The 43084-nt window shown below is 72.9% G+C and carries 32 protein-coding genes (1 of these 32 only partly in view); 18 read left to right on the top strand and 14 right to left on the bottom strand.

Annotated features, from left to right (window positions below; genetic code table 11):
* Positions 1-240: 240 nt before the first annotated feature.
* Positions 241-882, top strand: a complete 642-nt coding sequence (locus tag ACFWZH_RS17735; RefSeq protein WP_384431233.1) for a superoxide dismutase — start codon at positions 241-243, stop codon at positions 880-882.
* A 133-nt stretch (positions 883-1015) separates the two neighbouring features.
* Here ACFWZH_RS17735 and ACFWZH_RS17730 read toward each other — a convergent pair whose 3' ends face one another.
* Positions 1016-1660 carry a DsbA family protein gene (locus tag ACFWZH_RS17730; protein ID WP_384431231.1) on the bottom strand — a complete coding sequence of 215 codons (645 nt, stop codon included), beginning with the start codon at positions 1658-1660 and terminating at the stop codon, positions 1016-1018.
* Between the two features lie 133 nt (positions 1661-1793).
* Here ACFWZH_RS17730 and pepN (ACFWZH_RS17725) point away from each other — a divergent pair, with 133 nt between their 5' ends.
* Positions 1794-4382, top strand: a complete 2589-nt coding sequence (gene pepN, locus ACFWZH_RS17725) for an aminopeptidase N (RefSeq protein WP_384431228.1) — start codon at positions 1794-1796, stop codon at positions 4380-4382.
* 124 nt (positions 4383-4506) lie between these two features.
* Positions 4507-5529, top strand: a complete 1023-nt coding sequence (locus ACFWZH_RS17720; RefSeq protein ID WP_384431226.1) for a hypothetical protein — start codon at positions 4507-4509, stop codon at positions 5527-5529.
* Positions 5530-5565: 36 nt separating this feature from the next.
* On the opposite strand, the gene ACFWZH_RS17715 is transcribed toward ACFWZH_RS17720, so the two are convergent.
* Entirely contained in the window at positions 5566-7311 is a 1746-nt protein-coding gene (locus ACFWZH_RS17715; protein ID WP_384431223.1) for a TIGR03767 family metallophosphoesterase, read from the bottom strand.
* 447 nt (positions 7312-7758) lie between these two features.
* On the opposite strand from ACFWZH_RS17715, the gene ACFWZH_RS17710 reads away from it, so the two are divergent.
* Positions 7759-8790, top strand: coding sequence for an aspartate-semialdehyde dehydrogenase (locus ACFWZH_RS17710; RefSeq protein ID WP_384431220.1), 1032 nt, complete (start codon positions 7759-7761; stop codon positions 8788-8790).
* 75 nt (positions 8791-8865) lie between these two features.
* On the opposite strand, the gene ACFWZH_RS17705 is transcribed toward ACFWZH_RS17710, so the two are convergent.
* The gene (locus ACFWZH_RS17705; RefSeq protein WP_384431217.1) at positions 8866-9390 is read right to left on the bottom strand and encodes a DUF1203 domain-containing protein; all 525 of its coding nucleotides are present in this window, start codon (positions 9388-9390) and stop codon (positions 8866-8868) included.
* Between the two features lie 186 nt (positions 9391-9576).
* On the opposite strand from ACFWZH_RS17705, the gene pepN (ACFWZH_RS17700) reads away from it, so the two are divergent.
* Positions 9577-12141 (top strand): aminopeptidase N, encoded by a 2565-nt coding sequence (gene pepN, locus ACFWZH_RS17700; RefSeq protein ID WP_384431214.1) that lies wholly within the window; start codon positions 9577-9579, stop codon positions 12139-12141.
* 178 nt (positions 12142-12319) lie between these two features.
* Here pepN (ACFWZH_RS17700) and alc read toward each other — a convergent pair whose 3' ends face one another.
* The 8 genes from alc to ACFWZH_RS17660 form a co-directional block, all read right to left on the bottom strand.
* Positions 12320-13471 carry an allantoicase gene (gene alc, locus ACFWZH_RS17695; RefSeq protein ID WP_384431211.1) on the bottom strand — a complete coding sequence of 384 codons (1152 nt, stop codon included), beginning with the start codon at positions 13469-13471 and terminating at the stop codon, positions 12320-12322.
* Positions 13472-13601: 130 nt separating this feature from the next.
* Entirely contained in the window at positions 13602-14576 is a 975-nt protein-coding gene (locus tag ACFWZH_RS17690) for a LysR family transcriptional regulator (protein ID WP_384431208.1), read from the bottom strand.
* Between the two features lie 29 nt (positions 14577-14605).
* Positions 14606-15607 carry a DMT family transporter gene (locus tag ACFWZH_RS17685; RefSeq protein WP_384431205.1) on the bottom strand — a complete coding sequence of 334 codons (1002 nt, stop codon included), beginning with the start codon at positions 15605-15607 and terminating at the stop codon, positions 14606-14608.
* 121 nt (positions 15608-15728) lie between these two features.
* Positions 15729-16706: an acyl-ACP desaturase gene (locus tag ACFWZH_RS17680; protein WP_384431202.1), complete on the bottom strand. Its 978-nt coding sequence runs from the start codon at positions 16704-16706 to the stop codon at positions 15729-15731.
* Between the two features lie 271 nt (positions 16707-16977).
* Entirely contained in the window at positions 16978-17220 is a 243-nt protein-coding gene (locus ACFWZH_RS17675; RefSeq protein WP_384431200.1) for a hypothetical protein, read from the bottom strand.
* A 59-nt stretch (positions 17221-17279) separates the two neighbouring features.
* A complete protein-coding gene (locus ACFWZH_RS17670) occupies positions 17280-18983 on the bottom strand; it encodes an alpha-L-fucosidase (protein ID WP_384431197.1) in 1704 nt (567 codons plus the stop codon).
* Between the two features lie 130 nt (positions 18984-19113).
* Positions 19114-21237, bottom strand: coding sequence for a 4-alpha-glucanotransferase (gene malQ, locus ACFWZH_RS17665; RefSeq protein ID WP_384431194.1), 2124 nt, complete (start codon positions 21235-21237; stop codon positions 19114-19116).
* Positions 21238-21243: 6 nt separating this feature from the next.
* Positions 21244-21513 carry a hypothetical protein gene (locus tag ACFWZH_RS17660; RefSeq protein WP_384431191.1) on the bottom strand — a complete coding sequence of 90 codons (270 nt, stop codon included), beginning with the start codon at positions 21511-21513 and terminating at the stop codon, positions 21244-21246.
* Positions 21514-21999: 486 nt separating this feature from the next.
* Here ACFWZH_RS17660 and ACFWZH_RS17655 point away from each other — a divergent pair, with 486 nt between their 5' ends.
* A complete protein-coding gene (locus ACFWZH_RS17655; RefSeq protein WP_384431250.1) occupies positions 22000-24951 on the top strand; it encodes a beta-N-acetylglucosaminidase domain-containing protein in 2952 nt (983 codons plus the stop codon).
* 84 nt (positions 24952-25035) lie between these two features.
* Here ACFWZH_RS17655 and ACFWZH_RS17650 read toward each other — a convergent pair whose 3' ends face one another.
* The gene (locus ACFWZH_RS17650; protein ID WP_018538909.1) at positions 25036-25572 is read right to left on the bottom strand and encodes an HNH endonuclease; all 537 of its coding nucleotides are present in this window, start codon (positions 25570-25572) and stop codon (positions 25036-25038) included.
* Between the two features lie 287 nt (positions 25573-25859).
* Between ACFWZH_RS17650 and ACFWZH_RS17645 the strand changes: the two genes are divergently transcribed.
* The 7 genes from ACFWZH_RS17645 (at position 25860) to ACFWZH_RS17615 (ending at position 34327) form a co-directional block, all read left to right on the top strand.
* Positions 25860-26954, top strand: coding sequence for a mechanosensitive ion channel family protein (locus ACFWZH_RS17645; RefSeq protein ID WP_384431188.1), 1095 nt, complete (start codon positions 25860-25862; stop codon positions 26952-26954).
* Positions 26955-27291: 337 nt separating this feature from the next.
* Entirely contained in the window at positions 27292-28431 is a 1140-nt protein-coding gene (locus ACFWZH_RS17640; protein WP_384431185.1) for an ROK family protein, read from the top strand.
* 88 nt (positions 28432-28519) lie between these two features.
* Positions 28520-29860, top strand: a complete 1341-nt coding sequence (locus ACFWZH_RS17635; protein ID WP_384431183.1) for an ABC transporter substrate-binding protein — start codon at positions 28520-28522, stop codon at positions 29858-29860.
* Positions 29861-30053: 193 nt separating this feature from the next.
* Entirely contained in the window at positions 30054-31007 is a 954-nt protein-coding gene (locus tag ACFWZH_RS17630; RefSeq protein WP_384431180.1) for a carbohydrate ABC transporter permease, read from the top strand.
* A gap of 6 nt (positions 31008-31013) precedes the next feature.
* A complete protein-coding gene (locus ACFWZH_RS17625) occupies positions 31014-31916 on the top strand; it encodes a carbohydrate ABC transporter permease (protein WP_384431177.1) in 903 nt (300 codons plus the stop codon).
* A gap of 150 nt (positions 31917-32066) precedes the next feature.
* Positions 32067-33320: a 6-phospho-beta-glucosidase gene (locus tag ACFWZH_RS17620; RefSeq protein ID WP_384431174.1), complete on the top strand. Its 1254-nt coding sequence runs from the start codon at positions 32067-32069 to the stop codon at positions 33318-33320.
* Positions 33311-34327 (top strand): N-acetylglucosamine kinase, encoded by a 1017-nt coding sequence (locus ACFWZH_RS17615; RefSeq protein ID WP_384431171.1) that lies wholly within the window; start codon positions 33311-33313, stop codon positions 34325-34327. Before ACFWZH_RS17620 ends, ACFWZH_RS17615 begins: the two co-directional genes overlap by 10 nt.
* Before the next feature lie 128 nt (positions 34328-34455).
* Here ACFWZH_RS17615 and ACFWZH_RS17610 read toward each other — a convergent pair whose 3' ends face one another.
* A complete protein-coding gene (locus ACFWZH_RS17610; RefSeq protein WP_384431169.1) occupies positions 34456-34803 on the bottom strand; it encodes a hypothetical protein in 348 nt (115 codons plus the stop codon).
* A 182-nt stretch (positions 34804-34985) separates the two neighbouring features.
* Positions 34986-35678 carry a FadR/GntR family transcriptional regulator gene (locus ACFWZH_RS17605; RefSeq protein ID WP_384431166.1) on the bottom strand — a complete coding sequence of 231 codons (693 nt, stop codon included), beginning with the start codon at positions 35676-35678 and terminating at the stop codon, positions 34986-34988.
* 286 nt (positions 35679-35964) lie between these two features.
* Here ACFWZH_RS17605 and ACFWZH_RS17600 point away from each other — a divergent pair, with 286 nt between their 5' ends.
* From ACFWZH_RS17600 to ACFWZH_RS17580, 5 genes are all read left to right on the top strand, one after another.
* A complete protein-coding gene (locus ACFWZH_RS17600) occupies positions 35965-37338 on the top strand; it encodes a hypothetical protein (protein ID WP_384431163.1) in 1374 nt (457 codons plus the stop codon).
* A 26-nt stretch (positions 37339-37364) separates the two neighbouring features.
* On the top strand, positions 37365-38387 hold the full coding sequence (locus tag ACFWZH_RS17595) for a glutamate ABC transporter substrate-binding protein (protein WP_384431247.1): 1023 nt from the start codon (positions 37365-37367) through the stop codon (positions 38385-38387).
* Between the two features lie 183 nt (positions 38388-38570).
* The gene (locus tag ACFWZH_RS17590) at positions 38571-39896 is read left to right on the top strand and encodes a hypothetical protein (RefSeq protein WP_384431161.1); all 1326 of its coding nucleotides are present in this window, start codon (positions 38571-38573) and stop codon (positions 39894-39896) included.
* Positions 39893-42478: a tetratricopeptide repeat protein gene (locus ACFWZH_RS17585; RefSeq protein ID WP_384431158.1), complete on the top strand. Its 2586-nt coding sequence runs from the start codon at positions 39893-39895 to the stop codon at positions 42476-42478. The genes ACFWZH_RS17590 and ACFWZH_RS17585 overlap by 4 nt, the downstream gene beginning before the upstream one ends.
* Before the next feature lies 1 nt (position 42479).
* A protein-coding gene (locus tag ACFWZH_RS17580) for a PP2C family protein-serine/threonine phosphatase (protein ID WP_384431155.1) crosses the window boundary here: on the top strand, positions 42480-43084 show its beginning. Its footprint extends 754 nt past the window's final position; only the first 605 of its 1359 coding nucleotides appear in the window; its start codon is at positions 42480-42482; its stop codon lies beyond the right edge, outside the window.

Here is a 43084-nt window from a genome sequence, read left to right as displayed (position 1 = left end):
GGCCTCGACGAGCGCCCGGTCCCGCAGGCTCACCATGATCTGGTCCCGCAGGGCGGGGGCGAGTTCACGCAGGAGGAACAGCGCGGCGACGAACACGACGAGCCCCGCCTCCTTCTTTGGGACCAGGACACTCCCCGCAGCCGCCCGATGATCACTCCTGCTGGTAGCGTGCTCTTGCACATCGTTTGCAACTACTGCACTGCTACTACTGCATGTACGCAGCTTGGAGGCGGGATCGGCATGGCGACCTACACACTTCCGGAACTCCCCTACGACTACTCGGCGCTGGCACCGGTCATCAGCCCCGAGATCATCGAGCTGCACCACGACAAGCACCACGCGGCCTATGTGAAGGGCGCCAACGACACCCTGGAGCAGCTCGCCGAGGCGCGCGACAAGGACCAGTGGGGCAGCATCAACGGCCTGGAGAAGAACCTCGCGTTCCACCTCTCCGGCCACATCCTGCACAGCATCTACTGGCACAACATGACCGGCGACGGCGGCGGTGAGCCGCTGGAGAAGGACGGCGTGGGCGAGCTGGCCGACGCGATCGCCGAGTCCTTCGGCTCGTTCGCGAAGTTCAAGGCCCAGCTGACCAAGGCCTCGGCCACCACCCAGGGCTCCGGCTGGGGCGTGCTGGCCTACGAGCCGGTGACCGGCCGGCTGATCGTCGAGCAGATCTACGACCACCAGGGCAACGTCGGTCAGGGCTCGGTTCCGATCCTGGTCTTCGACGCCTGGGAGCACGCGTTCTACCTGCAGTACAAGAACCAGAAGGTGGACTTCATCGAGGCCATGTGGCAGGTCGTCAACTGGCAGGACGTCGCCAAGCGCTACACGGCCGCCAAGGAGCGCGCCCACAACCTGCTGCTGGCGCCGTAGCGCGCCGAGGATGCGTCCCGCCTCGTGATCGTCTTCTCACCTTTCGCCGGGCGGGCGGAGTAACGGCGAGGCCCCACGAGGACATGACTCGTGGGGCCTCGCCCATGCGCCCACGGCGCGCGGGCCGGTCGCTTCAGCCGAAGACCGGCGGCTGGGTCCGCGTCCGCTTGATCTCGTAGAAGCCGGGGATCGACGCCACCATCAGCGTGCCGTCCCACAGCTTGGCGGCCTGCTCGCCCTTGGGGGCCGGGGTGACGACCGGACCGAAGAAGGCGATCTGCTCGCCGTCGGAACCGGGCACCGCGATGACCGGAGTGCCGACCTCCTGGCCGACCAGGTCGATGCCCTCCTTGTGGGAGGCGCGCAGCTGCGCGTCGTAGGTGTCCTTGTCGGCGTACTCGATCAGGTCGGCGGGCAGGCCGGCGTCTTCGAGGGCGGCGGCGATGCTCTCGGGGTTCACACCGAGGCCCTCGTTGTGGAAGCGGGTGCCGAGCGCGGTGTAGAGCCGGCCGACGGCCTCGTCGCCGTGCAACTGCTGGGCGGCGATCACCACCCGGACCGGGCCCCAGGCCTTGCCGCCCGGGCGCATGTTCTCGCGGTACTCCTCCGGCAGCGTGTCGAGTTTGTCCTCGTTGAGAACGGCCAGGCTCATCACATGCCAGCGCACCTCGACCGGGCGGACCTTCTCCACCTCCAGCATCCAGCGGGAGGTCAGCCAGGCCCAGGGGCACAGGGGGTCGAACCAGAAGTCTGCCGGGGTCTTCGCGGTTTCGGGCAAGGGTCTCGTCTCCTCAGGCAAGCCGTGCTGGGTCGGTTCTCGGTCGTGCTGTCCGGTGGCAGGTTCAACCGTCGGGGGGCGTGCCATGATTCCCCGTGTTCGATATTCGAGACGAGGACGAGGGAGTCACGTCGTGCCAGGTGAGAATCTGTCCCGGGACGAGGCACGTGAGCGGGGTCGACTGCTGAGCGTCGACGCCTACGACGTGGCGCTCGATGTCCGCTCAGCGGTCGGGCAGGGGCAGGCCGCGGCCACGTTCCGGTCCCGTACGGCCATCCGCTTCCGCTGCGCCGAGCCGGGCGCCTCGACGTTCGCGGACCTGCTGGCGCCGTCGGTCACCTCCGTGACCCTCAACGGGCGGGAGCTGGACCCCGCGAAGGTCTTCGACGGCACCCGGATCGCGCTGGACGGCCTGGCCGCCGAGAACACCCTCGTCGTCGACGCGCAGTGCGCCTACAGCCGCACCGGCGAGGGGCTGCACCGCTTCGTCGACCCCGAGGACGGCGAGGTCTACCTCTACACCCAGTACGAGCCGGCCGACGCCCGCCGGGTGTTCGCCAACTTCGAACAGCCCGACCTCAAGGCCCCGTTCACCTTCGAGGTGACCGCCCCCGAGGGGTGGGTGGTGCTCAGCAACGGCGCCCAGGAGGGCGACGCCGAGGCCGGCACGCACCGGTTCGCGCGGACGCAGCCGATCTCCACGTACATCACGGCGGTCGTCGCCGGCCCGTACCACTACGTCACCGACACCTACCGCCGCACCTTCGAGGACGGCACCGAGCTGGTGGTCCCGCTGGGCGCGCTGTGCCGCAAGGGGCTGGCCAAGCACTTCGACGCGGACGACGTCTTCACCGTCACCAAGCAGGGCCTGGACTTCTTCCACGAGCACTTCGACTTCCCCTACCCCTTCGGGAAGTACGACACCGCGTTCGTGCCGGAGTACAACCTCGGCGCGATGGAGAACCCGGGCTGTGTCACCTTCCGCGAGGAGTTCGTCTTCCGCGGGAAGGTGACCGAGGCGTCCTACGAGCGCCGGGCCAACGTCATCCTGCACGAGATGGCGCACATGTGGTTCGGCGACCTGGTGACCATGCAGTGGTGGGACGACCTGTGGCTCAAGGAGTCCTACGCGGACTTCATGGGCGCCTTCGCGCAGGTGGAGGCGACCCGCTTCGCCAACGGCTGGATCACCTTCGCCAACCGCCGCAAGTCCTGGGCCTACCGCGCCGACCAGCTGCCCTCCACCCACCCGGTCACCGCCGACATCCGCGACCTGGAGGACGCCAAGCTCAACTTCGACGGCATCACCTACGCCAAGGGCGCCGCGGTGCTCAAGCAGCTGGTGGCGTACGTGGGCCAGGACGCGTTCCTGGAGGGCGCCCGGCGCTACTTCAAGCGCCACGCGTACGGCAACACCCGGCTGGCGGACCTGCTGGCGGTGCTGGAGGAGACGTCGGGCCGGGACATGGCGGCCTGGTCGCGGTCCTGGCTGGAGACCGCGGGCGTCAACGCGCTGACCCCCCAGGTCACTTATGACGCACACGATCGGATCACCGAGCTGAGCATCCTGCAGGAGGCGGCGCCGGAGCACCCGGAGCTGCGGCCGCACCGGGTCGCGGTGGGCCTCTACCGGCGCCTGGACGCGGACTCGGCGCTGGTGCGCTACGCCCGCGCCGAGGTCGACGTCACCGGGCCGCGGACAGCCGTGCCGGAGCTGGCCGGCTCCGAGCGGCCCGAGCTGATCCTGGTCAACGACGAGGACCTGACGTACTGCAAGGTGCGGTTCGACGAGGGATCGCTGGCCACGCTGCGGGCCCGGCTCGGCGATCTGCCCGACCCGATGGCGCGGGCGCTGTGCTGGGCGGCGCTGTGGGGCCTGACCCGCGACGGCCTGATGCCGACCCGCGACTACCTCGGCCTGGTGCGGCGGTTCGCCGGCCAGGAGACCGACATCGGCGTACTGCAGACGCTGCACGGGCAGGCCCAGACGGCGCTGGAGCACTACTGCGCGCCGGACCGCCGCGAGGCGGCCGCCCGCGAACTGGCCGAGGGCGCGCTGCACGAGCTGCGGCTGGCCGATCCGGGCAGCGACCACCAGCTGACCTGGGCCCGGCACTTCGCCGCGGTCGCCACCACCCCCGCCGACCTCCAGCTGCTGGGGGGCCTGCTGGACGGCACGGCGAAGATCGACGGCCTGGAGGTGGACCAGGAGCTGCGCTGGTCGTTCCTGGAGCCGCTGGCCGCGCACGGCGTCGCGGACGAGGACGTGATCGCCGCGGAGCTGGCCCGGGACGACACCGCCTCCGGCAAGCGCCACCAGGTGCGCTGCCTGGCGGCCCGCCCGTCGGCGGAGGTCAAGGCGCAGGCGTGGGCGGACGTGGTGGAGTCCGACGCGCTGTCCAACGCCCTGGTGGAGGCGACCATCGCCGGTTTCGCGCAGCCCGGGCAGCGGGAGTTGCTGACGTCGTACGCCCCGCGCTACTTCGCGGCGATCGAGCGGGTGTGGCGGGAGCGGTCCATCGAGATCGCGATGGACGTGGTGCGCGGACTGTTCCCGGCCTGGCTGGTGGAGCGCGCCACCCTGGAGGCCGCGGACGACTGGCTGGCCGCGCACGCCCAGGCGGCGCCCGCGCTGCGCCGGCTGGTGCTGGAGGAGCGGGACGACCTCGCCCGCGCACTGCGGGCACAGGCTTGTGACGAGGCGGCCGGGCCCAGGCCGTAACCCCGGCTGCCACCAGCCCTTTTCGGCAGTCGAACGCCCGTACTTTAGCCCAGGATTGTCCGGTTTGAGGTACGGGCGTGTAACAGCGGTTAGGGGGCGGAGCGGGGGCGGGAATCGAGCGGTCATGAACCACGACACCCCGCTCTCCCCCCTCCCCCTCCAGCACCTCTCCGGGCTCCGCAGCCGGGTGCTGACCACCCGCCAGCTGCGTGAGCACGGCGTCCCGGCGGCGGAGCTGACCGAGCGCTGCCGCCCCGGCGGCTGCTGGCAGCAGGTCCTGCCGGGCGTCTACCTGCTCCACCCGGGGCCGCCCACCAGCGAGGAGCGGCTGCAGGCGGTGCTGCTGTACGCCAGCCACCGGGGGCCGTCGGTGCCCCGCCAGCCCGGCGGGTCCGACGACGCCCCCGCGGCGATGATCACCGGTCTGGCGGCGCTGGCCCTGCACGGCTTCTCCGAGGCTCCCCCGCTGCTCGTACTGGACCGCATCGAGGTGCTGGTCGCCCGCACCCGGCGGCTGCGCTCGACCGGTTTCGCGCAGGTCGTGCGGGCCGCGGACCTGCCGGTACCGCAGCAGGTCACCGGCGTGCCGACCGCGCCGGTGCCCCGCGCGCTGGCCGACGCGGTCGCCGGGCTCCACGACGCCGCGGCGGTGCGCCGGCTGCTGACCGAGGCGGTGCGCGGCGGCCACAGCGAGGCGAGCGCGGTGGTGCGGGAGCTGAGCCGGGCGCGGCTGCTGACCCGGCCGCACGTGGTGGACGCGGTCGACGCCCTGCTCGCCGAGGGCCGGGCGCTGGCCGAGCAGCGGCTGTACGCCATGGTGCGCGAGCACGGCCTGTCCGAGCCGCTGTGGAACGTCGATCTGCGGCTGCCGGGCGGGCCGCACCTGGGCGGCGTGGACGCCTACTGGCCGGAGCACGCGGTGGCCCTGGAGATCGACACCCGTGCGCCGCGCCCCGAGGAGGACCCGCTGCACGCGGCCTTCGACCACAAGCGCGAGCATCTGGAGCGGCTGGGCATCACCGTCGTCCGCTGCCTGCCGCGCACCCTGCGCGAGGCCCCCGCGGAGCAGGCCGCGGTGGTCCGTACCGCCCTGATGGCGGCGCCGGAACGGGAGCCGAGCGCGTATGTGGTCGCGCTGCCGCGCTGAGGGCCCGGCTCCGTCCCTGCCCCGGCTCCGTTCCCGTCAGCGCCGCTTGAGCAGCAGCTCGACGTTGCGGTCCCGGGCCGTGCCCGACAGGTCCGTACGGGCCGCGGGCGCGTTGAAGGACAGCTCGCGGTAGAGGGCGGCCAGCCCGGTCTGCGAGAGGTCGGTGAAGTCCGTGCGGTGCGGGGCGGCCGACTCCACCAGCGTGGTGATCAGCGACAGCGTCCCGTCGTGGTTGTCCACCAGCTCGACGACCCGGGCCAGCTGCGGGAAGTCGATGTGCGAGGCGGTGGAGACCTCCCAGAAGGTGCCGTGCGCGGTGATGTCGTTCTTGTGGCTGTGGCCGTTGATCCAGCCGACGACCGAGGGGTGGGCGGCCAGCAGCTCGACCAGCTCCGCGCCGCCGTACCGCTTCTCGTGCGGCCGGGCCGGGTCGGGCCGGGTGTTGTTCATGGTCTTGCTGGTGTGGTGGCTGAAGACCAGCACATGCGCCTTCTCGCCCCGCTCGTTCTGCTTCAGCGTCCGCTCCAGCCAGCGCAGTTGGGCCTCGCCGACCGAGCCGGTGTAGTGGCCGCCGGGGTCGGTGGTGTCCAGGCTGATGCCGAGGACGTCGTCGGAGACGCGGAAGGTGTAGTAGAGGCGGCCCGTGTCCAGGTGCGCCGCGGTGTAGCCGTGGCCGTGCGGGCCCGGGCCGGTGTGCGCCGGGTCGAGGTGGGCGCGCAGGTACTCGGCGCGGGTGAAGGGCGCGCGGCGCGCGTCGGGGGTGACGCTCCTGGCCTGCCGGGCGTGGGTCTTCAGCAGCCGCTTGAAGTCCTCGCCCTTGGGGTCGAGGCCCTCCTTGACCGCCTTCCAGACCTTCGCGGCCTCGGCGGCGGGCAGCTTCTCCAACTTGCGGCCGCCGGTGGCTATCTCGGCGAAGAACGGGTCACCGGGCGCGTAGCACCCGCCGGGCAGCGAGTCGTGATTGCCGACCGTGGAGTACCAGGGCAGCCGCAGCCCCGGGCTGTGGACCGTGCGGATGGCCGCGTCCAGGAACCCCTGCAGCCGCGGGAAGCCCAGCTGCTTGTCGGCGTCGCGCAGGGCGCTGTCCGGCTGCCAGTACAGCTTCAGCCCGCTGTCCTGGACGCCTTCGTAGCGGCGCGGGTCACCGGAGTTGGGGGTGATCCGGCCGCCGCTCATCGCGGTCAGGAACCACCCGAGCTCCAGCTTGGAGTTGTTGTCGGTGTTGTCGCCGGTGGTCATCACGAAGGACAGCGGGGCGCCGGTGGCGGGCCCGCCGGGCAGCGCGTTGACCCGCTCGATCAGCGAGACCACGCCGGCGACGGACAGCGCCTCCTGCGGCCGCCAGGCGCTCGCGGTCTCGGCGCGCAGGTACTCGTAGCGCAGCGGGCTCTGTACATCGACCAGGTGCAGGTCGGTGAACTGCACGAACGACGCCAGCGCGGTGCGCCGCCGCTCGCGCCCGCCGTGGGCGGCGGCCAGCTCGGCGCGCACGACCCGGTCCCAGCCGGGGCCGTCGGCGAGCCGGCGGTAGCCTCCGCTGCCGCGCGGGGCGGCGGCGGAGCCGAGGGTGGTGCCCCTGGCGTACGGCACACGGGGGACGGCGGGGGCGTCGACGGCGACGGGCGCGGCCGGGGCCGGGCCGGGGGCGACGGTGGCGGCCTGCGCCGCCCGGTCGGGGCCGACGCCGAAGGCGAGCCCGAGCCCGGTGGCGGCGCCGACGGCTCCGGTGGCGGCGAGGAACGTACGGCGGTCGAGAGTGGCGGCGGACCGGATACGGGACATACGCGAGGCTCCCCGGGTGCGAACGCAAAGGCGGCCGGGGCCAGTGGTGGCCGAAGGGGGACTGCTTCGTCGCCCTCCAGCAGCACAACTGCCCCGTCACCAGGGATGGTTGGCATCCGGAATGACCTGTGCGTGAACGCCACCGCAACGCCGGGAACCCATCACCGCACAGGGATCTGCCGGCCACCGGCCGGCCACACAGCCCTGCCCGGGGGTGCGACCGGCGGTCACCGCGCGTTCACTCCGCGGGGTATCAGGAGGCCGTGCGCCAGCCTGGTGAACACGCTCCGCCACGGGCGCAGTACGCTACGCGTCCGTCCGGTCCCCCGACCCTCCACAGACTGGAATGGATTGGACAAGGCGACGGGTGTCACACACATGATGGAGGCACTACTGAGCAGGTGTTCTGGAGCAGTCACCGAAGCCAGGCCAGAAAGAAGGAGTCCCATGAGGGTCGGAATCGTCGGAGCCACCGGACAGGTCGGCGGCGTGATGCGGGGCATTCTCGCCGAGCGGAACTTCCCGGTCGAGCAGCTGCGGCTGTTCGCTTCGGCCCGGTCCGCCGGACGCACCCTGCCGTGGCAGGACACCGAGATCACGATCGAGGACGCGGCCACCGCCGACTTCTCCGGGCTCGACATCGTCCTGTTCTCGGCCGGCGGCGCGACGTCCAAGGCGCTGGCGGAGAAGGTCGCCGCCGCGGGCCCCGTCGTGATCGACAACTCCTCGGCCTGGCGCCGCGACCCCCAGGTGCCGCTGGTCGTCTCCGAGGTCAACCCGCAGGCGATCACCGACCGCCCCAAGGGCATCATCGCCAACCCGAACTGCACGACCATGGCCGCGATGCCGGTGCTGCGCCCGCTGCACGACGAGGCCGGCCTGGTCTCGCTCGTCGTCGCCACCTACCAGGCGGTCTCCGGCAGCGGTCTGGCCGGCGTGGAGGAGCTGGACGGCCAGGTCCGCAAGGCGGTCGAGCAGGACGCCACCAAGCTGACGCACGACGGCTCGGCCGTGGAGTTCCCCGCGCCGGACAAGTACGTCCGCCCGATCGCCTTCAACGTCCTGCCGATGGCCGGCTCGATCGTCGACGACGGTCTGAACGAGACCGACGAGGAGCAGAAGCTCCGCCACGAGAGCCGCAAGATCCTGGAGATCCCGGAGCTGAAGGTGTCCGGCACCTGCGTCCGCGTCCCGGTCTTCAGCGGCCACTCGCTGCAGGTCAACGCCCGCTTCGCGCGTCCGATCAGCCCCGAGCGCGCCCAGGAGGTGCTGGCCGGCGCCCCCGGCGTCGCCCTCTCCGACGTCCCCACCCCGCTCCAGGCCGCCGGCCAGGACGCGTCCTTCGTGGGCCGGATCCGCCGGGACGAGACGGTCGACAACGGCCTGGCGCTGTTCCTGTCCAACGACAACCTCCGCAAGGGCGCGGCGCTGAACGCCGTCCAGATCGCGGAGCTGGTCGCCGCGGAGCTGCGCGGCTGACCGCACCCGAGCACGCCGAGTGCCCGTACGGACCCCTGTTCCGTACGGGCACTCGCGCGTTCGGCGGCGAGGGGGTCAGCCAGCCCGCCGGACCTCGAACTGGAAGCAGCCGTACTCCACGGCGCGTACGTGCACCAGCGCCACCTCCGGGTCGGCGAAGGCCTCGGCGAAGGCCGCGTCGAATCCGGCCACGGCGTCCTGGGGGATCTCCAGGAGCCGCCCGCCGACGATCTGCCCCCGGGCGTCGTAGCGGCGCAGGGTCCGTAGCGCTCCGGGCCGTGCGAAGGGGTACCCGTCGGCGTCCCCGTCCGGCCCGCCGCACTCCTCGGCGTGGATGAACACCGGCCCCTGCTCGTCGTACGCGCCGGGAGCGGCCCCCGTCCGGGCCGCCCAGCGGCGCAGCGGCGCATAGGACACCAGCGCGACCCGCTCGCCGGCCCGGATCGCCCGCAGGCAGCAGCGCAGCGGGCTGCCGACACAGTCCACCGGTACGCCGTCCTCGCGGGCGAGGTAGGGCTCGACGGGCCGCCCGGCGTCGTCGGTGACGCGGAGTTCCTTCAGGGCGGCGGCGGGGACGGGGTGCGGGGTGTAGGTCGTCATACGTCCAGCGTCGGCCGCGTGGGCGGCGATTGCCGGCGGGTTCCGGACGCCGCGTTTCGTCAGGGCCGTTCCCCCGGCCCCGGCGCTCGCGCCTGCCACTCACCCTACTCACGGGTCACAGCGCCGACCGCGTGGAAGGATGGCCGAAGAGTCCGATGCGACAACCGATGCGAAGGAGATGACCGGGTGCCTGGCACGAATCTGACCCGCGACGAGGCGCAGGCGCGGGCGCGGCTGCTGACCGTGGACGCGTACGAGATCGATCTCGACCTGTCCGGTGCGCAGGAGGGCGGCACGTACCGGTCCGCGACGACGGTGCGGTTCGATGTCGCGGAGGCGGGCGCCGACTCCTTCATCGACCTGGTGGCGCCGACCGTGCGCGAGGTGGTGCTCAACGGCGCCGCGCTGGATCCGGACGAGGTGTTCAAGGACTCGCGGATCGCGCTGCGCGGGCTGCCGGCCGGCCGCAACGAGCTGACGGTCGTCGCGGACTGCGCGTACACCAACACCGGCGAGGGTCTGCACCGTTTCGTGGATCCGGTGGACCAGCAGGCCTACCTCTACACGCAGTTCGAGGTGCCGGACGCGCGGCGGGTGTTCGCCTCGTTCGAGCAGCCGGACCTGAAGGCGACGTTCCAGTTCACCGTGAACGCCCCGGAGGGCTGGACGGTGATCTCCAACTCCCCGACGCCGGAGCCGAGCGGGACCCTCTGGCGCTTCGAGCCGACGCCGCGGATCTCGACGTATGTCACCGCGCTGATCGTCGGCCCGTACCACAGCGTGCACAGCTCCTACGAGAAGGACGGGCAGTCGGTGCCGCTGGGCATCTACTGCCGGCCGTCGCTGGCCGAGCACCTGGACGCGGACGCGATCTTCGAGGTCACCCGGCAGGGCTTCGACTGGTTCCAGGAGAAGTTCGACTACGCCTACCCGTTCGCGAAGTACGACCAGCTCTTCGTGCCGGAGTTCAACGCCGGTGCGATGGAGAACGCGGGCGCGGTCACCATCCGCGACCAGTACGTCTTCCGGTCGAAGGTGACGGACGCGGCGTACGAGGTGCGGGCGGAGACGATCCTGCACGAGCTGGCGCACATGTGGTTCGGCGACCTGGTCACCATGGAGTGGTGGAACGACCTGTGGCTGAACGAGTCGTTCGCCACGTACACCTCCATCGCCTGCCAGGCCTACGCGCCCGGCAGCAAGTGGCCGCACTCGTGGACGACGTTCGCCAACTCCATGAAGACCTGGGCCTACCGGCAGGACCAGCTGCCGTCCACCCACCCGATCATGGCCGAGATCCGCGATCTCGACGATGTGCTGGTCAACTTCGACGGCATCACCTACGCCAAGGGCGCCAGCGTCCTCAAGCAGCTGGTCGCCTACGTCGGCATGGAGGAGTTCTTCAAGGGTGTGCAGGCCTACTTCAAGGCGCACGCCTACGGCAACACCCGGCTGAGCGATCTGCTGGGCGCGCTGGAGGAGACCAGCGGGCGGGATCTGAAGACCTGGTCCAAGAAGTGGCTGGAGACGGCCGGGATCAACATCCTCCGGCCGGAGATCGAGGTCGACGCGGACGGCGTGATCACCTCGTTCGCGGTCCGGCAGGAGGCTCCGGCGCTGCCCGCCGGCGCGAAGGGCGAGCCGGTGCTGCGGCCGCACCGGATCGCGATCGGCTCCTACGAGCTGCAGGACGGCAAGCTGGTGCGCACCGGGCGGATCGAGCTGGACGTGGACGGTGCGCGGACCGCCGTGCCCGAGCTGGTGGGCACGCAGCGGCCGGCCGTCGTGCTGCTCAACGACGACGACCTGTCGTATGCGAAGGTCCGGCTGGACGAGGAGTCGCTGAAGGTCGTCACCGAGCACCTCGGGGACTTCACCGAGTCGCTGCCGCGTGCGCTGTCGTGGGCGTCGGCCTGGGACATGACGCGGGACGCCGAACTGGCCACCCGTGACTACCTGTCGCTGGTGCTGTCGGGCATCGGCAAGGAGTCGGACATCGGTGTCGTCCAGTCGCTGCACCGCCAGGTGAAGCTGGCGCTGGACCTGTACGCGGCGCCGAAGTGGCGCGAGCAGGGGCTGGCGATCTGGACCGACGCGGCCGCCGAGCACCTGCGGGCGGCCGAGCCGGGCAGCGACCACCAGCTGGCCTGGGCCAGGGCGTTCGCCGCCGCGGCCCGTACCGACGAGCAACTCGATCTGCTGCAGGGGCTGCTGGACGGCACGACGGAGATCTCCGGGCTGGCGGTGGACACCGAGCTGCGCTGGTCGCTGCTGCAGCGGCTGGCGGCCACCGGCCGGGCGGACGAGGAGGCCATCGCGGCGGAGCTGGAGCGGGACAAGACCTCGGCGGGCGAGCGGCATGCGGCGACGGCCCGCGCGGCGCGTCCGACCGAGGAGGCCAAGGCCGGGGCCTGGGCCTCGGTCGTGGAGTCCGACAAGCTCCCCAACGCCGTGCAGGAGGCCGTCATCGGCGGCTTCGTGCAGACCGACCAGCGGGAGCTGCTGGCGCCGTACACCGCGAAGTACTTCGACGCGGTGAAGTCCGTCTGGGACTCCCGCAGCCACGAGATGGCCCAGCAGATCGCGGTGGGCCTCTACCCGGCGCTGCAGGTCTCCCCCGAGACCCTGGACGCCACCGACGCCTGGCTGGCCTCGGCCGAACCGAGCGCGGCGCTGCGCCGCCTGGTCACCGAATCGCGCGCGGGGATCGAGCGGGCGCTGAAGGCCCAGGCGGCGGACGCGGCGGCGTAGGGCCCGTCCGACGAGTCGCCGGCCACCACGGAAGCGTGGTGCCGCCCGGCGGACGGGCGCCAGCTGCGTTGCCGTCCGCCGGGCGATGGGGTGTCCCCCGGCTCCTCGAAGGGCGCGGGGGAAGTGTGCGCCGGGCCCCGCCCCCTCCTACCGGGGCCCGGTGCAAACAGGGGGCGGCTCAGCCGCTGAGCTCGTCGAAGCGGCGGACCAGGTCGGCGCGGCCGGTTTCGGTGAGGTCGCCGTGCAGACGCATACGGGCGAGGCCGCCGTCGGGGAAGACATCCAGCCGTACGTGGGTGGCGGTCACCCGGCGCGGCAGCGCGAAGCGGTGCGGGGTGTCGGGCTGCAGCTTCGTGCGCGGCAGGATCTCGAACCACGAGGCGTCGTCGGCCGGGTCGCCCGCGGCCGCGTCGCAGCCGTACAGGGCGGCCCAGCCCGCGGAGTTGCCCTTGAGGTAGGCGGTGTCGATCTCGACGGCGCGGATCTCGCCCTGGGCAGCGAGGCGGAAGCGCACCCAGTCGTGGGTGCCCTTGACCCGGCGGCGGCGGTTCTCCCAGCCGTCGTCCATCTTGCGGGACAGATCGGGCTGGATGATCTGGGTGGGCGAGGAGTAGAAGCGGTCGGAGGCGTCCTCGACGGTGCCGCCGTGCATGACGGAGGCCAGGTCGAGGGTGCCGAGCACATCGAGCCACTCCGGGTCCGGCACGACCTCGCCGTAGACCCGGAGGCGAGCTATGCCGCCGTCGGGGTGCTGCTTGAGGCGCAGGTGCGTGAAGCGGCGCTCGACGGTGACCTCGAAGCCGTTGGCGGCGTGGCCGCGGACGGGTGTGCGCGGTACCAGCTCCTCCCACTTCACGTCGTCGGCGAGCAGCTGCTCGGGGCTGGGGCTGCCGGGCAGCGACGTCGCCTCGACGGTGATCTGCTGGGGGTAGTTGCCCCGGAAGTGGGCGGTGTCGACGATGATGCCGCGGATCACGCCGGGGGCGGCGAGGCGGATCAGCGCCCAGTCGTGCTCGTCGTCGGTCGGGAAGGGGTTCTCGCCGTCGGCGCCGCGGCGGCGCCGGGTCTCCCAGCCGTCCATGATCTTGCCCTTGTGGCCGAAGTGCTCGGGGTCGAAGACCGCCGGGGTCGGCTTCAGCAGATTCTCGCGCTCGGCGAAGAACTCGTCGTTCGCTGCGATCACACCGGCGCCGAAGCGGCGGTCGGCGAGATCGACGAGCGAGGTGAAGGGGAAGTCCCCGCCGCGGTAGTCGGCGTAGGGGTCTCCGCCGCCGTACGGATCGGCGTCGTTGGCGTGCGGGTCGGTGGTGTCGGCCGGGGTGTGGGTCATCGTCGCCCTTCGATGTGCCGGGGTGGTGCGGACCGGTCCACCGTCGCAGCGGACCACCCCACAGGTCCATCGAAAGTTTTTGAGGAATATGTTCAGCAGAGCTGAACGGTAGGCGGGACGGTCCGCCCGTTCAGCCGCCGGTGTGGAAGCCCTCCCGGGGCGCCTGGGCGATGGCCGCCTGGCGGAGCGCGGCCAGTACGCGGGCCAGCCCCGGCGCCCCTTCGGAGCCGCGCCGGACGGCCGCGACCACATGGCGCCGCGGCTGGTCTCCGGACAGCACCCGCAACGCGACCCGGGCCCGGCCGTCCCGTCCGCCCGGCTCCCCGCCCCCGAAGGCGCCGATACCGCCCGCCATCGCCATCCGGGGCACCAGCGCCACCCCCATGCCCGCCGCGACCATCGCCCAGATCGCGCTCCAGTCGGCTGCGGCGTGCGCCTGCTCGGGCACGAACCCGGCGTTCTCGCAGGCGGCGGTGGTGATCTGCGACCAGGGCCCGCTGCTGCCGAAGATCCAGGGTTCGCCCGCCAGGTCGGCCAGCCGCAGTCCCGGCTCGGAGGCCAGCGGATGGCCGGCCGGCAGCGCCACGTCCAGCGGGTCGGCGAGCAGCGCGACCCGGCTGAACTTGGGGTCGCGCGGGGTGGGGGCGTGCGCGGCCAGCGACAGCGCCAGGTCGACGCTGCCCTCCGCCAGCAGCTCGTAGGCGGCCTCCGCCTCCGCCTCCCGTACGGCGACCGACAGGCCCGGGTGGGTGCGGCGCAGCTCCTGGACGGCGGGGACCACCAGCGCGGGGATGGCCGTGGAGAACGCGCCGAGGCGCACCTGGCCGGCCTCGCCCTGGAGGTAGCCCAGCAACTCCGCGTCCGCGCGCTCCAGTTGCGCGAAGACCGCCTCGGCGTGCCGCAGCACCAGCTGCGCGGCGTCGGTCAGCCGCACCCGTCGGCCCTGGGCCTCCAGCAGCGTCACCCCGAGCGACCTGGCCAGGCCGGTCAGCTGCTGCGAGACCGCCGAGGGTGTCATGTGCAGCGCCTCGGCGGTCGCGGTGACCGTGCCCAGCTCTTGAAGGGTGCGCAGGATACGCAGCTTTTTGATGTCCCAGTCGGCCATGCGGGCAGCGTACGCACCCGGCGCGGCGCTCACCGCCGGGCGCCCGCCGCCCCCAGGGCGACACCGGCCACGATCAGCGCCATGCACAGCAGTTGCACGGGCCCGACGGGCTCGCCCAGGACGGCCAGCGAGAGCAGCGCCACGCACACCGGCTGGAGGTAGTAGACGACCCCGGCGCGGGCGGCGCCGACCAGGGCGATCGCCTTGTTCCAGGTGAAGTAGGCGACGGCCGAGGACAGCAGGCCTATGTAGAGCAGCGGCCCGACCGTCGCGGCGCCGGGGGTGAAGCCGCCCTCGACGGCGAGGCTCACCCCGTAGGCGGGCGCGAGCATGGCCGCGCCCAGCGCGAAGGTCACGAAGAGGAAGGCGCGCCCGCCGATTTCCGGGGGCCGGCGGCGCAGCAGGGCGCTGTAGCCGGCGAACGTGGCGGTCGCGGCGAGCATCCACAGGTCGCCGGCGGTGAAGTCGAGTCGCCACAGGGCGGTCGGTGAGCCCTTGCCGACCAGGGTGTCGACGCCGAGCAGTGCGAGCAGCATGCCGGCCACCCGGCGCGCGCCGAGCCTGACGCGCGCCTGGCCGCGTCGCCCGCCGACGAGGTCGAAGAGGGCGATCATCATCGGCGAGGCGGCCGCGATCATGGCCATGTTGGTGGCCGAAGTGGAGCGCCCGGCTTGGTAGACGAGGGTGTTGAAGCAGGTGACGCCCAACAGGGCGGCCAGCGCCAGGAATCCGAGGTGCCGGCGGACGGCCGGCCACTGGCGGCGGACCTGCGCGAGGGCGAACGGTGCGACCGCGAGCAGCGCGATGATCCAGCGCCAGAAGGCGGTCTGGACGGGCGGGACGGCATCGTGCAGGGCCCGGGCGATGACGAAGTTGCCGGACCAGACCACGGTCGCCGCCAGGGCGAGGGCCAGGCCCGCCCCCGCTCGCGACGTCGCCCCCGCGCCTGGCTTCTCCCCCGCCCGCACGGGGGTGCCCCCGCCCTGCGCGGAGGGTGTGCGGTGCCTACGGACGCGCTCCAGGACTGCCACGGCTTCCTCTCCTCGGTGGTGGTGAGCCTCCACCGTGGCAGCCCCGAACCCATCAGGTCCATCGAATAATTTCGATCAAACCTTTTAGGTGAACTGAAAGATGTGACGACCGGCGGCCGCGTTACCTGCGGGCCTGCCGGCGGGCGAGGATGGCCGCCTGCCGCTCGTCGAACTTCCGCGCCTGAGCGTCCAGGCCGTTCATGAACAGCCCCAGCTCCTCCTGCGCCGCCAGACCCGCGGGACCCAGGCCGCCGATCTCCAGCACCTTCAGAAAGCGCAGCACCGGCTGCAGCACGTCGTCGTGGTGGATGCGCAGGTTGTAGATCCCGCCGAGGGCCATCCGGGCGGCGGCCCGCTCGAAGCCGGGCATGCCGTGGCCGGGCATCCGGAAGCCGGTGACCACATCGCGTACGGCGCACATGGTCTGGTCGGGGGCCAGCTCGAACGCCGCGCCCAGGAGGTTGCGGTAGAAGAGCATGTGGAGGTTCTCGTCCGCGGCGATCCGGGCGAGCATCCGGTCGCAGACCGGGTCGCCGGAGTGGTGGCCGGTGTTGCGGTGCGAGATGCGGGTGGCCAGCTCCTGGAAGGCGACGTAGGCCACCGAGTGCAGCATGCTGTGCGCGTTGTCGGACTCGAAGCCCTCCGACATGTGGGCCATGCGGAACCGCTCCAGCTCGTCGGGGTCGACGGCCCGGCTGGTGAGCAGGTAGTCGCGCATCACGATGCCGTGCCGGCCCTCCTCGGCGGTCCAGCGGTGCACCCAGGTGCCCCAGGCGCCGTCACGTCCGAAGAGGGTGGCGATCTCGTGGTGGTAGCTGGGGAGGTTGTCCTCGGTGAGGAGGTTGACCACCAGGGCGATCCGACCGATGTCGGTGACCTTGGACTGCTCGGGAGCCCAGGCCTCGCCGTCCTCCAGCACCCCGGGGAAGTTCCGGCCGTCGCTCCAGGGGACGTACTGGTGGGGCATCCACTCCTTGGCGACCTTCTCGTGCCGGTTGAGTTCCTTCTCGACGACCTCTTCGAGTGCGTAGAGCAGCTGGGCGTCGCTCCAGGCGGCCTGGCCGCGCTCTCCGTTATGGCGGGCGGGGGCGATGGTCACGGGGGAACTCCAGGGGGACGATGACCTACGGGGCCGTAGGTTTGACCTACGGCTGCGTAGGTTACGTCATCGTAGGTTAGGGCCGGTTAAACGCGGGCCCCTCGCAAACCGGCCGAAAATCGCTCGATAGCCGCCTCGCAACCCCTTTTTCACCTGCGGAAATATCCGGGTACGACAAAGGGCGCCCCTCGGTTCTTGTCACCGATGGGCGCCCTTGAGGCGTCGCTGGTGCCCGTGCCGGCCGCACCGGCGGCCGTCGGGCGAGCAGGTCCTAGGACTTGGCCTGCTTGCGGGACTTGTCACTCACCATGACCAGTCCGGCGATGATCAGGAAGATCACGATGGGGGCTACGACATAGAGGCCGAGCGTCTCGATCACGCTCAGGCCCGGACCCGGGTCGTCACCGTCGTCGCGGGCGAGCGCAAACGCGGGGGACGACATCAGCAGCAGCAGCGCGGTGCCGGCGGTGATGGTTCCGGCGCGCAGGACATTCTTATTGACCTTGTTGCTCACGAAGTCAACGTATCGGACGCCCCGCCGCCCCGCGCGCCCGGGGTGGCGCAACGGCCCCCTCAGCCGCCCGCTCCCCGGCCGAGGTGCAGCGTCACCGGTGCGAGGCGGGTCCGCCCGCGGGCTTCCTCGACGACGACCCGTACGGCGTCCGCCGTCACCGGCCGCGGCAGCGCGAGGATCCTCCGGTGCCCGATGGTGGTGCCGCGCGCGAGCGTCGTCCACGTCCCGCCGGTCCGCGCCCGTACGGCGAAGCGCTCGACCCGCTGGCCGTGGCGGATGTCCTCCGCGAGCCCGATCCGGTCGAAGGTCCAGGGCCCCGGTCCGGCCGCCCGCAGGTCCCTGCCGTAGGTCTCGCGCACGGCCGTCCCGAAGGCGGTGAGCGAGGCGACGTCCTCGGCGGCGATCCGGCCGTCCTTGGCGGGCGGGACGTTCAGCAGCAGCGTGGCGTTGCGGCCCACGCTCCTCTCGTACAGGTCCACCAACTGCGCCGGCGTCTTGGGCCGTTCACCGGGGTGGTGGAACCAGCCCGGCCGCAGCGAGACATCGGCCTCGGCCGGGTACCACTGGAGGTACCTGGTGGTGGGCGCCAGCAGCCGGGCGCGGGAGCCGATGTCGGGGTCGGTGGAGTCGTGGGGCAGCCCGCCGGCCATGACGGTCCACGGGTCGGCCGCGGAGGGGGTGACGCTCCACTCCGTCTCGCGGGCCACGCCGCTTTCGTTGCCGACCCAGCGGGCGCCCTGCGGCCCGGCGAAGACCACGGTGTCCGGGGAGAGCCGGTGGATCAGCCGGAACCACTGTGCGACCTGGTACTTCTGGGTGATGCCGGAGTCCGTCCAGGGGTTCGCGCCGTCCAGCCACAGCTCGTCGAGGGGCCCGTACTGGGTGAACAGCTCGTATACCTGGTTGAGGTAGTACGCGTCGTAGTCGTCCGCCCGGACGCGGAAGACGGGCAGCCGGCCGCTGCGGACGGCGGCGGCCCGGTCGTCACCGGGGACCAGGGTGGGGATGGTGCGCTCGGTGACCTCGCTGCCGTTGCCGAACCGGCCCAGGCCGCGCGGTGCGTACGCACCGTCCTCCAGCGCGACCCGCTCGGGCAGGCTGAGCGGCCGGCCCTCCTGCTGCTTGATGCGGATCTCCTCGACCCACCGCGCGTGCCAGGCGTGCGGCAGTTCGGCCCCGTCGGAGGGCGAGAGGTAGATCCCGACCTTCAGTCCGGCCCGGCGGGCGGCCTCGACATAGGCGCCGACGACATCGGGGCGGCCGGGGCTCGCGGCGACGGAGTGCGGGGTGTAGCGGCTCGGGTAGAGCACGAAGCCGTCGTGGTGCTTGGCGGTCAGCATCACCTGCTCGGCACCGGCCGCCTTGTACGCACGCATCCACTGGGCGACGTCCCTGCGGAAGGAGCCGGAGCGGGCGGGCCCCAGGAGGTCGAAGAGCTTCTCGTCCTCGGCGCCGGATCCCCATTCACGATTCGTGAAGGTGTTCATCCCGAAGTGGGTGAAGGCGGTGACCTCCCGGTGCTGCCAGGCGAGTTGCCCCTTGGTGGGCACGATGTGGGCGGCCTTGTCGATGATCCGGCCGGGGGTGTCGCAGGGCTCGACGGCCATCTGGGAGGCCGGGCGTACGGGCCGATCGCAGGGGCCGGCGGCCGGGAGCCCGGCGGCCGGTGGCGACTGGGCCAGGGAGCTGTGGACGGGGACGAGCGCGGCGGCCGCGGTCAGCGCGAGCGCGCACAGCGTCCGCCGGATGCTGCGAGGAGCCATGGTTCCCTCCACCTCGCCGAACCATGACGAGCACACAAACACAGGCCCGAATGGTCGGATGTCTGGATGGTGTCGAGGGCATGGTGCCGGACAGCGCGGGAGACCGGAAGGGTGTGCGCGGCAGCTGGATTCAGCGCAGTTCGTGCGACAACTCCCGCATAAGTGCGTGGAGTCGGGGCGAGGCCGCCAGCTCTTCGAGGGTCTGCGGACGTCCCTCGGGGCCGGCGATCGGCAGGCGCCAGTTCGGGTATTCATCCCATGTCCCCGGGAGGTTCTGCGGGCGCCGGTCGCCCACCGCGTCGGGCAGCCACACCCCGACCATCCGCGCCGGGGTGCGCACCAGGAAGCGGTGCACGGCCCTGACCGCCGCCTCCTCGTCACCCGCCCCCTCGGGCAGCAGCCCGCGCCGCACCAACTCCCCCAGCCACTCGCCGAGTTCGTAGGCGGCCCGGGACCGCTCCCGCTCCGGCGGTCCGGCCAGCAGCCCGAGCCGTTCCCGCAGGGCGACGTCCTCGCCGGTCAGGCGGGCGGCGGTGGACGGCAGGTCGTGGGTGGTGACGGTGGCCAGGCAGGCGCTGCGCCACTCGTCGGGGGCCAGGATCCGGGCCTCGGCGGGCTGCGGGGCGGCCGCCTCGTCGGCGTCCCCGGCCGCGGCCGACTCCCCGCCCCCGTTCCCGTAATCCCGCTCGAACCACAGCACCGACGTGCCCAGGACGCCCCGTTCGGCCAGTTCGCCGCGCACCCCCGGCTCCACCGTGCCCAGGTCCTCGCCGATCACCGCGGCGCCGCTCCGGTGGGCCTCCAGGGCGAGCACCGAGAGCATCGCCTCGCCGTCGTAGCGGACGTACGCGCCCTCGGTCGGCGGCCGGCCCTCGGGCACCCACCACAGCCGGAACAGCCCCATCACATGGTCGATGCGCAGCGCGCCGGCGTGCCGCAGCAGTCCGCGCAGCAGCTCGCGGTACGGGGCGTAGCCCGCGGCGGCCAGGGCGTCCGGGCGCCACGGCGGCAGGCCCCAGTCCTGGCCGCGGGCGTTGAAGGCGTCGGGCGGCGCCCCGATGGACATGCCCGCGGCGAAGGCGTCCTGCTGCGCCCAGGTGTCGGCGCCGCAGGGGTGGACACCGACGGCGAGGTCGTGCACCAGCCCGACCCCCATCCCGGCCTCCCGCGCGGCCCGCTGCGCGGCGGCCAGCTGCTGGTCGGTGAGCCAGGCGAGCCGGCAGTGGAAGTCGATCCGCGCCAGCAGCCGCGGCCGCAGCCGGGCGGTGCCCGGGGAGCGCGGATCGCGCAGTTCGGCGGGCCAGCCGCGCCAGTCGGAGCCGTGGCGCTCGGCGATCGCGCACCAGGTGGCGTGGTCCTCCAGCGCCTGCCCCTGTTCGGCGAGGAAGTCGCAGTACGCGGCCCGCCGGCCCGGTGTGAGCGGGACCGCCGACAGCAGCTCCAGGGCCTCGCGCTTGAGCGCCCAGACCGCGTCCCGGTCGATCAGCGCGCCGCGGTCGAGCACCTCGGCGCGCAGCGCGCCGGCCCGGGCGGCCAGCTCGTCGGCCCGTAAGCGGGCGGCGCCGGTCAGCCGGGCGTACTCCGGGATGTGCTCGATCCGCAGATGGACCGGGTCGGGGAAGCGGCGGGAGGAGGGGCGGTAGGGCGAGGGGTCGGTGGGCGGACCGGGGACGGCCGCGTGCAGCGGGTTGAGCTGGACGAAGCCGGTGCCCAGCGCGCGTCCGGACCAGGCGGCGAGGTCGGCGAGGTCACCGAGGTCGCCCATGCCCCAGGACTGCCGGGACAGCAGGGAGTACAGCTGCACCAGGAAGCCGTGGCTGCGGCCGGGCGGTGCGGGCACCCGGTCGGGCGCGACGATCAGGTGGGCGCGGGCGCGGCGCCCGTCGGGGGCGTGGGCGCGGAGCGTATGGACGCCCAGGGGCAGCCGGGCCAGCTCCCGCGGCTCGGGCCCGGTCAGGTCGCCGGGGGGCTCCCCGCCCTCGGGCTCCACCCGAAGGACGGTGCCCTTGGGGAGACCGGCGAGGTCGGGCGCCCGGCCCGGGCGGGCGACGACGGTGGGCGGCAGCAGGGCGCGGCCCGGTCCGTCCTCGTAGGCGGCCAGGGCGGTGCGTACGGCGTGCGGGGTGGAGGCGTCGACCCCCAGTGCGGCGAGCACGGCGACGACGGTGTCGTCGGCGATCTTGATGGTCCTGCCCGGTGCGGGTGTGTACGACGTGGCGACGCCGTACAACCGGGCGAGCCGAGCACGCCCCATGGGCCCTCAGACCTCCATGGACTCCGTGCCCAGGCCGGCGGCCGTCGGCTCGCTGGTCAGCGGCAGCTCGGCGGCGATCGGCACCTCGCTGGTCAGGGGCGCTGCGTCGGCGAGCGGGGGCTCGCTGGTCAGGGGCGGCTCGACGAAGCTGAAGGACCCGGAGCCGTCCAGGCCGGAGTCGGGGTTGGACACCCCGTCGAAGAGATCGGACTCCATCGTCGCACCTCCCGGTTTGGAGGACAGAGCGTCGAGGAGCAGTTGAGCGGACGCGGCCACGAAGGCCTCCCGTTCATCGATAGTGGGACACGTGGGCCCTACCCACTCGACACGAGCGCAGACGCATCTGCTCACGAAACGTGACCCACGTCACATTATCCCCCACGCAGGCGATTTCACTGCCCGGGACACCCGCGGACACACAGAACGCGTCGCAACCGGCCTCCGCGACGGAATTCCTGCGGACCGGCGCCCTCGCGCACAACCGCCCGGAGCACCGGCCGCACCCCCCGCGTCCGCACAGCCGTCCGGACCCCGGCATCGCCCGGTTGACACCCTCACCGCCACAATGGTGGGCTCACGGCCGAAGGTCTGTCCGAACGGACATCGGCGGGAAATACGGGGCGCCGGTGGAAGCCGGCGAGTGATGGACGGGGACGAGGAGCAGCCGTGCGAGGCCGGGGCGTGTGGAGCGTCGGAAGAATCGGTAGGAGCGGCAGGGGGAGCGGTGCGGGCGCCCGCGCGCGGGCGGCGGGGACCACCGCCCTGGCCGCCGCGGTCATCGGCGGGCTGCTCGGCGGGGTGCCCAGCGCCCAGGCGGCGCCCGCGGACCGGGCCGTCGGCACCCCCGACCAGCCGGACCGGCCGGCCGGCGCCGGGCGGCTGCCCGCCGTCTGGCCGCGCCCCCAGTCGCTGCAGGAGCTCGGCACCGCCGTGCCCCTGGGCGGCGAGGCGACGCTGGTGGCCGCGCCGGACACCGACCCGTACACCCTGGACGTGCTGCGCGGTCTGCTGCGGGACGCCGGGGTGCGCACGGTCCGCCGGACGGCGCCCGGCGAGCGGCTGCCCGCGGCCGGGCCGGTGATCCTGGTCGGCGGCGAGCGGGCCGAGGAGGCGCTGCGGGCGCTGCGCGCACCGGCCCGCGGCGATCTGCCCTCCGGCGGCTACCGGCTCGCCGTGGGCCAGGTCGGCGGGCGGGACACGGTCGCGCTGGCCGGCGTCGGCCCGGACGGCCTCTTCCACGCCGCGCAGACCCTGCGGCAGCTGGTCACCGACGGCGCGGACCACGAGGGGGGCGGACGGCAGCTGGCGTCGGTGGCCGTACGGGACTGGCCCGGCACGGCGGTGCGCGGCACCACCGAGGGGTTCTACGGCCAGCCGTGGAGCCGGGCGCAGCGGCTCGCCCAGCTGGACTTCATGGGCCGCACCAAGCAGAACCGCTATCTGTACGCGCCCGGCGACGACCCCTACCGCCAGGCCCGCTGGCGCGACCCGTACCCGGCCGCGCAGCGCGAGGACTTCCGGGCGCTGGCCGAGCGGGCCCGCGCCAACCACGTCACGCTGGGCTGGGCGCTCGCCCCCGGCCAGGCGCTGTGCTTCTCCTCCGAGGAGGACCTGCGGGCGCTGCGGCGCAAGGTGGACGCGATGTGGGCGCTGGGGGTGCGCTCCTTCCAGCTGCAGTTCCAGGACGTCAGCTACGACGAGTGGCACTGCGGCGCCGACGAGGACGCCTTCGGCACCGGTCCCGAGGCGGCCGCCAAGGCGCAGGCCCGCGTCGCCAACGCCCTCGCCGCCCATCTGCGCGAGCGGCACCCGGATGCCGCGCCGCTGTCGCTGATGCCGACCGAGTACTACCAGGACGGCTCGACGGCGTACCGCAGCGCGCTCGCCGACGCCCTCGGCGACCGGGTCGAGGTGGCCTGGACCGGCGTCGGGGTGGTCCCGCGGACCATCACCGGCAGCGAACTGTCCACCGCCCGCCAGGCGTTCGGCCACCAGCTGGTCACCATGGACAACTACCCGGTCAACGACTACGCGCAGGACCGGATCTTCCTCGGCCCCTACCGCGGCCGTGAGCCGGCCGTCGCCACCGGCTCCTCGGCGCTGCTCGCCAACGCCATGGAGCAGCCGCTGGCCTCCCGTATCCCGCTCTTCACCAGCGCCGACTACGCCTGGAACCCGCGCGAGTACCGCCCGGCGGAGTCCTGGGAGGCGGCCATCGACGACCTGGCGGGCGGCGCCCCCCGGGCCCGCGCCGCCCTGCGCGCGCTCGCCGGCAACGCCTCGTCCTCGCTGCTGAACCGCGACGAGTCCGGGTATCTGCGCCCCCTGATCGACCGCTTCTGGGAGGCCCGCGAGGCGGCGGTCAACGGCGGCCGGCCCGGCAAGGACCCCGACTACGCCAAGGCGGCCAGGGCGCTGCGCACCGCCTTCCACGCCATGAGCACCGCCCCCGAGGACCTCAACTCGGACCTGGCCGCCGAAATACGGCCCTGGGCCGAGCAGTTGGCGCGTTACGGCAGCGCCGGCGAGCAGGCCGTGGACGCACTGACGGCGCAGGCCCGGGGCGACGGCGACGCCGCCTGGTCGGCCCAGCGCGCGGTGCAGCGGCTGCGCAAGGAGGCCGAGCGGAGCCCGGCGACGGTCGGCAAGGGTGTGCTGGCGCCGTTCCTCCAGCGGGCGATGACCGAGGCCGACGCCTGGGTCGGCACCCGCGGCGACGCCCCCCGTCCCACCGAGGGCGCCGATCCCACCTCCCTCACCGTCCCCTTCGAACGGGCCCGCCCGCTGGCCGCGGTCACCGCGCTGACCGACCCGGGGCCGTCCGCGGGCGGCGTCCAGCTTCAGGCACATGTCCCCGGCGAGGGCTGGCGCCGCCTCGACCGGCTCTCCGCGACCGGCTGGACCGAGTCCCGCACCCCCCGGCTGCGCGCCGACGCGGTCCGTCTGACCTGGGAGAACGGCGCGGAGGCCCCGTCCGTCCACGCCCTGACCCCCTGGTTCGACGACACCCCGCCGGCCGGGCTCGAACTGTCCCGCAAGGAGGCGGACGCACCGGCCGGCGGCAGCGCGACGGTCGAGGCCCGGCTCTTCTCCCGCCGCCCGGCCGACGTCCGCGAGAAACTGACGGTCAAGGCGCCCAAGGGCTTCACCGTGCACGCGCCCAAGGAGGTCACCGCGCCGCGGGGCGGCACCGCCACCGTCCGCATCAGCATCGACGTGCCCGAATCCGCCACCTTTGGGACGTATGAGATCCCGGTGGCCTTCGGCGGCGAGGAGCAGACGCTGTCCCTGCGCGCCTATCCGCGCACCGGCGGCGAGGACCTGGCGCGCGGCGCCGTCGCCACGTCCTCGGGGGACGAGACCGCCGACTTCCCGGCCTCGGCCGTCACCGACGGCAATCCCAAGACCCGCTGGTCCTCGACCGCCGACGACGGCGCCTGGCTCCAGTTCGCGCTGGCGCACCCGACCCGCCTCGGCCGGCTCGTGCTGAACTGGCAGGACGCCTACGCGGCCCGCTACCGCATCCAGGTCTCCCCGGACGGCCGCAGCTGGCGCACGGCCGCCACGGTGCGGGACGGCAAGGGCGGCCGCGAGTCGGTCAGGATGGACGCGAAGGACGCCCGCTTCGTACGGATACAGGGCGACAAGCGGGCCACCCGCTTCGGGTACTCGCTGTGGTCGGTGGAGGCGTACGCGGTCGAGGACCGCGGATAGCGCTGGGCGGCGGGCGCCGTGCCGCCGCCGTACGGACGGAGCGTCACTCCGTCCGCACGGCGGCCCACACGTACAAAGGCCCGGCTACGCCGATACGGCGTCGATCCGGGCCAAGGCGTCATCCGCGCCGTACGGCTGCAAATACGGCAGCCAGCGCGGATCGCGATGGCCCGTGCCGATGATCCGCCACGCCAGTCCTGACGGCGGGGCGGGCTGATGGCGCAGCCGCCAGCCGATCTCGGCGACATGGCGGTCGGCCTTGACGTGATTGCATCGCCGGCAGGCGGCGACGACGTTCTCCCAGGTGTGCTGACCGCCGCGACTGCGCGGGATGACGTGGTCGACGCTGGTTGCGACGCCACCGCAGTACATACAGCGCCCGCCGTCACGGGCGAACAGCGCCCGGCGGGTCAGTGGCACGGGGCCGCGAAAGGGCACCCGCACGAACCGCTTCAAGCGGACCACACTCGGAGCCGGAACGACACGGGTCGCGCTGTGCATCAGGGCGCCGGACTCCTCGAGGCTCACAGCCTTCTCATTGAGTACGAGGATGAGCGCGCGGCGGAGCGGTACGACGCCGAGCGGCTCGTACGACGCGTTGAGGACCAGGACATGCGGCACGGGTGCCTCCTTGTACGCCGGCGGCGCGTGGCTCGCGCCGGGACGATCTCCCCACAGTGTCCCCCGGTGCCTGGTCGGAGCGCCACCATGACCGAGTAACGGGCCGGAGGTGTTTTCCACCACACCCCCGCACTTCCCCGCGGATACGGCTCATTTCGGCCTCCCGGGGACCTCCCGGCTCGAACACGGGCACGGACCGCCCCCGTTGCCCCGTTAGTGTGGATGGCCTGCCCGGCCCCGGGGACCCCGCGGTTCCGGGTCTGCTGTCCCACACGGAAGGTTCGACTGTGTTCTGGTCCGCTTCGCCGGTCGCCGCCGCGCCCCTGCGCGCGGCCGCACCCGACTCCACCGGCCCGACCTCGCTCGACGAGGCCACACAGAAGGCCACCAACGCCGCCGGCTGGGTGTCGGAGAACTGGGGGACGTGGCTCACGTCCGGCCTGCAGATCCTGCTGATCCTCGTGATCGCGGTGGTGCTCCGCCATGTGATTCGCCGCACCATCACCAAGTTCATCGAGCGGATGAACCGCACCGCGGCCGCCGCCCAGGGCACCGCGCTGGGCGGTCTGCTGGTCAACGCCGAGCGCCGGCGCCAGCGCTCCGAGGCCATCGGCTCCGTGCTGCGCAGCGTCGCCTCCTTCGTGATCATGGGTACCGCCGCGCTGACGGTGCTCTCGGTGCTCCAGATCAACCTCGCGCCGCTGCTGGCGAGCGCCGGTGTGGCCGGTGTCGCCATCGGCTTCGGCGCCCGCAACCTCGTCACCGACTTCCTCTCCGGCGTCTTCATGATCCTGGAGGACCAGTACGGCGTCGGCGACGAGATCGACGCGGGCGTGGCCACCGGCACGGTCATCGAGGTCGGCCTGCGGGTCACCAAGCTGCGGGGCCCCAACGGCGCCATCTGGTACATCCGCAACGGCGAGGTCAAGCGGATCGGGAACCTCAGCCAGGGCTGGTCCACGGCCTCCGTCGACGTCGTGATCGCCGCCGACCAGGACCTGGAGCGCGCCCGCGACACCATCACCGCCGCCGGCGAGGAGATGTCCAAGGCGGAGCCGTGGAACGAGCAGCTGTGGGAGCCGGTGGAGGTGCTCGGCCTGAGCGAGGTGCACCTGGACACGGTCACCCTCAGCGTCTCGGCCAAGACCATGCCCGGCAAGGCCCTGGGCGTGGAGCGCGAACTGCGCTGGCGCATCAAGCGCGCCCTGGACGCCGCCGGCGTCCACCTCGCCCCGCGCCCCCTCCCGGAAGAGGAGGAGGAGCCGGCGGTCCCGGCGGACCCCACCGCCGCCATGGGCGCCCCCTCGGCCCTCAACAACCCGACGTCCCCGCAGTCCCTGGCGACCGACCCGATAGCGGCGCCGCCGAAGCTCGGGAAGTGACGCCGGGCGAAACGACGCCGGCGTAGTGACGCCGGGCGCCTCACCCACCGCACAAGGGGCGGCTGCGACAACCTCGCAGCTGCCCCTTCGCCGTTCCCGCGCCCACCCGCCCCGGCTCCGTAGCCGCCCACCGCGCCCCGGCGTGCTCCGCCGGCAACTCACCGTGCGCAACCCATTGACGCCGCCCCGACCCGCGACCTACCTTCCTGTCCATCGATTGGAAGGTTTCCTAACAGATGCTGGGTGGCCGTCACGGCCGCCGACGAACGGGGTGACGGTCATGGCCGGCGGGCAGCAAGCGCAAGGGACCCCTGGGACGCCGCGGGTCCTGCGGGCCATGAACGACCGCGCCGCGCTCGATCTGCTGGTGTCGCAGGGGCCGCTGACCCGCACCCAGATCGGGGCGCTGACCGGACTGTCCAAACCCACCGCCTCGCAGCTGCTGGCGCGTCTGGAGGCCGCGGGGCTGGTGCGGACGACCGGGAACGTGACCGGGCGGCCCGGGCCCAGCGCCCAGCTGTACGAGATCGACCCGACGGCGGCGCACATCGCGGCGCTGGCGGTCGACCAGCTGGGGATCACCGCCGCGGTCGCGGACATCACCGGGCGGGTGCTCGGCGAGGAGCGGGTCGGGACCGATGCGGTGGACGAGGCGGCGCCGAACCGGACGGCGCAGCTGGTCGCCAGGGCTGTCGACGGCGCGCTGGCCAAGGCCGGGCTGGGCCGCGAGGACCTGCACGGGGCGGTCATCGGCACCCCCGGGGCGCTGGACCCTCAAACCGGCCGGCTGCGCTACGCGCCGCATCTGCCGGACTGGCACTCGCGGGCGCTGAAGGAGGAGCTGGCCGAGGTCCTGGGCACCCCGATCACCATCGAGAACGATGTGAATCTGGCGGCGGTCGCCGAGCAGCAGGACGGGGCGGCGCAGGACTTCGACGACTTCGTGCTGGTGTGGGCGGACGAGGGGGTCGGTGCCGCCATCGTCCTCGGCGGTCGGCTGCTGCGCGGGGCCACCGGCGGCGCGGGCGAGATCGGCTATATGCCGCTGCCCGGCGCGCCGCTGGCCAGGGGCGGCGACCGCAGCGCCGCCCAGCCGGACGCCGGCGGCGGCTTCCAGCGGCTGGTCGGCTCGCCGAGCGTGATCGCGCTGGCCCGGGAGTACGGGGCCGCCGGCACCCGCACGGTCGAGGAGGCGCTGGAGCGCGCCGACGTACGGGCGGAGGTCGCCAGGCGGCTGGCGACGGGGCTCGCGGCCGTGGTCGCGGTCGTCGACCCGAGGCTGGTGGTGCTCTCCGGAGAGGTCCCGCAGGCCGGCGGGGAGGCGCTGCGCGCCCTGGTCGAGGAGGAGTTCACCGGACTCGCGCTGCCCCGGCCCGAACTGCGGCTGAGCGATATCGGCGGAAATCCGATCCTCATCGGCGCGCTGCAAACGGCGCTCGCGGACGCCCGCGACGCGGTGTTCGACACCACCGGCTGAACCACCCCTCCCCCGCACGGCCCGGCGCGGCACCGCACACTCCACCGCGCCGCTTCCCCGACTCCCCCTGCCGTAAAGGAAGTCCGCCATGCCGATTTCGCGACTGCGCATCCGGGTGTCAGCGGCGCTGGCCGGCGCCGGGCTGCTCGTTTCGGGCTGCGCCAATCCGAGCGTCGGCAGCGACCGTGACGATCCCACCGAGCCGGTCACGCTCACCTTCTGGCACGGCTGGTCGGCCCCGGGCGAGACGAAGGCCATCAACGACAGCGTCGCCCGCTTCGAGAGGACCCATCGCCACATCACGGTGAAAGTGGTCCCCAACGTCACCGACGAGACCATGAACCAGGCACTGCGGGCGGGCGGGGACGACGCACCCGATGTGGTGTCGTCCTTCACCACCGGAAATGTGGGGCAGTACTGCTCCTCGGGGATGTGGGCGGACCTCGATCCGTTCCTGAAGAAGACCGGCGTGGACAAGGAGAAGGTGTTCCCGAAAACCCTGCTGGATTACACCAGTTATCGAAAGAAGCAGTGCGCCTTGCCGCTGCTCGCCGATTCCTACGGGCTGTACTACAACAAGGACGCCTTCAAGGAAGCCGGGATCACGCGGCCGCCGCGCACCATGTCCGAGCTGAAGCGGGACGCCGTCAAACTGACCCGGCGCGCCGAGGACGGCTCGTACCGACGAGTGGGCTTCATGCCCAACTTCCGGCTCTACCAGAACAGTCCGGACCGGATGTTCGCCCAGTGGGGACCGTCCTACTTCGACCGCAACGGCAAGGCCCGGCTGGCCGAGGACCCGGCGACCAGGGAGTTCCTCACCACCGCCGGCGAGCTGATCGACGCGCAGGGCGGCTACGGCCCGCTGGAGAGGTTCCGCACCACCTTCGGCGAGGAGATGTCCTCGCAGAACGCCTTTCTGACGCAGAAGCTGGCCATGCACATGGACGGTGAGTGGCGCGGGCTGATGCTCCGGCAGGCGAAGGCGACGTTCGCCTGGGGCACCGCGCCGATGCCGGTGCCGGACGACCGGGCCGACACCTACGGGCGGGGGTATCTGACCGGCACGGTCGCCGGTATCGCGCACAGCAGCCGGCATCAGAACGCGGCATGGGAACTGGTGAGATTCCTGACCGTGGACACCGACCAGGTGGTGCGGTTCGCCAACGACATCCATAACGTGCCGTCGACGAAGGCGGCGCTGAAGTCCCCCGCGCTGGACACCGACCCGACGTTCCGCACCTTCCTCGACATCGCGCGGAACCCGCACAGCGTCGCGCTGCCGCCCTCCACCAACGGCGGGCAGTACGTCACCGCGCTGCAGGACTTCTCCTACGACGTCGAGGCCGGCAAGGTCCCCGACCTCGACGCGGGGCTGCGCGCACTCGACGCGCGGATCGACGCCGACAACCTCCAGTCCGAGAACTGATCCGGCGAACCCGCGAACCCGTTCCGCGAATTCCCGCATGCCCCCCGGGCGTTCACGAAGGACGCCCGCGCACCGATCTCCACGAGAGACCCGGATACCACGTCCCGGCACACCGCCTCCGCGCACCACCGCCCAGCACCGCCTCCCAGCACCGCCTCCCCGGACCGACTCCGAGAGCTGACGGAGAACCGCCATGGCAACCACCACCCCCGCACCCGCGCTACGGCGTAAACGCACCCGCGACCGGCTGCGCACCCTCGGCTTTCTCTCGCCCTGGCTCATCGGCTTCTCGGTCTTCTTCGGCTATCCGCTGATCGCCACCGTCTACTTCTCCTTCGTGCACTACAACCAGATCGAACCGCCCGCTTTCGTCGGGCTGCGGAACTGGAATTACGTGCTGACGCAGATGCCGCTGTTCGGGCCCGCGCTGTGGAACACGCTGTGGCTGGTCGTGGTGATGGTCGCGCTGCGGGTGCTCTTCGGGCTGGGCATCGGCCTGCTCGTCACCAAGCTCAAATCGGGCGTGGGGTTCTTCCGTACGGCCTTCTACGTGCCGTATCTGGCACCGCCGGTGGCCGCCACCGTCGCCTTCGTCTTCCTGCTCAACCCCGGCACCGGACCCGTCAACGAAATCCTCGGGGCGCTCGGCCTCCCCACGCCGTCCTGGTTCAACGACCCCGCATGGGCCAAACCGTCGCTGGTGATGCTGTCGCTGTGGGGCATCGGCGACCTGATGGTGATCTTCATGGCGGCGCTGCTGGACGTGCCGAAGGAGCAGTACGAGGCCGCCGAGCTGGACGGGGCGGGCGCCTGGGGGAAGTTCCGCTATGTCACCTGGCCCTCGATCACCCCCATCGTGATGTTCGCGGTGGTCACCGGCGTCGTCCAGACCATGCAGTACTACACCCAGGCGCTGGTCGCCGGGAAGCTCGCCTCCGGTGTCTCCCTCGGCCCCGGCACGGTCGTCCAGCCCGGCTACCCCGACCACGCCACCCTCACCGTCCCCCAGCTCGTCTACTCCCTGGGCTTCCAGAACTTCAACACCGGCGCGGCATGCGTGCTCTCCCTCGTGCTCTTCGTCATCGCCATGGCCGTCACCACCCTGCTGATGCGCAAGCGCTCGGGCCTGCTTGCGGCGGAGGACTGATCCGAGATGACCACCACGACGCTCACCGCCCGCCCCGCCCCGGCCCCTACCGGCTCGACCGGCGCCCCGTCGGCCCGCGCCCGCCGCACCCGGCTGCTGCACTGGATCGCCGTCCACTCCCTCGCCGTCGCCACGGCCCTGTTCTTCCTCCTCCCCTTCGTCTTCGTCTTCCTGACCTCCGTGATGAGCGACTCCCAGGCCATGAGCGGCGAGCTGTGGCCGCACGAGTGGCACTGGTCCAACTACCGCACCGTCTTCCAGACCCCCGGGTTCATGGACTGGTGGAGGAACTCCCTGCTCTACGCGGGCCTGGGCACCCTCTTCACCGTCTGCTCGGCGGTCCCGGTCGCCTACGCACTGGCCAGACTCCGCTTCCGCGGCCGCCGCACCGCGATGGTGCTGGTCATCTCCACGATGATGCTGCCGCCGCAGGTGGTCGTGGTCCCGATGTATCTGGTCTGGGCCCAGCAGCTGCACCTCTCGGGCTCGCTGTGGCCCCTGATCATCCCGATGGCGTTCGGTGACGCGTACTCCATCTTCCTGCTGCGGCAGTTCCTGCTGACCATCCCTCAGGAGTACCTGGAGTCGGCGAAGGTCGACGGCTGCGGGGAGCTGCGCACCCTGCTCAAGATCGTCGTACCGATGGCCAGGCCGGGCATCGCCGCCATCGCCCTCTTCCAGTTCTTCTTCTGCTGGAACGACTACTTCGGACCGCAGATCTACGCGGCGCAGAACCCCGCCTCCTGGACGCTCTCCTACGGACTGGAGTCCTTCAAGAGCGCCCACAGCGTCAACTGGAACCTCACCATGGCCGCGACGCTGCTGGTCATGGCCCCGGTCGTCATCGTCTTCTTCTTCGCACAGAAAGCCTTCGTCGAAGGCGTCACCCTCACCGGAGTAAAGGGCTGATCCCGCATGCTGCCGTCCTCGTCTCCCACCCCCTCCGCCTCGTCTGCCTCGTCCCTCTCCTCTCCTCCTCCCTTCTCCTCTGCCTCTTCCGCTGCTTCGGTGTCCTCCGCTCGGGGAGGACTCCCCGAAGGCCGGTCCCCGGGCCCCGGTGTGAAACTCGCCGTGGTCGGCGGTGGCTCGACCTACACCCCCGAACTCGTCGACGGCTTCGCGCGGCTGCGTGACGTCCTGCCGCTGAAGGAGCTCGTCCTGATCGACCCGGCCGTGGACCGGCTGGAGAGGGTGGGCGGTCTCGCCCGGCGGATCTTCGCCAAACAGGGCCACCCGGGCACGATCTCCTGGACCCACGATCTCGACGCCGGGATCGACGGCGCCGACGCCGTCCTGCTGCAGCTGCGCATCGGCGGCCAGGCCGCCCGCGACCAGGACGAGACCTGGCCGCTGGAGTGCGGCTGCGTCGGCCAGGAGACCACCGGCGCGGGCGGTCTCGCCAAGGCGCTGCGCACCGTTCCCGTCGTCCTCGACATCGCCGAGCGGGTACGCCGCCGCAACCCCGACGCCTGGATCGTCGACTTCACCAACCCCGTCGGCATCGTCACCCGCGCCCTGCTCACCCATGGCCACAAGGCCGTCGGCCTGTGCAACGTCGCCATCGGCTTCCAGCGCAGGTTCGCGAAGCTGCTGGGCGTCTCCCCCGACCAGGTCGAGCTGGAGCACATCGGCCTCAACCACCTCACCTGGGAGCGGTCCGTCCGCGTCGCCGGCGAGGACGTCCTGCCCGCGCTCCTCGCCGAGCACGGCGACGCCATCGCCGCCGACCTGCGCCTGCCCCGCCCGCTCCTCGACCGCCTCGGCACCGTTCCCTCCTACTACCTGCGCTACTACTACCAACACGACGCGGTGGTACGGGAGTTGCACGGCAAGCCCTCCCGCGCCGCGGAGGTCGCCGCCATCGAGCAACGACTCCTCACGCTCTACCAGGACCCGGCGCTCGACGAGAAGCCGGAGCTGCTCGCCCGGCGCGGCGGCGCCTTCTACTCCGAAGCGGCCGTGGCGCTCACCTCCTCTCTACTGGGCGACACCGGCGACACCCAGATCGTCAACGCCCTCAACAACGGCACCCTCTCCTTCCTCCCCGACGACGCCGTGATCGAGGTCCCCGCGACCGTCGATGCCACGGGCCCGACCCCTCTCCCTGTACGCCCCCTGGAACCCCTCTACGCCGGGCTGGTCGCCAACGTCACCGCCTACGAGCACCTGGCCCTGGAGGCGGCGCTGAAGGGCGGACGGGACCGGGTCTTCTCCGCCCTCCTCTCGCACCCCCTCATCGGCCAGATCGACTACGCGGACCGGCTCACCGATGAGCTGATCGCGCACAACCGGGAGCACCTCACGTGGGCCTGACCCGCACGGCGCTCGCCGTCGACGCGGGCAACAGCAAGACCGACGTGGCGCTGGTGGCCGCCGACGGCAGGCTGCTCGGCACGGCACGCGGCGGCGGCTTCCAGCCGCCCCTGGTGGGTGCCACCCGCGCGGTCGACGTACTGGCACCCCTGGTGGCATCGGCCCTCGCCCAGGCCGGGCGGCCGACCGTCACCGGCCCCGTCGACCACCTCTCCGCCTTCCTCGCCAACGCCGACCTCCCCGTCGAGGAGACCGCCCTCACCGCCGAGATCGCCCGTCGCGGCTGGTCCCACACGGTCTCCGTCCGCAACGACACCTTCGCTCTGCTGCGGGCCGGACTGCCCGACTTCGGGGAGCCGGTGGGCGTCGCCGTGGTGTGCGGGGCCGGCATCAACTGCGCCGGCCTCGGCCACCACGGAGCCACCGCCCGCTTCCCCTCCATCGGCCGGATCTCCGGCGACTGGGGAGGCGGCTCCTTCCTCGCCGACGAGGCCCTGTGGCACGCGGCCCGCGCCGAGGACGGTCGCGGCGCCGCGACCGAGCTGGCCCACGCGCTCCCCGCCCACTTCGGCCTGACGACCATGCCGGAGCTGATCGAGGCGCTCCACCTGCGTGACATCCCCGACCGCCGCCGCCACGAACTGGCTCCGGTCCTCTTCGCCGTCGCCGCCTCCGGCGACCGCGTCGCCCGCGGCATCATCACCCGGCAGGCCGAGGAGGTGGTCCTCATGGCCACCGTCGCCCTGCGACGCCTCGACCTGCTCGCCGAACCCGTCCCGGTGGTCCTCGGCGGCAGCGTCCTGGCCGCCCGCCATCCCCTCCTCCACGACCGCGTCCTCCACCTCCTGTCCGAACGCGCCCCCAAGGCGGTGCCCCACGTCGTGACCGCGCCACCGGTCCTGGGCGCGGCCCTCGACACCCTGGACCGAGCGGATGCCGAGGCGGACGCCTATGGGCGGCTGAGGACGGCTTGGAAAGAGAGGGGCCTTGGGGCGGGGTCGACTTGAGGACGTGGGCGTGAGGGTGCGGGCGGGGCGGTGTGGGCGTAGTGGTGTGGGCGTCACCGCGTGGGCGTGATGGCGTGGGCGTCACCGCGTGGGCTTGGGCACCGTCCCCCTTTTCGCGACCTGCCCTCTCACACGACGTGCACGCCGTCGCCCCGTCGCGTCTCGGTGCGTTCGCCCGGGGCCAGGACGAGCTCTGCGACCGGGGTCAGGACGAGGTCCGTGGGGGCGCGGTGGGGCGGGGGCGCGGCGGGAGGATGGTCGCGGTTGCGTTCCGTGACGATCGTGACGGGTTGGTCGGTGTCGTTGATGACGAGAGTGGGGCTGCCGGTCAGACGGTGATCGAGGGGGTAGATGCCGTGCGGATCGATGTAGGTCGTGCTGCCGATGGTCAGGAATCCGCTGGCGGGAGGCGTGAAGGGCGGAGTGGGGCCGGATTTGGGGAGGACGCGGGCGAGAAGTTCGCCGATGCGGCGCATGAGGGTCTCCTGACTTCCGGGGGCGGGGTGGTCCCCGCTCGTAGCGGTTGCTGAGTGAAGGTCGAGCTCGACTTTCGTCACTCAGCGTAGCCATGGAGGGGTGTGCGAGTCAGCAGCGCGTGGGAGTGAATCGGGAGGCGCGTGGCCGTGCGGAGTGCGCCGTCGGGGTTCCCGGGCGGGGCTCAGTCGTCGAGGGGAAGGGCCAGGTCGCGCACGTGGCCGGCGAGAAGGAGGACGGCGGCGTCGACGGCGGCCTGGGGGTCCTGGGCGCGGATGGCGTCGGTCAGGCGCAGGTGCGGGTCGGTGGCGGCCGCGGTGGCGGTGTCCAGGCAGGCGGCGCGGCGGAGTTCCTCGCGCAGGGCGGCGCTGAGGGAGCGGTAGATGTCGGCGAGGACGGGGTTGGCGCCGGCCTCGGCGACCAGGACGTGGAACTCGGCGTCGGCGGCGGTGAAGGCGTCGGCGTCGTGGGCCGCAAGGGCCGCCTTGCGGCGGGCCAGCGCGGCTTCGATGCCGGCGAGTTGGGCGTCCGTGCGGTGCTTGGCGGCCTGCCGGGCGGCGACCACGTCGAGGCCCTGGCGGACCTGGGTGACATGGCTGAGCTCGGCGCGTTCGAGACGACGGCGCAGGGCGGCCGCGCTGTCGTCGTCGGAGATCACGAAGGTGCCGTCGCCCTGCCGGGGTTCGAGGAGCCCGGAGTGGACGAGGGAGCGGACGGCCTCGCGGACCGAGGCGCGGCTGACGCCGAGGGTTTCGCACAGGACGCTCTCGGGCGGGATGCGGCTGCCCACCGGCCAGGTGCCGTTCACGATCTGGGAGCGGATCTCGTCGGTCGCGGTCTCCACGAGCGACACCCTGCCCTTGCGGACTGCTTGCACGAGATCACTCCCTGGGCGCCGGCGTCGGCCGGTGTGCCGATGTCCTGCTCTTGAATCCGGTGTCTGACGTCTGATGACTCTGCGGTCACTGTAATGCCGGCCGGGGCGGTGCGGCGGGCCCGGCGGCGGATCGCGATCCGAACAAGATCAGGGCAATCGCGGTGTGCTTGTCAGTGGCGGCGGACATACTGCTGCCCATGCACCGGTCCTTGTCCCAAGCGCTCCGGGCGCCGGGCGCGGGGGCCGGGTCCGCAGTCCGCGGCCAGGGGGAGGTTCTGTGTCGTCCGTGTCGACCAGCAGCGTGGCACCGCCCGCCCCGGGGCGCCGGCCGGCCTGGGCCGAGGGACTGGACGAGCTGCGTACCGCGTCCACGACCGAACCGGGCCGCCTGCGGCTGATCGGTGCCGCCCTGGTGCTGCTGGTGGTGGTGTTCGGCGCGGTCACGGCCTGGCAGGTGTCCGACCGGGCCGCGGCCGCGGACGACGTGGTCGAGCGCAGTCAGCCGCTGACGTCGGACGCGGCGGGGATCTACCGGTCGCTGGCGGACGCGGACACCACGGCCGCCGGCGGCTTCCTGGCGGGCGAGGAGGGCGGCGGGGCCACGCGTGACCGCTACGACCGCGATATCGCGACGGCGGCGGAGCTGCTGGTCAAGGCTTCGCGGAGCGCCCACGGTTCGGACGACGCGGCCGCGCAGATAGCCCGCCTCAATCGGCAGCTGCCGCGCTATACGGGGCTGGTGGAGACGGCACGGGCGAACAACCGGCAGGGGCTGCCGCTCGGCGGGGCGTATCTGCGGTACGCGAACGAGCGGATGCGGGCGGAACTTCTCCCCGCCGCACGGGCGTTGTACGACGCGGAGGCAAGGCGGCTGGCGGCGGACTATGACGAGGCCGAGGCGTGGCCGTGGTGCGCGGTGGCGGCCGGGGTGGTGGCGATCGGTGCGCTGGGATGGGCGCAGCGGCGGCTGTACCGACGGACCAACCGGGTTTTCAATCCGGGGCTGCTGGTCGCGACGGCCGCCTCCGTCGCGGTGTTGTCGTGGCTGGTGGCGGGGCATGCGGTGGCGCGCGCGGGGCTGACGGATTCGTATGAGCACGGCGCCCGGTCGCTGCGGGTGCTGGTCGAGGCGCGGATCGACGCGCTGCAGGCGCGCGGGGACGAGAATCTGACGCTGGTGGCCCGCGGTGCGGTGCTCACCGGCGACCAGCGGGATTTCTACGAGGTCGGCTTCCGGGCGGGGATGCGGGATCTGGCCGGCGCAGGCGATCATGGTGCGGCACGGGCGAAGAGCAGGCTGGGAACGGCGCTGGCGCTGGCGGACGACGATGCGGGGCGGGGGCCGGTGCGCGAGGCGCTCACCTACGTACGGCAGTGGCAGGCGCGGCATGCCCAGGCGCGGGCCGCGGACGAGAAGGGCGATTACGACCGGGCGCTGGCGAAGGTGATCGGCGCCGACGGCTCCACCGGTGAGTCGTTCGACCGGGTGGCGGCCGGGCTGTACAAGGCGCTGGTGCACGAGCAGGGGGAGTTCCGGTCGGCGGCGGACGGCGGGCGCGGGGCGCTGGCCGGGCTGCCGGTGGGTGCCGGGGCGCTGGCGGCGCTGGCGGCAGGGGGCACGGTGCTGGGGATCGGGCGCAGGCTGGCGGAGTACCGGTGAGAGGACCTGGTGAGGGGGACATGAGGATGCGCGCGCGAGGGCTGCGGAATCTGCGCGCCGTCCTGGCGCCGGTCGCGGCCGGGATGTCCGTGATGGCGGCGGCCGCCGCGGTGCTGGTGCCGACGCTGGGCGGCGCCGCCCGCCAGGACGGTCCCGGCACCGGCGACACGTCCTCGCCGTCGGCGATACACCGGGCGTACGGGCCCGGCACGACGCCGGCCGAGCCGACCGCGGCCGCCTGCACGGCGCACAACGCCGCGGAGAGCCTGCGCCCGTCGTCGGACGAGGGTGCGGCGGTGGCGCGGATCAAGGACAGGGGCCGGCTGGTCGTCGGTGTCGACCAGAACACCTACCGGTGGGGGTACCGCGATCCGGCCACCGGCAGGTTGGAGGGCTTCGACATCGATCTGGCGCGGGCGATCGCCGCGGACCTCCTGGGGCCGGACCCCGAGGTCGTCTTCAAGGCGGTGCCCACCGACCAGCGGATACGGGCGCTGCAGAAGCGCACGGTCGACATGGTGGTGCGGACGATGACGATCAACTGTGCGCGCAAGCGGCAGGTGGCGTTCTCGACGTCGTACTTCCAGGCGGGGCAGCAGGTGCTGGCTCCGAAGTCGTCCGGGATCAAGGCGTTCGACGATTCGCTGCGCGGCAAGCGGGTGTGCACGGCCGCGGGTTCGACGGGTGAGACGGAGCTGGCGCGGCAGCGGCACGGCGCCGAGGTGCTGACGGTGCCCAGCCAACTCGACTGCCTGGTACGGCTGCAGCTGGGCCAGGCGGATGCGGTGGTCACGGACAACGCGCTGGCCGCGGCGCAGGCGGCGCAGGATCCGAAGGTGGAGCTCAAGGGCGAGCCGTTCACCGACGAGTCGTACGGCGTGGCGATGAACAAGGACGACACCGACCTGGTGCGCCGGGTCAACAGGGTGCTGGACGACTATCGGGGCGACGGGAGCGCCGACAGCCCCTGGATGCGGGCGTACCGCACGTGGTTGCGGGCCGATATGCCGGAGATATCGGGGCCGCCGTCGCCGGAGTACAGCGACTGACCCGACCACGTCCGTAGCACGCCCGGTCGTCCCGAGGTGCCCAGTACCTCACCGATCGCCGCATGGAGCGGCCCGATGCCGTTCACTATGGAAAGAGGAAGGGGAAACGGAGGGAGCCGCACCGCAGCAGCCACCCGGTCACAGCAATCGCCGTGCACCGTACGCGTATTGGAGAGGTGATCGATGGGGGTCCCTGGACCCTGTCCCGGATCTCCGGGAAGGCCCGATGCCCCGGTGCTGAGCCGGGAGGAGGTGGACCGCGCGCTGGCGCGGCTCGGCGCCGAGTACGAGGCGATCGAGACCTCGCTGCTGGCGCTGCAGGACCATGCGGGGCGCCGGTTGCTGGAGGGCGCCGATCTGGCGGGCACGACCAAGGAGCGCTGGGCCGCCGCGGAGCGCGCCATCACGGTCCTGTGGTCGCTGTTCGACACCTATACCGCGGCGTTGGAGGCGGCGCGCGAGCTGCGGGCGCGGCGGCGCTGGCCGTCCCCGGACGACCTGGCGGAGCTGACGCGGCTGCTGCACGGCGACGAGGTCGCGGTGCCCGGCGCGGCCCCGGAGGACGGCAGCCCGGGAGGCGGGCCGGCCCGGCCGGGCGAGCGGTTGAGCCTGGAGACGCTCGTCGAGCGGATGAACGGGCTGTACGCGCGGTCGCTGGATGTGATCGTCGCCGCCGACGCGGTCTGGTCGGCGCTGCCGGCCCGGATAGACCTGCTCTCCGCAGAGCTGCAGCGCACCCGTTCGCTGGCGCATTCGGTGGGGGTGCGCCCCGGTGAGCATCCGGCGGGCGACGACCTGGAGCGGATCACCGGCGAGCTGGCGCGGCTGCGCGCCCAGGTGATCGCCGATCCGCTGGCGTTCTGGGTGTCGTCGGCGACCGGGAGTTCGGCCCCCGGCGGGGGCCGTCCGGACACCGGGCGCTACGACCGGGCGGCCCGCGCGCTGGAGGACGTCCGGCGGGAGATCGCGGCGGTGCTGGACGTGCGGCAGGACGCGGAGCAGCGGTTGATGCAGCTGCGCGACGTCCTCTCGCGCGCCGACCGGACGCTGACCGAGGCGCGCCAGGCGCGCGGTGAGGTGCTGGCGAAGATCGCCGCGTCGGAGGTGCCCGCGGTCAGCGGCCCGTCCACGGCGCTGCACGAGCAGCTGGCGGCGGCCGCGGAGTACCGCAGGCGGGCGCAGTGGCACCGGCTCTCGCCGCTGCTGGACAGTCTGGAGGAGCGCGCGGAGGACGAACTCCACCGCGCCCGGGAGTCGTTGACGGCCGTCACCGCGCCGCTGGCGGTGCGCGCCGAGCTGCGCGGCCGGCTGGACGCCTACAAGGCGAAGCTGGCCCGCCACGGCATGGCGGACGACCCGCTGCTGACGGAGCGCTACGACGTGGCCCGCCGGATGCTGTGGAGCGCCCCGTGCGATCTGCGGGCGGCCGAGCACGCGGTGTGGCGCTATCAGCAGGCGGCGGCGGAGGCGTTGGTTCCGCCGCAGCGGGAGGAGAGGGGGGATTCATGACGGAGCGGGCCGGCGGGCGCTGCCAGCGGCGGGACTGCGCGGGCGGTTACGTCGATGCCGGCGGCGGCGAGCTGTACTGCGACCGGTGCGGTCTGGCGCCGGTGGTCTCGGCGGGCGGCCTGATCTCCTCGCCGCCCACCAGCATGACGGACCGGGCCCGGGCGGACACGGCGTCGAGCCGGGCGGCGGCCGGGGCGCTGCTGACGGTCCCCTCCCCCGGCCCGGGCGCCGGCTCCGGTTCCGCCTCGCCGTCCGCCCGCTCGTCGGCATCCCGGCGCTCGGCCTCCGCGCGGCTCTCCCGCGCGGTGTCCGGCGGCGGGGCGACGCGCGGCAGGGCGGCGGTGTCGGTGCGCGGCAGCACCGGCAGCGGTTCGTCCTCCGGGTCGTCGCGTGGGCGGCTGGGCGCGGGCCTGGTGGCGGTGCCGGAGGTGCCGCGGCCCGATCCGCGTACGGCGGTCCTGAAGGATCCTCGGGTCCCCGAGCGCAAGCGGTTCTGCAGCCGCGCGGACTGCCGTGCCCCGGTGGGGCGGACACGCGGTGAACAGGCGGGCCGGACGGAGGGGTTCTGCGCCAAGTGCGGCCATCCGTACAGCTTCGTGCCCAAGCTGCGGCCCGGTGAGCTGGTGCACGGCCAGTACGAGGTCGTGGGCTGTCTGGCCCACGGCGGGCTCGGCTGGGTCTATCTGGCGATCGACCGCGCGGTCTCCGACCGGTGGGTGGTCCTCAAGGGGCTGCTGGACACCGGTGACGAGGAGGCGCTGGCGGTCGCGATGTCCGAACGGCGCTTCCTCGCCGAGATCGAGCACGCCAACATCGTCCGGATCTACAACTTCGTGGAGCACCTCGACCGGGGAACGGGCAGCCTCGACGGCTACATCGTCATGGAGTACGTCGGCGGCAAGTCGCTCAAGGACATCGCCAACGACCGGCGCACGCCCCACGGGCGGCGCGATCCGCTGCCGGTCGAGCAGGCCTGCGCCTACGGCATCGAGGCGCTGGAGGCGCTCGGCCATCTGCACAGCCGCGGCTTTCTGTACTGCGACTTCAAGGTCGACAACGCCATCCAGCAGCACGACCAGCTCAAGCTGATCGACATGGGCGCGGTGCGCAGGATGGACGACCACGAGAGCCCGATCTACGGCACGATCGGCTACCAGGCACCCGAGATCGCCGAGCTGGGCCCCTCGGTCGCCTCCGACCTGTACACGGTCGCACGCACCCTGGCCGTCCTGACCTTCGACTTCCAGGGCTATACGAACATCTTCGCCGACTCCCTGCCCGATCCGGACAACATCGAGGTCTTCCGCAGCTACGAGTCCTTCTACCGGCTGCTGGTGCGCGCCACGGACCCCGACCGGGCGCGCCAGTTCACCTCCGCGCAGGAGATGTCCGAGCAGCTGACGGGCGTGCTGCGGGAGGTGGTGGCGCTCCAGTCGGGCGAGCCGCGGCCGGCGCCGTCCACCCTGTTCGGGCCCGAGCTGCGGGCCGTGGACACCGAGTTGATACCCCCGGGGGAGGGCGACGCCTCGCTGCTGGGCGCGCGCGGGGCGGCGCCCGCGCACCGACAACCGGAAGCCACCGGTCCGCTGCTTCGCCCCCTGGACGTCACCGGCGCCGCCCTCGCGCTCCCGGTACCGCGGGTGGATCCGGGCGACCCCGACGCCGGCCTGCTCGCCGGACTGTCCACCGCCACCCCCGCCGAGCTGCTGAGCGCGCTGCGCTGCGCGCCCGCCGGCGGCCTGGAGGTCCGGCTGCGGGAGCTGCGCGCCCATCTGGAGACCGGCGACCGCACGGCCGCGCAGGCGGTGCTGGAGGCGATCACGGCGGAGCCGTCCGGGCCGCGGCCCGCCACGGCGGCCGGCGGGGACCTCGGGGAGCCGGGCACCGACTGGCGGGTGGTGTGGCACGGCGGTCTGGTGGCGCTCGCCACCGGGGACCACGAGCGGGCCGCGCCGGCCTTCGACGCGGTCTACGACGCGTTCCCCGGCGAGCCGGCGCCGAAGCTGGCGCTGGCCGTCTGCGCGGAGCTGCTGGAGCAGTGGGACGACGCCGTGGAGTACTACCGCCTGGTGTGGGCGACCGACCGCAGCTATGTCAGCGCCGCGTTCGGGCTGGCCCGGGTGCGGCTGGCGGCGGGCGACCGCAGGGGCGCGGTCGAGGCCCTGGAGTCCGTACCGGAGTCGTCCATCCACTACACCGCGGCGCGGATCGCGGCGGTCCGCGCCCGGCTGCGGCGGCGTCCGCCGCGCGATCCGCTGCTGGCGGATCTGCGGGCGGCCGCCCAACAGGTCGAAGCCCTCGCGGACTTCGGCCTGGACGCCGAGCGAAGGGAACAACTCAGCACCGAAGTACTGGGCAGCGCCCTGGACTGGGTACTCTCCGGGAGCCACGGTGCCGGCCCGGACGGAGAAGGTGCCGCCGGCCGGCTGCCGGCGCTGCTCGGCAGCCCGCTGGACGAGCACGGCCTGCGGTTCGGCCTGGAGCGGTCGTACCGACTCCTGGCGCGGCTGGCGCAGCGTGGCGAGAAGAGGATCGAGCTGGTGGAGCGGGCCAACCGCTTCCGCCCCAGGACATGGGTGTGACATGGGTGTGACTGGGCCGTCCCGATGCGCGGGGTGCGACGAACCCCTCGATGCGGGGGACAAGTTCTGCGGTCGGTGCGGCGCCGCTCTCCTGGCGCCGGCCGCGCCGTCGGCGTACGGGGCCCCTCCGGGGCACGGGGCGCCCGCCGGGCCGCCGCCCGTACCGCCGCTGCCGCCCATGCCGCCGGCGCCGCCCGCCCCCGCCGCGCCCGCCGGCCCGCCGCCTCCGGATCCGCAGACCCGGTTGCCGTTCGGCGACGACGCGCCGCAGACGCCCAACGCCCCGGCGGCGCCCGGCACCGCGAAGGCGGCGGACGCGCCGCCCGCCGACCCCCGCGTCGCCGGATACGAGGTGGTCGCCGACGCCGCCGCGGAAGCGGCCGCCGAGGCCGGCGCGCCGAGCGCACCGGCGCCCGCCCCCGCCCAGGACGCCCCCGCCCAGGACGCCCCCGCCTGCCCGGCCTGCCCGTCCGGCCCCGTGGACCCCGACGGCAACTGCGCGCGGTGCGGGGTTCCCCGGCCCCCCGCCCGCGACCACATGGAGAGCGAGCTGGCGGGCCTCGCCGCGGTCAGCGACCGGGGGCACCGACACCACCGCAACGAGGA

This window comes from Streptomyces sp. NPDC059008, assembly GCF_042749045.1.
Classification (GTDB): domain Bacteria; phylum Actinomycetota; class Actinomycetes; order Streptomycetales; family Streptomycetaceae; genus Streptomyces.
This window is presented reverse-complemented; position numbering and strand designations above follow the sequence as displayed.

What these genes read in the sequence shown, in the direction of transcription:
- ACFWZH_RS17635 (WP_384431183.1), top strand. Translation starts at nt 28,520, where the DNA reads ATGCCGATTTCGCGACTGCGCATCCGGGTGTCAGCGGCGCTGGCCGGC.
- ACFWZH_RS17585 (WP_384431158.1), top strand. Translation starts at nt 39,893, where the DNA reads ATGACGGAGCGGGCCGGCGGGCGCTGCCAGCGGCGGGACTGCGCGGGC.
- ACFWZH_RS17735 (WP_384431233.1), top strand. Translation starts at nt 241, where the DNA reads ATGGCGACCTACACACTTCCGGAACTCCCCTACGACTACTCGGCGCTG.
- ACFWZH_RS17670 (WP_384431197.1), bottom strand. Translation starts at nt 18,983, where the DNA reads ATGGCTCCTCGCAGCATCCGGCGGACGCTGTGCGCGCTCGCGCTGACC.
- ACFWZH_RS17625 (WP_384431177.1), top strand. Translation starts at nt 31,014, where the DNA reads ATGACCACCACGACGCTCACCGCCCGCCCCGCCCCGGCCCCTACCGGC.
- ACFWZH_RS17590 (WP_384431161.1), top strand. Translation starts at nt 38,571, where the DNA reads ATGGGGGTCCCTGGACCCTGTCCCGGATCTCCGGGAAGGCCCGATGCC.
- ACFWZH_RS17720 (WP_384431226.1), top strand. Translation starts at nt 4,507, where the DNA reads ATGAACCACGACACCCCGCTCTCCCCCCTCCCCCTCCAGCACCTCTCC.
- ACFWZH_RS17690 (WP_384431208.1), bottom strand. Translation starts at nt 14,576, where the DNA reads ATGGCCGACTGGGACATCAAAAAGCTGCGTATCCTGCGCACCCTTCAA.
- ACFWZH_RS17595 (WP_384431247.1), top strand. Translation starts at nt 37,365, where the DNA reads ATGCGCGCGCGAGGGCTGCGGAATCTGCGCGCCGTCCTGGCGCCGGTC.
- ACFWZH_RS17715 (WP_384431223.1), bottom strand. Translation starts at nt 7,311, where the DNA reads ATGTCCCGTATCCGGTCCGCCGCCACTCTCGACCGCCGTACGTTCCTC.
- ACFWZH_RS17630 (WP_384431180.1), top strand. Translation starts at nt 30,054, where the DNA reads ATGGCAACCACCACCCCCGCACCCGCGCTACGGCGTAAACGCACCCGC.
- ACFWZH_RS17640 (WP_384431185.1), top strand. Translation starts at nt 27,292, where the DNA reads ATGAACGACCGCGCCGCGCTCGATCTGCTGGTGTCGCAGGGGCCGCTG.
- malQ (WP_384431194.1), bottom strand. Translation starts at nt 21,237, where the DNA reads ATGGGGCGTGCTCGGCTCGCCCGGTTGTACGGCGTCGCCACGTCGTAC.
- ACFWZH_RS17710 (WP_384431220.1), top strand. Translation starts at nt 7,759, where the DNA reads ATGAGGGTCGGAATCGTCGGAGCCACCGGACAGGTCGGCGGCGTGATG.
- ACFWZH_RS17705 (WP_384431217.1), bottom strand. Translation starts at nt 9,390, where the DNA reads ATGACGACCTACACCCCGCACCCCGTCCCCGCCGCCGCCCTGAAGGAA.
- ACFWZH_RS17610 (WP_384431169.1), bottom strand. Translation starts at nt 34,803, where the DNA reads ATGCGCCGCATCGGCGAACTTCTCGCCCGCGTCCTCCCCAAATCCGGC.
- alc (WP_384431211.1), bottom strand. Translation starts at nt 13,471, where the DNA reads ATGACCCACACCCCGGCCGACACCACCGACCCGCACGCCAACGACGCC.